The following is a 53912-nucleotide window of genomic DNA, read 5'->3' as shown; positions in this document are numbered from 1 at the left end:
GGATTTCGGTCGACCGCGTTTTGGGCAAGGTCCAGAACCCCCGCCGTGTCGCCCAGAGCCGTGCCACGTACCTTGGAGACGATGGCATGAACCAGCACGTTGTCGGGCGCGAGCTCCATCGCCCGATAGTGCAATTCGACGGCCTCATCCAATAGCGGTTTTTGATCTGCTTCGGCCATTTCAATCATCTGGGTCAGGCGGATCATGCTGGCCCAGGCAAGGTAGATGCCGTTCTGATCACGCTTGAACGCCTGATCCATCAGGCCATAAGCCTCTCGCAGGGCGTCCTTTTCGAATGAAAACATGCGGTATAGACCCAGCCGCGACAAGGCGGTGGAGCGTGTCTCAGGACGGTCCTTGTCCAGCACATGCGGCAGCTTGCCGATGATCTGGTCGGCGGCCTCAAAGACGGTGCGTGACACCGCGATTTCGGCCGACAGAATATCCTCTAGCCGGTCAAGCTGTTGTAGCTTGGAATACAGGATGCGCGCGCTGGGCTGGTGCGTTGCCTTGATGAACAGGGCGTGCCCGCCCTCGCCGTTCGGGATCAACTGGGTGCTGACCTGAACGTCACTGATCGGGGCGCTCTCAGGCAGCGGGCCGTCGCCCTCGGATTGCCGCCAAGCGCGGACCTGCTCGGCGATGTTCTCGCCGATCTGGTTGGACAGCACCTCTCCCAGCATCCGTTCGCGGCCCGGGTCCTCGGTAAGAGCGCGGCAGTTGATGAGGATGCCGCGGCTGTCCGAAGGGCTGGCCTTGGCCAGCTTGGATTGCAGGGCCGCGCGCTCCTGCCGCAGCCAGTCCTCGAATTCGGGGTCGCGCACGTCGATGCCTTGCAATAGCTCGACCCGGTCATCCTCGGGCACCACTTCTTCGAGCAGATCGACGGTCACGGCGCGGGGGTCAAAAGAGACGCTGCTGCGGTCGGCTCTCAGGATGTCCGACGAAGCCCCCAAAACGTTGCGCAGTTTCGACAGGGCCTGACGCAGGTTCGCGCTGGCCTGTTCGGGGCCGAATGTCGACCAGAGTTTGTCCTCCAGCCAGCGACGCGGGCGGGCCATGTCCGGGCTAAGTGCCAGCATGGCCAAGAGCGCTTGGTTCTTGGCCCCCTTGAGTGGCAAGGCCAGACCATCGGCATCCCGGACCTGAAATGGCCCGAGTACGGTGATGGTGATCTTGTTGGCGTGCGTCTGGTTCATTCTTTTTCCCAAAGTCCCAAGAACGCTAGCACTGCCGTGACGCGGCGGCAACGGACGTGAAATTTTCGCAAATGTTTGCAGGTGAAAGCAGATAGGCTTTGACCTGTGACGGGCAGTGCCAAAAAATCGGCCCGAAAAAGAAGAGGATGCCATGCCTGTCTCCGGTCTCTACAATTCACAGAACTCGCAGAATTCGCAAAACAGCCAGAATTCGCAGAACTCCCAGAATTCTCAAAATTCGCAGAACAGTCAGGCGGCGGAGAATTCGCAGGCAGGACCGGACAATACGTTCTCAAGTGCGGCGCTGGGGACGGCGCGGGACGGGACCGTGGGCCATTGGGACGGCACCGCCGACCGCACCCCCAAACAGGACGGGCGCAGTGGTTGGGAGGCGCTCAAGGCGATGGCGACGGGGCCACGGCGGGGGCTGATGGATGCCTGTCTGCACGGGATGTTCGGCGTGACGCTGGAAAGCGCCACCAAGGACAAACCGGCAACCGGCACCGTGGGGCTGAACGGTGCGGCTCTGGTCACGCTGGAGGCACCGACCAGCGCGCATCTTGCGGACAAGCAGTTGCACTACCTGCGCACCTACGCCGATTTGCGCGGCGACAGGCTGAACGAAATCATCATGCAGACTGGCGACATCCAAAGCTTTTTTGGCCTCGTCGGCTACATGGCGCCCGACGCGACCAAGTGGAGCCTCGCGCTCAATCAGGCGATGCTGCGGCTGTGTACGTCGATCGAGATGCCGCTGAAACACGGATTTGACGTGGCGCGGCCGATCTCGATGTCACGCAAAGTGCAACCGCTGATCCAGACGCCGGGGCACGGCGCGTGGCCCTCGGGGCACGCGACAGAGGCCTTTGCCTGCGCAACCCTGTTGTCGCGGTTGTTCCTGAACGCGCCGGTCGATCCGGTCGAACAGATCAAGGTGGGCAGCGAACTGTATCGTCACGCGGAACGGATCGCGATGAACCGGACCGTCGCGGGTGTGCATTTCCCGACGGACAGCATGGCAGGGGCCGTGCTGGGCGTGACCGTGGCAGAGGCGCTGATCAACCTGCTGGACGGGGCCACGCAAACCCGCACGCGGGTGTTCCACGGTGTCGGTTATGACGGCGATTTCACCCTTGGTCGCATGGTGCAGGCGTTGGACACGCCCACAGAGATCACGACCGGCACGCTGTCGCTGTCCCCCGGTTTGGTGCCCGGCTGGCTGGCCAAGATGTGGGATGAGGCCAAGGACGAATGGTAAGCGCGCGGGGCTGAGCAGCGCGCTGCTCAGCAGGCGGGCAGGAGGTCAGGCAGATCGACCACGGCCTCGCCCAGACGCGCGTCGGGCGTTTCGATCAGGACCAATAGCGCCGGGTTGATATCGTCCAGTTTGGTCGACGCGGGGTCTGACGCGTTGGCGGTGATCCGATCCGCCGACAGGGCAAGCGCACGTGTCATTCGTCCGGCTGCGGCGCTGGTCCCGGCCAGACGCCGGGTGCTGCCGCTTAGCGTGCCAGCCGCGCGGACACCTGCGGCAAACGCGCCAAGGCCAATGACTGTGGCGACGGTTGGCCCCGGCACGGACCATGACGCGCCGTGGCCGGAATAGGCGGCGGGCCGGAAATGTCCGATGCTTTGACCGCCTGCATGCCCCGCACGCTGCGCCGCGCCAACGCAGAAAAGCTGTCGACATGCGGTCGTGACCAACGCGTTATGGCAACCTTCATCCGTGATCGGCCCCGCGCCCGGCGCGACATAGGCGGCGCGCAGCGGGTCCCAATCATAGGCGGCAGGGTGGTCCAGATAGGACTGCCGCCCCCGCGCCTCCGATCCGCGGATCGCATCGTCGCGCTGAACCTGCAATGAGATGTCCGCCGCTCCCTTGACCGATACGCTCCACGCGCCACAGGGGGCCAGCGGTTCACCCGCCTTCTGTCCCCGGGTCGGGGCAAGGGCCAGAACGTAATGCGCCGCGCATTCTGTATCCGCGTCGAAACGGTGCGCGGGCACGTGATAAAGCCGCGCCAGCGCCGCACCGTCGGGTCGTTCCAGCGAGCGGATCTCACCCGGTTGCAGGGCGGTAAGGCCGGAGGACAAGCCCTTTGGCGTGGTCAACCCGATCTCGATGCCGGTCGAGTCCCCGTCGCGGCAATGGATTTCCACAAAGCTTGCGGTTTCGTCGTCCGGCTGGACGCGCCATGCAATCTCTTGTGTGGCCGATCCCGGTTGGCAGCGCGCGATCTGACTGCTGCGATAGCTGTTGCCAAAGGCCCAGACCAGTCGCACGGGCTGGCCCGTCACCTCTTCCCAATGCCGCGCCTCGCGGGCCATCTGATATTCGACGAACCGGGTGCCGTCCTTTGGCCCGGCCAGCACCCCGAGCGAGATATTGACGATAACTGGGGCGGTCGCATCGACCTGCCGCGCCTGCCGCAAAATCCAGCGCAGCCCCATGACCAGATAGCTTTCGAACCACGTGCCAGAGGTGTCGTCGATGCTTTCCGGTGGCAATTGCACCCCAAGCAGCGGCCAGTTGCGGGCAGGGTCATTGGCATCCGCCGGATCGGCCCCGGCGGCAAGGTCCAGAACATGGGTTCCGTGCGTGGTGCCAAATCCGGTCTCGTCGCGGGTCTGGCCAGGATACAGCGCGGTATTGAGCGCGGCATAGCTGGCGCGCTCATCCGCGTCATCAAGCAGGCCGTTGATGTCCTCTGTCCCCAGAATGCGCCCGGCCAGCGTGCCTTTGGGAGGGGTGTCATGCTGTTCCAGCGCCTGCAACCAAAGGCCGTGAAACCGGGTGCGGCGCAGACCGTCGGCACCAACCCGGCAAAAATGCGCGTTCAAAAAACCGATACCGTCGTCAAGGATCGCCACGATAGGCTGACCGGGATGCGGTGAGGGCAGCACTGGCGCGGACGGGTCCGGCAGCGGGCCCGCGGTGTCGATCTGGACCGGCATGCCGCTGTCGAGCACCTCGAACAGGGTCGCCTGCGCGCCGTCGGGCGTCCCGACGCGGCGAAAGACCATGTAATCATCGGGCAGGTCCGCCAAGTCCTGCGGTTGGTCGATCCGGGCCTTCAGCGCCGTCAGTTCGACCGCATCCATGAGAAAGGGCGATTCTCCGTCCTCGACCAGTTCACGCAGGCTGCTGCGGGCGGCAACGACATCCTCTGACGGCACCAGACGCACAAAGACCGGCGCGTACTCCGTTCCGCGATCTGGGCGCGCCGGGGGCAGCATGTCGCGGCGCATCCCGATCAGGCGCGACCAGTCGAGATAGGCATCGCGAAAGGCGTGTCCGCGCGGCTCTGTCCAGACATGTGCCATGATGATCCCCCTGATCCGGCGCGGAAAAACTCCGCAGGTCCAGAAAAGGGAAATTGCGGAGACGGGTCAAGGAAACCTGCGCTGGGTGGTCGGCGGTTTGCGAAGAATTTACGCCTCGCGTTTGCTGAAATCGTGACCGGGCCGCGTCATTTCATGGCTGGGTCACGGCGGATTTGCGTTGGATTTGCGATGCGTTCACGGAGGCTGTGCAATGTCCGGGTAACGTACCGTCAACTTTGGGCGGAAGACTTTGGGTTTGGGGGAACGACCATGACACGCAACAGCGGTGTGACGAGGTTCGCCGTGATCGACGGGGGCGGCACAGGGCGATCCGTGCGCGACCGCATCGCCGTACCAGAGGGACCCTGCCTTTCGGCGCCGGAACTGGCCGCCGATATGGCGGAACTCTTTGCGCTGGGTCTTGTACAGGACTTGCGCGCCGAGGCGCTGCTGGACCCGCATTGCGCTGTGCGCATCGACGGAGCCACTCGCTTTACCATGCATGAACTGCTGTGTGAATTGCGCAACCTCAGCTGGTTCGATGCGGGCAAAACGCTGGTCACGACGGCCGCTGGCGCATTGTCCGCAGATGCGCAGCATGACGAGGTGTGTCAGCGTCGGGCGCTGCGCTGCAACGGCGAAGGTCAGCTGACCCTGCACAGCTTTCTGCGTGGCGGCGTGGCCCTGCGCGGCGGCGGACCGGTCCTGTCGGCGCTTTGGGACAGCGACCATGTGGTCGCGCGCAACCCGAACGGCGCCGATAACTGGCCAACCGAAGGGGCCCCTATGTCGGAATGGATCGGTTGGTGTGCGGAACACAGCCGCGCCGGGCTGCGTCTGCCATGGGGGCCGGTGCGCGCGACGCAGGATCCCAGCCTGTGTGACCGGGCCGAGGCGCTGCACCAGACCCAGCCGGCGCGCCCCTTCCACAACGCGGCGTTGGTGGCGTTGGCGCGGGGCGTCGACGTGGCAGCGGGCTTGCCGGGGCCGTCGCTCTGGACCGGGTCCCGCCTGTTTTCGCTGATGGCCGAGGCAGAGGCGATGGCCCGCAAGTTTGCCCGGACACAGGCATCCCGTCCCGGTCGGATGCCGCGCCCGGCGGTGACTGCGGCCCAGATGACCGTTTGGCTGGCTCAGGAAGAAGGACGGCACGGTCGGCAAGGCGATGTCTATCGGGTGGCGGCCGAGGAACTGGCCAGCGCCGCGCCCAACCTGCTGCATTGGGTCAGCCGCGCGAACCGCGCGCGTCGCGGACCGCAACGCTTTGACCTCAGCCTGTTCCTGCCGCTGGCCGGGCCTGAGCGGCAGCACCTGAACCCGTCGGACCTTGCCCCGCACGCCATTGTCGCTGGTGCCTTGGCGACATTGCTCAAGGCGGTCTTTGATACCTCGCCCCGCACACAGTTGCAGGCGGTGGGCGAAAGAGGCCCGTCGCTGGCGCTGGACGATCAAGTGGATCGGCTTGCCTCCAACGTGGCGCTGATGCGTTGCGTGACAGGGGGCTTTTTCCCGGCCGAGAACATTCAGGACCTGCGTCTGGGACAGGCTATCGCGCTGCACCTGCTGCGCGACCGGATGGAGCGTGACAACCGCAGCGCCGGACTGGCCTTTCGCGATCTGGACGGGCGCAGCCTGCAGGTGCAGGCCCATCCGCGCCGCTTTGGCCGGGGGTTTGCGGAATTGCGCTGTGACGGCACGCCTATTGCCTGGCCGCAAGAAGCCTGCCACCCGGCGGCCCACCTGACGGCGGTCAGTTGAGAAACGGCTAGCGGCGGGCGAGGGTCCGGGCGTCGGGTATTGTCCCCGAAATTTCGAGGATCAGCTTACGTTTCACCGCCTCGGCGAAGGAATCTCGCGTCTCTGCCGTGACGACAAAGGCACCGGGGCCACCAATGATCATCTCCTGATACCGCGCCTCCAGCCCGCAATGCGCACGCCCCGGATCGCCGGGGCGCAGGATCGGCAGTGCGTTGATGGTTACCCCCGCGGCCAGTACCTTTTCGCGGGCCTCTGCGATCGGGGGGCCAGAGTAGGAATTGACGCTGTCGCCAGAGAAATCGATCACCCGTCGCCAGCCGTCGAACTCATTTGTGTCCATCAGGCGCAAAGCCTCGACAAGGGCCGCGCCAATGGCGTTGCGCCCGTAGGCCTGCCGCGGTTTTGAGGTCAGCGCAGCAGCAAATGCGGCAGCGGCTTCGGGTCCGTCGATCCGTGTCCAGTCCGCGACGACGGCCTGATTGGCCGCCCATTCCACATAGGTGACGGCGATGCTGCCATAGGCGGTGTTGGCGATGGCGGCCAAGACCTCTGGGTCGGTTATCGCCTGCGCATAGCCCTGTCGCTGAAAAGCGATCTCACGCTGGTCGATACTGCCGGAGGCATCGGCCAGCAGCACCAGTTCAAGGTCCGTGTCCTGAGCCATTGCCGCCCCGGCCCAGACCAGCCCCACAAGGATTATCCAGCGCATCACCATCCTCCGTTTGGGCAAAAGATAGCACGCCCCGGTGTTTCGCCCATATTGATGCGCGTCATGGTCCGGTTTGAATCGCCGTGGCAAACTCGCAGCGTTTGGGAACAGGAGGAACCGCCCATGATCGCCCGCCTTGCCATGCTCTGTCTCTTGGCCGCCCCTGCCTTTGCGCAGGACGCGGACATCGGTCGTTCGCACTACTTTACCCATTGCGCCACCTGTCACGGGCTGGAAGGCAGCGGTGACGGGCCGATGGCGGGGATACTGACGATCCCGCCAACCAAACTGACCGAACTGTCGATCCAGAATGGCGGCGTCTTTCCCGTGGCGCGCGTCGTCAAGCGCATCGACGGACGCGATCCGCTGGTGGCGCATGGCTCACCCATGCCGGTCTATGGCGGCTATTTCGAAGGGTCCTTCGATGTCCCTATGAAGACCCCCGCAGGCCAGCCGATCCTGGCCTCACAGCCGGTTGTCGATCTGGTGGCCTACCTGCAAGAGATCCAGCGGATCGAATGAGTCAGGCGCGGCAGATGCCGTCGGTCTGCACGCCCTTCCACGGCAACAGCACCCTTGGCCGGTCGATCGCAGTGTCCAGCCGGTCGACCGGCATGTACTTTCCGATCATGCCGCGCAGCCGCGAGGTGCGCGGCGCGGTCGGGTCCAGCAGGCGGCAGCAGACGTATTCCTCGACGATGCTGCCCTGCTGTTCATATCCGAACTCCAGAAAATCGCGCTTCTGCTCTGTGTCGAACAGGTAGGGGTCTTTGCTGTTGGCGTGCTCACGCGCAGCCTTGATCGGGTGATAGCCGGTCAGCTTGCGGTTTTGCCACTGCCAGACATGTGTCGCCTCATGGGCAAAGAGCATGGCGTCGAAGAGGTCGATCTGGTCGGGATAGCCCTTGAGGAAATCGGCCCGGTAGATGTCGTCCCGCAAGAGGATCTTGTTGAACAGCACCGTCGCGGCGGGCGAGACGGTGACGGTTTTGGCCGTGTCGAGCGGCGGCCAGATCCGTTCCTGACAGGTGGTGCGGGGGCGGACGGGAATTTTATAGGTGACCGACCCGGCGGGGTTGCCGTCGAGCACGCGCACCTTTTTGGGGTCGATGGCGTCGCCGTGAAAAGCCCGCAGAAATTCGGCCTCATTCGGCGTCAGGGGACGGCCGCAGGCGGTGAGGATCAGCAGGAGAAACAGGGCGAGACGGCGCATGGCAGGAGAGTGGCCGGGGGCAGGCCGCTTGGCAAGAGGGCGCAGGGCTGTCCACGCGTGGACAGAGATGCCATGACGCAAAATCAATGGGTTACAGAGACGGTTTTACTTATCGTTAAGAAATGACGGCTTTGCGGGAGGAGTTTGTGGACTCGTCATACTCCCATTTTGACGGCAGCGATGGGGGTGTGCGCATCCTGCTGGCGCGGGTGCGGCCCCTTGTCAGGGCCGCAGGGGACCGCGCCAGTCAAGCCTTGGGGGATCAGGCGGCGTGGGGGGCCTTGCCGCCCGGTTTGCCCGAAGGCTTGCCGGCAGGTTTGCCGGACAGCTTGTTGCCGATTGCCTTGCCCGCGATCACCGGCTCTTTGCCGATGTTGTTGTTCGCGGTGGCCAGCACCTTCACCTTTTCCTTCTTGGGCTTTTTGGTTTCGCGGTTACCGCGGCTCTTTTCCTTGGACATGGGACTTCCTCTTTCGGCACGAACCGGCGCGGGGGCCGGGGGTTTGGACGCTCAGAGGGGGCAGGGTTGCCTGACGTGGGGCAGGGCGATGACACCGGTGAGGCATCTTGCGGGATGCAAGATGAGATGTGTGGTGTCTTTGGGGACGCGCAAGATGGCGGAAGGGGGAGGGTGAAAATATTGTTTGGGGGGGTTGCCGGGCTGAAGCCCGGCCTACGGGGGGCTGCGCCAGAGCGTGCAATCGTCCTGGCCGTTCTGGTTGCCATTGGTTTGTTGCAACCGAAGCTCAATTCATTTCGAGAATGCCCACCGGGCCACTGAAATTAAAGCACCAACGACCGCTCCGGCGAGGGCGGCACTCGGTAGCAAATTGAGAATAGAGTTAACAACGTACCTCGTATAGTCATGGTCGGGAAAAACAGCTTGGTATTCGGCTTTGGTTGGCATCATGCCGTCAAGCCCTGCGGTAAGAACCAATAGACCAGAGATCACGACGGATCCGACAAGCGCGCCGATAACAGAGGAACGGACCAGTCGTTTGCCGACATGAGGCGACTTGCAATTTGCATCGGTCATTGAATAATCCACTCAAACATCCAACTCCTCCACAAACCGCGCGTTCTCCTGAATATACTGAAAGCGCAGTTCCGGCTTTTTGCCCATCAAACGCTCGACCAGATCGCTGGTCTCACCCGGTTCGTCTTCGTCGATGGTCACGCGGATCAGGGTCCGCGAGGACGGGTCCATCGTGGTCTCTTTGAGGTCCTTGGCGTCCATTTCCCCCAGGCCCTTGAACCGCTGTACGTCGATTTTACCCTTGCCGCCCAGACCCTTGGCCATCGCGGCCTCTTTGGCGGCGTCGTCGGCCACGTAGAGGCGTTTGGCCCCCTGCGTCAGCCGGTACAGCGGCGGGCAGGCCAGATAGAGGTGCCCGTTGTCGATCAGCGGGCGCATCTGGGTGTAGAAAAACGTCATCAACAGCGCCGCGATATGCGCGCCGTCGACGTCCGCGTCGGTCATGATGATAACCTTTTCGTAACGCAGGTCGTCGATGTTGAACTTGGTGCCAAGGCTGACGCCAAGCGCCTCACACAGATCGCGGATCTCTGCGTTTGAGGTCAGTTTGTTCGACGCGGCCCCCAGCACGTTCAGGATCTTGCCTTTGAGCGGCAACAGCGCCTGTGTCTCGCGGAACCGCGCGCCTTTGGCTGAACCACCGGCCGAGTCGCCCTCGACGATAAAGATTTCGGTGCCTTCGCGATTCTTGTTGGTGCAATCGGTCAGCTTGCCCGGTAGGCGCAGTTTCTTGGTGGCCGACTTGCGGGCGGTTTCCTTTTCCTGCCGTCGGCGCAGGCGTTCCTCGGCGCGCAGCACAAGGAAATCGAGGATCGCGCCGGCGGATTTTGTGTCTGATGCCAACCAGTTATCGAAATGGTCGCGGACGGCGTTTTCGACAAGGCGCTGCGCCTCTGTGGTCGCAAGGCGGTCCTTGGTCTGGCCGACAAATTCCGGTTCGCGGATAAAGCAGGACACGAGGGCACAGCCGCCGGTCAGCAGGTCGTCACGCGTGATTTGTGAGGCTTTTCGGTTGCTTACAAGCTCGCCATAGGCACGGATGCCCTTGAGAATCGCGGCCCAAAAGCCCGCCTCATGCGTGCCGCCCTCTGGCGTGGGGACGGTGTTACAGTAGGATTGGATGAACCCGTCGCGCGCAGGCGTCCAGTTGATGGCCCATTCGACCTTGCCCGGCGTGTTGAATTTTTCCTTGAAATCGACGGTTCCGGCAAAGGGTTTGTCGGCGTAGGTGCTTGATTTTCCAAGCGTTTCGGTCAGATAGTCCGAGAGGCCGCCGGGGAAGTGAAAGGTCGCCTCTTTGGGGGTTTCGCCGTCGTCGATTTCGGACTTCCAGCGGATTTCGACCCCGGAGAACAGATAGCCCTTGGAGCGGACCATCTTGAACAGGCGGGCGGGCCTAAACCTATGATGTCCAAAGATTTCTTCGTCGGCGTGAAAGGTGACGGTGGTGCCGCGCCGGTTGGGGGCGCTGCCGATTTGCGCGACGGGGCCAAGGGGGATGCCGCGGGAAAACCGCTGCTCATACAGTTCCTTGTTCTTGGCAACCTGCACGACCATCGAGTCGGACAGCGCGTTGACGACGGACGCGCCGACGCCGTGCAAACCGCCAGAGGTTTCATAGGCGTCGCCCGAGAATTTGCCGCCCGCGTGCAGGGTGCACAGGATCACCTCTAGCGCGGATTTGCCGGGGAACTTGGGGTGCGGATCGATCGGGATGCCGCGCCCGTTGTCCTTGATTTCAATGGAGTAATCGGCAAGCAGGGCAACCTCGATCCGGTTGGCGTGCCCGGCGACGGCCTCATCCATGGAGTTGTCGAGCACCTCGGCGACAAGGTGGTGCAGGGCGCGCTCATCCGTGCCGCCGATGTACATGCCGGGGCGTTTGCGGACGGGCTCTAACCCCTCAAGCACCTCGATGGAGGAGGCGTCATAGGTGGAGACTTCGGTCGCTTTGAGGAGGTCGTCGGCCATGTGCGTGCTCGGTTTGTTCTGATTGATTTGCGGCGAGTATGGCAGAGCGGGCGGGGGGCGAAAAGGGGCAGGCACAAGTCATGCACAGAGGATGCACAAAGCATGCGCATGGGATGTGGGGGAGGGGTGGTCAGAGGTCCCGGATCAAGTCCGGGACGGGGGGTGAGTGTGGCGCGGCAATGCGGATTTATGGAGAAGGTGGGTATGCGGGGCGTTGGTTTGGCGCGTGATCGGGGTGGTGTTTTGGAAGCCCCGCAGAAACCATTTTCTAGATTAGCGGAGGTTTAATGCGCGGAGCAAATCTGCTTCGTCAACGAAACGAGGTAAACTATTTTCTTCACGTAACTTAAACGCTTTTATAATTTTGGTTCCTTTATGTGTGTGTACCCAGTCGCGGGACGCTTCAGTTGCAACAACGACAAAATCAGTTTTCCGGCTAACGCTCTTGGTTATCTGGCAGCCGCGTTCTCTCAGGCCATCTTCCAAGATGCGTCGTGGCCTTATGGAGAAGTTGCCTGTGAGTACCGCGGTTGCACCAACCAATGAATCGATTGCAGAGCAAATGGAGAAATAGTCAAAGACAGGGGTGTTCCCCAATTCAGAAATGCCTGTGTCAGAGTAAGCGTCTCCAATTAGACGGGAAATTGCTTCGCAAATTTCGAGAGATTCCTCAGAGTCTATGATACCATCATCAAGCGCTTCAGTGCAGATATTTCGTAGATTGCGAGAAATCGTATCTTCGGACAGCGAAGGGCTTTCTTCAAATTTTTGGGCGAGGACTTCGGCTTCCTCATTTGTAATGATGCCGTCACATGAAATTCCAGCGCAGAATCCAAGGAAGCGATTGGATGCGCTTTTTGAACATTGCGAGTCAATTTCTCTCAGCCGATAAATCGCCGCATCAACTAGGGCTGCATGCTCTAGAAGATCAGCTTTGAAATCCTCTAATATATCGCTCGCATCATTGTCGCTAACGTTCAAGATGAAATCTTCACATTGAGCGATAAGTGGTTCGACCTCGCCTTGTTCGATTGTTCCGCTGGCGACAATCCCTTCCAAAAATCCTGTGAAGTAGCAAAAATACTTTTTGTCGTTTGCAGCTCTGTGGATTTTTCCAAGTGCCCGGCCGCCAGGCTCATACACATCCATGGTTCACCTCTGTCGCGAAAAATTACGGCTTAGGAAATACTCTCTTTTAGTACACACCGAGGCTCCAGTGCTTGCAACATTTCATATCCGATCTCCCGCCACCCCTCCCCAATCTCCGGGAACCACGCATCCGCGCCCTCGACCTCTATATCCACCTCGGTAATCAACAACCGATGCGCCAGCGGCAGCATGGCCTCGTAAATCCCTTGCCCGCCGATGCCATAGACTCGGAAATAGCCAAGCGATTGTGCCAGCGCGATGGCCTCTTCGACCGATCCCACCACATGCTCATGCAAAGACGTATCGCGGGACACCACGATGTTCAGGCGTTTGGGGAGGGGTTTGAACGGCAGGCTCTCCCACGTGCGGCGGCCCATGATCAGCGCGCCGCCGAGGGTTTCGCGTTTGAACATCGCGAGGTCTTCGGGGATGTGCCACGGGATGTCGCCGTCCTTGCCAATGGCGCGGTTGCGGTCGTGGGCGGCGATGAGGGTGATCATGTGGGAACTCCTCAGACGGCCACGGGGGCCTTGATGGCGGGCAGGGGGTCATAGCCGGGAAAGGCGAAATCCTCATACCGGAAGTCAAACAGGTCGGTGACCTTACGGGTGAACTCCAGCGCGGGCAGGGGGCGGGGCGTGCGGGAGAGTTGTTCGGCCACCTGATCCATGTGGTTGGAATAGATATGCGCGTCGCCGATGGAATGGATGAAATCGCCCGGCTCATACCCCGTGACATGGGCCAGCATCGCTTGCAGCAGCGCGTAAGAGGCGATGTTGAACGGCACGCCAAGGAACATGTCGGCGCTGCGTTGGTACAGTTGCAGGTGCAGTTTGCCGCCAAGGATGCGCACCTGCCAGAGCGTGTGACAGGGCGGCAGCGCCATGTCGGGCACATCCGCCGGGTTCCACGCCGAGACGATCAGGCGGCGTGAATCGGGCGTGGTCTTGATCTGGTCCAGCAGCGTGGTGATCTGGTCAATGGTCCCCTTGTGGCCGGGCCAGTGGCGCCACTGGTGGCCGTAGACCGGGCCAAGGTCGCCGTTCTCATCCGCCCATTCGTCCCAGATGCGGACCTTGTTTTCTTGAAGATAGCGGATGTTGGTCGAGCCGGAGAGAAACCACAGCAGTTCATGCACGATGCTGCGCAGGTGCAGTTTCTTGGTTGTGACAAGGGGAAAGCCCTCGGCCAGCGGATAGCGGCATTGCAGGCCGAAATAGCTGCGGGTGCCGGTGCCGGTGCGGTCAGAGCTGTCCTGACCGTGGTCCAGAACGGTGCGCAGGGCGTCTAGATATTGCTGCATGGTGGGCCTCTCCGGGTGTCGGTGCCCTTGGGATACGGCATTTGGCAAGGGGGCGGAAGCGGGGGGTGTGGGATGATTATGCCGCACATCCGGGCGGGTGGGGCTGCCCGCGATTGACTTTTGGACAGGCGCTGCGCACCCTGTGGACAAAATAAAAGACTAAACCAGAGGCAGTTTCATGTATCGCACTATCGTAGCGCTCGCATTGGCGAGCGCCCTTGCCGCTTGTGATCCGGCCAGCCTGACCAGCGGTGGCAGTTCCGGTATCGGCACCGGCGCGCAACCCCTGATCGCGGAACCGGATGCCGTGGATGGCGGCACGGTGGACCCGGATGCCGATCCCGATCCCGACAACCTGTACACCAGTGAGCTGAAGAACGCGTCCGACGACCTGAAGGTCAACGAGATGGCGTTTGACCCGGACACCGGGGAACTGGTTTTCAACAACCTACCCTTTGACAGTGACAAGGTTGTGGCGGGCGAAAACGTCTATACCCGCAACGCCGCGCCCAGTGCGGCGCTGGCGACAACCGGCTTTGACGCCTACCGCAATGCGGCGGGGCCAAGGGCAACACAGCAGTATTTTGCGGTGTTCCGGCGGTCGGTCACGGGGTTTAGCGAGGTCGGCGCGGTCGGATCAGGCCGCTATATGTCGTTCGGCTTTGGCGGCGCGGCGGCCAAGCGGCTGAGCGGCGATGGCGCCTTGCCGGATACCAATGATTCCTATGTCTTCACCGGCGAATATGCAGCTGTGCGGACGGTGGTGGACGACGACCTCAACGACACACGGATCGAGTATGTCTCTGGCGTGTCGCTGATCGACGTGGACATTCAGGATTTCGACGTGTCCGGCGCGGTCGAAGGATTGATCGTCAGCCGCGAGTTCTTTGACGCCAACGGGGTGAATATCGCGGACCTGAGCCGCGCGGATTTCCTGTCGCTGGCCACGGCAGAGATCAACTTTGACACCTGGACGATCAGTTCGTCGGATGCGAGCGCGGTGCGGTCGGACGGCGAAGTGACCCAATCCGGCAGCTGGTCGGGCCTGTTCGCGGGACCGAATGGCGAAGAGGTTGTGGGCATCGTGGTGGTCGAAGGGCAGGGGCCGGTGGGCATCGACCCGGGCACGGGTGAATTCATCACGCAAGAGGTCCGTGAGGTCGGCGGCTTCATTGCGACGCGTCCCTGAGGCAGCGATGCGCCTTGGCGCGTGCCTTCGGACCGCACGGTGGCTGGCGCTGGTGCTTGCGGTTTGCGCGGCGGGGCTGATGCCGCAGGCCGCGCAGGCCGACGAGGTCCGGATGAGCATCGACGAGGCGCGCGGCGCTGCGGCGCGGGCGCTGATGGCGGGGCAGGCGGAACTGGCGCTGGTGCTGGCCGATGGCGTGCTGCTGGGCGCGCCGGGGGACACGCAGGCGCTGATGATGAAATCCCGCGCGCTGCGTGCGCTTGGCCGCCCGCAGGAGGCGGCCACAGTGGCGCGGCAGGCCTTTGCCCAGAGCGATGATGAGCGGTCGCGGTTCTTTGCCGCGCTGCTGATGGCGCAGGCGCGGTCCACTGGCGGCCAGCCGGGGGTGGCGCAGCTATGGCTGCGGCGCGCGGCGCAGATCGCCCCGGATGACCAATTGCGCGCGGTGGCGGTGCGCGACTTTCGCCATGTGAGACGGCAGACGCCTTGGCGGTTGTCGCTGGATATGTCGGTGGAGCCGTCAGACAACCTGAACGGTGCGCCCAAGAGCAACAGCTTTACCTTTGGCGGGTTGCCGTTTGTGAACCCCTCGGCGGTGCCGCTGTCGGGCGAACGCTTTGTCTTTGGGGCGGATTATCTGCGGCGGGTGCCGCTGAGCGAGACCCGGCGGCTGAACCTTGGGGCCTCGGTCGAGATGCAGCGTGTGCGCTTTTCCAGTGAGGCGCGGGACAAGGTGCCGGATGTTCGGAACGGCGATTACCGGCAGGACGCGCTGGCGCTGAGCCTTGGCTATGAGGCGCGCGGGGCGGACGGGTCGTGGTTGGGAAAATCGGAACTGTCGCTGTCGCGGCACTGGCTGGGGGGGGTGCCCTATGCGGATGCCGCGCGGCTGGACCTCAGCTATGGCCGGATGCTGGTGCCGGGGCTGACCGGGGTGGCGCGCTTTGCCTATGAGACCGAGGTGCGTCATGACGTGGGCCTGCGCGACAATCAGACCCGCGAGATTGGCGTGACGCTGACCAAACGGTTCGGCAAGGCGGCGCTGGGTCTGGATCTACAGATGACGGACACGGCGTCCGAATCGCGTCTGGTGGCGCGCGAAAGCGCGCGCGCGGCGATCAGTTACGGGCTGGGCAAGCCGGTCAAAGGCATGTTGCCGCGCCTGACGTTGGCATGGGAAGTCACCGATTATGACCGCGGACCGTCCAGCTTTTGGGTGACCCCGCGACGGGACACCGAACTGTCGGTTTCGGTGAACGTTCTGTTGCCGGAATTCGATTACTATGGCTTTGCCCCCGAGATCGGGGTTTCCTTCCGCGACCGAAGTTCCAATTATACCATCTACGAGACCCGCGGCACCGACCTGCGGCTGGGTCTGAAATCGGTCTTTTGAATGACGGCGTTTGCCGGAAGGAAGAACATGGCAGTCAAGTACCTGCACACGATGGTCCGGGTGAAGGACCTCGAAGCCTCAATGGCGTTCTATGAATTGCTGGGTCTGAAAGAGACCCGCCGGATCGAAAGCGAAGAGGGCCGCTTTTCCCTCGTGTTCATGGCGCCCCCCGGGCAAGAGGACTGCCCGGTCGAGCTGACCTACAACTGGGACGGGGATGACGGATTGCCGTCCGATTCGCGGCATTTCGGCCATCTTGCCTATTCGGTGCCCGACATCTACGCGGCCTGCCAGCACCTGATGGACAATGGCGTGACGATCAACCGCCCGCCGCGTGACGGGCGGATGGCCTTTGTCCGGTCGCCCGACAATGTGTCGGTCGAACTGTTGCAGGAAGGCGCGGCGCTGGCCCCTGCGGAGCCTTGGACCAGCATGGGCAACACGGGACACTGGTGACCGGTTTGGTCCGTTTCGGGGTCGCCCTTGGGGCGGCCCTGTTTCCGGCTGGGGCCGAGGCGGCCTGTCGGCTGGCGCTGTTGCTGGCGCTGGATGTCTCTTCCTCCGTCGATGAGGCCGAATATATCTTGCAGCGTGACGGGCTGGCGGCGGCGCTGATGTCGCCCGATGTGCAGGGCGCGATTCTGCAGGGGGGCGGGGGCGTGGCACTGGCGGCCTATGAGTGGAGCGGGCGGCGACAGTCGAAGGTGATTCAGGACTGGGTCCTGATGTCGAGCGCTGCGGACATTGCCGAGGTGGCCGCGCGGCTGCGCTCGGCAGAGCGGTCTTATCGGCGCTATCCAACCGCGCTGGGCTATGCGCTGGGCTTTGGGGCGACATTGATGGAGGCCGCGCCGGACTGTGACCGGCGGGTGATCGACGTGTCGGGCGACGGGATCACCAATGACGGCTTTTGGCCGCAACTGGCGTATCGGCATTTTCCCTTTGGCGGCGTCACGGTGAACGCGCTGGCGGTGCTGGGCGCGGACCCTTCGGTGGTGGATCACTTTGAATTCGAGGTGCTGCACGGACCGGGGGCCTTTATCGAGACCGCGCAGGGCTATGAGGGCTATGAACGGGCAATGATCCGCAAGCTGTACCGCGAAATCCATGACCGGATCGTGGGTGCGGTGCCGGAAGCGACGGCGGGGCCGGGATGAGGGGCATGATGGCCTTGGCGCTGTTTGCGCTCTGGGGAGCGGGTGCCGAGGCAGGCTGTCGTCAGGCGCTGGCGCTGGGGCTGGACGTATCCGGATCGGTCGATGCGCGGGAATACCGTCTGCAACTGGACGGGCTGGCAGGCGCGCTGGAAGACCCCGAGGTTGTCGCAGCCTTTCTGGCGATGCCCGAGGTTCCGGTGGCACTGGCGGTATTCGAATGGAGCGGACCGGGCGCGCAGCGGCTGGTTGTGCCGTGGCAGAGTGTCGTGGGTCCGGCGGATGTGGCCGAAATCGCGGCGCGGTTGCGCGGCACGGCGCGAATGCCGATGGAACGGTCAACCGCAATTGGCGCGGCCAAGGGATTTGGCGCGGCGCTGCTGGGCCAGCAGGCGGGCTGCTGGCGGCGGGTGCTGGACCTGTCGGGGGACGGATTGTCAAACACCGGGCCGCGCCCGCAGGACGTGCGCCCCGGAGGAATCACGATCAACGGCCTGGTGATCGGCGCATCGGAGGATGCGGACGGGATCGGCGCGCTGGCGTCGTATTACCGGGCCTATGTGATCGCGGGGCCAGAGGCCTTTGTCGAGACGGCCCTTGGCTTTGAGGCCTTCGAGGCTGCCATGGTGCGCAAGCTGAAACGCGAATTGCAGGTTCTGGCCGTCTCAGCGCGGTGAGGGGGCTATGAAGTCCCGCCAAGAGGGCGGCGGGGGGGCTGCCCAAACGCCTGCGGTACATATCGCCCCGGCCGCCGTCCCATTGCGGGCACCCGGCCCCGTGGGGCCGGCGCAGGTCAGTAGATGTAGCGGATCTGGTCGGTCCAGTAGCGTTCGACCCGGCGCAGCGCCGTCGTGATCTCATCAATGGCATCGACCGAGAGAACCGCCTTGCTTTGCAGACCGTCCGCATGGCGCGAGAACAGCTCTCCGACGATGTCCTTGATCTCCCGCCCGCGCTGGGTCAGCCGCACCCGGACAGAGCGGCGGTCGATCTCACAGCGCTGGTGGTGCATATACCCCATTTCGACCAGCTTCTTGAGGTTGTAGCTGACGTTGGAGCCCTGATAGTAGCCGCGGCTTTTCAGTTCGCCCGCTGTTACCTCATTCTCGCCGATGTTGAACAGCAAGAGGGCCTGTACTGCGTTGACATCGATGATGCCGACCCGTTCGAACTCATCCTTGATGACGTCGAGCAGCAAACGGTGGAGACGTTCCACCAGACTCAACGCATCCAGATAACTCGACATGAAGCCTTGTCCTGGCCCCTGGTTCAGGGACGAATGAATGCTCATTTCGTTCTCCGCCTGTTTTTCTTTGCAACGGAGCATTCAAGGATAAACGCAAATATCGGGTTAAACCGACGAGAAGACCCGGAAAATTCTAGTAATTTCCGTAGGTTGATTAACCATTCTTACCGGGCGGGTGGTGTCCGCCCGAGACCGTTTTAAAGCTATCGGGCGGTCCCGGACAGCAGGCCAAGGCCAAATTCATTCCGCATGATCAACCGTTTGCGGCGACTCGGGCGATTTCGGCCACAAGCGGTGCATGGACCTCTGGTGCCGGGGCCTGACCGGAAATCCACTGGTACAGGTCCTGATCATTTTCTTCCAGCAGCGCCTCGTAGGCGTCCAGCGCAGAGGCGTCCATCTCTTGCAGCCGCGCCCCGGCAAAGCGGATCAGCAGAATGTCCATCTCTTTGGTGCCCCGGCGCATCGAGCGCATGTGCAGCCTCCGCAGACGGGTTTCACGGGATTCGGCAGGCGCGGCTGTCATGTTCAGACGTTCTCCTTGAGCACGCTGCGCAGGCGCTTTTCCAACCGTCCCAGCTTGTCCGCCTGCGCGCGGAACTGGCCGCGCAGGGCGCGGATCTCTGTCAGGATGGCGTTGACGTCGGGGGTCAGGGCGTCCTCATCGGAAGGATCGGGCAGGCCGTCGCCTTCACCGGTGATCAGCCAGACGATGGAGATGTTCAGCACACCGGCCAGCATGTTCAGGCGGTTGGCGCGCGGTTCGCTAAAGTCATCCTCCCAAGCCTGAACGGTCTTGAATTTGACCCCAAGCCGCTTGGCCAATGTCTCTTGCGTCATGCCCGCCGCCTCACGGGCCGCGGCGAGGCGGTCACCGAAAGTCGCTGTCTCGGGCCCGTACCAGTCAGTTGTGTCGTTCATGGTCTTTCCTTTCAGGCGAAGCCGCTTGAACGCCGTTCGGGCGCAAACTATGACAGGGCTGGCAGAGTTTCAAACAACGAGGCCCCCCATGTCTTTTCTGTCGCAAACGCTGGCCCGTGTGAAACCTTCCCCGACGGTGGCCGTGACGCAACTGGCGCGCGAACTGGCGGCGGCGGGGCGCGATGTCATCGGACTGGGCGCTGGCGAGCCGGACTTTGACACACCCGACAACATCAAGGCTGCGGCAATTGCGGCAATCGAGGCGGGGAAAACGAAATACACCGCGCCGGACGGCATTCCAGAACTGAAACAGGCGGTCTGTGACAAGTTCGCGCGCGAGAACGGGCTGACCTATGCGCCGTCGCAGATCAGCGTCAGCACCGGTGGCAAGCAGGTGCTGTACAACGCGCTGATGGCGACGCTGAATCCGGGCGATGAGGTGATCATTCCCGCGCCCTATTGGGTCAGCTACCCCGACATGGTGCGTCTGGGCGGTGGTGAGCCAGTGATTGTCGAGGGCGCCGAGGCCGAAGGATTCCGCATCACGCCCGCCCAGCTAGAGGCTGCGATCACGCCGAAAACCAAGTGGTTCATCTTTAACTCACCGTCGAACCCGACCGGCGCGGGTTATGACCGCGCCGCGCTGAAGGCGCTGACCGATGTGCTGATGCGTCATCCCCATGTCTGGGTGATGTCAGACGACATGTACGAACACCTTGCCTACGACGGCTTCGAATTTGTTTCTCCCGCGCAGGTAGAGCCGGGGCTGTATGACCGCACGTTGACCGTCAACGGCGTGAGCAAGGCCTATGCGATGACCGGCTGGCGGATCGGCTATGCAGGCGGGCCTGAGCATCTGATCGCGGCCATGCGCAAGGTGCAGGGCCAGTCCACCACCAACCCCTGTTCGATCAGCCAGTGGGCAGCGGTCGAGGCACTGAACGGGCCGCAGGACTTTCTGGCAGAGCGGGCGGCGGCCTTTGCCCGTCGTCGCGACCTTGTGGTGGCGCGGCTGAACGGCTGCGCGGGGATCACCTGTGCGGTGCCGGAAGGGGCGTTTTATGTTTATCCGTCCGTGGCGGGCTGCCTTGGCAAGACCTCGGTCGGGGGTCGTCTGATTGACAGCGATGAGGCGTTTTGCACCGCGCTGCTGGAGGAAGAGGGCGTTGCGGTGGTCTTTGGCGCAGCCTTTGGGCTGAGCCCGCATTTCCGGGTCAGCTATGCGGCGTCGGATGCGGCACTGTCGGATGCCTGCGACCGGATAGAGCGGTTCTGTGCGGGTCTGTCATGACCCACGAACTGCCGGAGTTCTATTTCCGTGTGCGTGAGAACGGCGCGATGGTCTACCGGGTCGACACCGAGAACCGCCAGCGGCGGATCGAGATGGAACAGATCGCCGTCGTGAACGTCAACAAGGGCGAGATCAAGGCCCACGGCGACCGCGCGCTTTCGCCGGGGGAGGCGGAAGAAATCCGCGCTTGGATGGAGGCGCGTCAGGCGCTGCTGGCCATGCGGGAACTGGATGACATTCACCGGGCGGTGGATCACCTGAACCTGACGGCGCAATGGGCGCAGGCGCGGGCCACGCCCGAGCAACTGGATCAGGTGACTGACGCGCTGCTATTGGCCATGCATGATCTGCGCGCCGTGCTGGTGCGTAAAAAGGCAGATCGGCTGACAAAAGGGTAATCGTGCGGCGCGGTGTTTGCCCTGTGATGCCGTCTTGGGCGCTTTGCGGTGCTTATGCTTGCGCATTGGGCGCGCCTTTGCCCGTCGCGCGCCGGTTGCGCGTTTCCCCTTCTGACCGCGCGGGGCGGTGCCTATGTCTTTTCCATGGCAAACACAGACCTCCTTCCGTACCGACGCGTCGGGCGGCAGCTATTCGACGCGGGCCGCCCCCTGTTTCCCCTGTCGCCAGAGGATGTGCGGGCGCTGCTTATGTCCGCGCCCTGAGGCCAACCTGCTGCGCCTGTGAGATCAGCCAAGAATACCCGGCCAATTTGCCCGGCCTTTGGCGATATTGCCCTCGATGTCCTGTAGCCACAGCGTGCGGGCGCGCAGATTGGCGTTGAGGAAAAGCTGTCCCTTGTGGATGGTCCAGGCCTCCGGGATTGTCGGCGCGAGATAGCCGCGCGAGGCGGCAAAGGCGCAATAGCCGCCGAATTGCGGCGCATAGGCCATTGGGTCTGCCCTGAATGCTGCGGCGTTGTCCGGCGTGGCAAAGCGCCATGTCGCCCCTTTCCAATCATGATCCGCCGACCCACCCGGCACCGGGCCGTTTTTAGCGAAATAGGCAACGGGGTCTGATCCGTCGATGGCAATGCCTGCTTCGGCGTAGATTTCCGGCTCGGCGGCCAGTGCGGCGCGTCCGGTCAACAAAAGTGCGGGTGCGGCGAGGCCGAGGCCTAGGGTGGCGCGGCGGGTGAGGCGGTTCATGGCGGTCTCCGGGGCTAGATGTCTGGTGAGTCCAAGATGACCTGCGCGCCTGTCGTACAATAGCCCCCGACACGCGGACGTGACCGGGCGTGCGTGGCGATTATCTGTCGCCCAGTTGTCATGAGCCTGTTACATTGGGCTATGGCAAGATGGATCATCTCCTTGTGTCTTTGTTTCGGTTTGGCGGGCGGTCCTGCGCTGGCCAATCCTATCGCAGAGGTGATCTGTGCGCCGACCGATCAGATGACCCGGAAATTGACTCAGCAGTTTGGCACCACCCGTCGCGCCAGCGGGTTGCGCAGCCCCGAGGAGGTCGTCGAAATCTGGACCGACCCGGACGGCGACTGGACCATGGTGATTGCCTATGCCTCTGGGCAATCCTGTATCGTGGCTATGGGCGCTTACTGGCAGGACGGTGGGCCAGAAAATCCGGCCTGAGAAATGGGCCTGAGAATTTGGCCTGACACACTGATCTGATGCTCCGATAGCGGGAGAATCTTCCGAAAACGCACGAAGAAATTGACTTGGGCGCGCGGATTGGTAGCCTAAGGGGTATTACTTCGTCTTTAGGGGGACAAAATGCGACTGATATTGACCGCCGCTGCCACGGCGATTGCCCTGAGCGCGACCTCGGCTTTTGCCTGGGGCGACATGTACATGGGTGACGGCACCAACGATCCGAATTCCAACTTCCTCATGCATGAGTACAAGGCGGCGAATTATTGCCCCGCTGGCCTGCAGCCCGTTCTGGCCGGGGGCGTGGTCTGCTGTGGCACGCCGAATGCGGGGGCGTACTACAACCACCCGGGCACCAAGCGCCGTTCTTACACGCCGCAGATGGTGGTCGGTGAAAAGGGCGTTGTTTATCGCTAAGACGGCCTGCCCCTTGGCAAGCATGGTCGGGCCGCGTATACGCGCGGCCTGATTGCTTTTTGTGACCTGAGAAAAGGGCCGAGCCATGCAGGGCAGCGCGAATCTGAACATCATGATGAAGGCGGCGCGCAAGGCGGGGCGGTCGCTGGTCAAGGACTTCCGCGAGGTCGAGAACCTACAGGTCTCGATGAAGGGTGCGGGCGATTTTGTCAGCCGCGCCGATATCGAGGCTGAGCGTATCATCAAGGAAGAGTTGATGGGCGCGCGTCCGACCTATGGCTGGTTGGGCGAAGAGGGCGGTGAGACCCCCGGTGAGGACCCGACCCGCCGCTGGATCGTCGATCCGCTGGATGGCACCACCAACTTTCTGCACGGGCTGCCGCACTGGGCGATTTCGATCGCGCTGGAGCATAAAGGGCAAATCGTGGCGGGGGTGGTCTTTGACGCCGCCAAGGACGAGATGTTCTATGCTGAACGCGGCACGGGTGCCTGGCTGAACGATTCCAAGCGTCTGCGCGTATCCGGTCGTCGCAAGATGATCGAGGCGGTTTTTGCCACGGGTATCCCCTTTGCCGCCAAGCGCACCCTGCCTGCCACGCTCAAGGATCTGGCGCGGGTGATGCCGGAATGCGCCGGTGTGCGGCGCTTTGGCTCTGCGGCGCTGGACCTCGCCTATGTGGCGGCAGGTCGCTACGAGGGCTATTGGGAGCGTGAGTTGCAGATCTGGGATGCCGCTGCGGGCTACCTGATCGCCAAGGAAGCGGGCGCGCTGATCGAGGGCGTGCGCGAAGGGCAAGACCCGCTGGAAAGCGGCAGCATCCTGTGCGCCAACAACGATATCTTCAAAGGCTTCGCCAAACTTCTGCGCGACGACTGAGCGTTTTGTGACCCCGTCCCGGGCTTTATCCGGGACGGTGGTCACTGTCGCCTCAGGTGTCGGACGGGTGATTGACGCCGTCGTGCCATGCCAGCGGCTCAAATTCAGTCGGCTCCATCCCCGCGATACAATAGAGGTTCACACCGTATTCGTTCGGGTTCGACCGGCGGCGGTGGTACATGTAGATCCCGCAGGTCTTACAGAAATGATGTTGGGCGGTGTGGGTGCCAAAGCTGTAAAGCGTCAGGTTTTCCGCGCCTTTTACCACCTCGATCCCGTCCAGCGGGGCCGAAACGACCGCCGCGCTGCGTCGCCGGCAGTATGAACAATCGCAGCGACGCGCGGTATTGGTGCCGTCCGACAGGCGGACGCGCAATTCGACAGCGCCGCAATGGCAGGTGGCGGTATGGGGGTCGGTCATTTCCGGCGAATCCTCGGGACTTGGGAATGGCTTTTGCGGCTTTGGATGCGGGGCACGCGGCTGCGGCTGGTGTCATAGCGGGTTTCGGGATGCGGCGGCAGGCCGTGGGTGCGCGTCCAGAAGCGGGGCCCGCCCAGCCGCAACCAGACCGGCACCGTTAGCGCCAGACCCACCACAAAGCCGCCCACATGCGCCCAGTAGGCCACGCCACCCTGATCGGCGGGCTCGCTCCACCCGCCCAAAAGCTGCATGGCGAACCAAAGCGCCAGCATCAGCCAAGCGGGCACCGGGAGGACCCGGAAGATGATGATGAGGATGATCAGGATATCCACGCGCGCCTTGGGGAACAGCAGCAGATAGCCCCCCATGACCCCGGCGATGGCCCCGGAGGCTCCAACGGTGGGAATGGCCGAAAAGGGATCGGCCAGCCAGTGGATCAGCCCCGCGCCCAGACCGGCGGCAAGATAGAACAGGGTAAAGCCCGCGTGCCCCATCTTGTCCTCAAGGTTGTCGCCGAAGATGTAGAGGAACAGCATGTTCCCGGCGATATGCATCCAGCCGCCGTGCAGGAACATCGAGGTGACCAGCCCGGAATAGCCATAGCCTTCGGACAGGAAGGCCGGGACCAGCGCGTAATTGGCGTAGAACGACATCAGCGCGCGGGGCGATTGGTTCAGGTCAAGCGTGCTGAGAAAGACCGCGATGTTGATCGCGATCAGCGCATAGGTGACAAAGGGCGTGCGCCCCGAAGGGTTGTGATCACGGATCGGGAACATAGGGCGGAGAGTGGCACCCTATGGCGCGAGGTCAAGCGAGAAAACCGGGGTGGCGCAAGACCCAGAGCGGGCCTTGCGCCGTAGTGTTCGCCGTGTTGTTCAGCCGTCTTGCCCGGCCAGAAGGGCGGCGTTGCCGCCTGCGGCGGTGGTATCGACGCAGACATGGCGTTCCGCGCGGACATGCCCCTCATCCGGCATGCCCGTGATCAACGGCAGGATGGCCCCGTCGCGCGCGGCAAGCGCCTGACGATAAGCGCGGGCCGAGGCATCATCGCCCCACCAGATCGCGCCGGAGAACCCTGTCGCCTCTTTCAGGGCATCGACGGTGGCGCATTCGGCGATGACCGCAACACCGCCGAGTTTTGTCACCGTCTCGACCTGCGCCAAGGCGCGTTCCAGACCGGGGCCAAGGCAGAGCACCGGGGGACGGGCATGGCTGTGCAACACGTTCGACTCTCCGGTGGGTCCGGGCAGGTCCTTGCGGCTGGGCGCAGGGGCGGATTTGGCCTCTGCAAGGCGCGCCGTGACGGCGGCGGTGTTGTGTTTGCCCTTGGAGGCCGCATCGCTGCGCTGTGCGGGATGGGCGCGGAAGCGGTCCAGATATAGCGGTCCGCCTGCCTTGGGACCGGTGCCGGACAGGCCCTCGCCGCCAAAGGGCTGGCTGCCCACGATCGCGCCGATCTGGTTGCGGTTGACGTAGATGTTGCCCGCTGCGACGCGCGTCGTGACGTGCTGCACCCGGTCGTCGATCCGGGTCATCAGACCAAAGGTCAGCCCGTAGCCGGTGGCGTTGATTGCGTCGATGACCTTGTCCAACTCGCGCGCCTTGAAGGTGGCGACATGCAGGACGGGGCCAAAGATCTCACGCTCCATATCCGAGATGCCGTTGACGCGGATCAGGGTCGGCGGCACGAAATGGCCGGTTGTCGGCACCGCGACCTGTTGCAGCACGCGCCCCTCGCGCGAGGCTTGGGTTACATGGTCGAGGATGCCGTTCTGCGCCTCAAGGTCGATGACCGGGCCAACATCGGTGGCCGCGTCCCACGGGTTGCCCACGACCAGCGTCTGCATCGCGCCCTTGAGCATCTCAAGGAACCCCTCGGCCACATCCTCTTGGACATAGAGGCAGCGCAGGGCCGAACAGCGCTGCCCGGCAGACTGAAAGGCGGATTCGATGATCGCCTGCACCGCTTGTTCCGGCAGGGCGGTGCTGTCGACGATCATGGCGTTCAACCCGCCGGTTTCCGCGATCAGCGGCGCGCCGGGGGCAAGGTTTGCCGCCATGCTGCGGTGGATCAGTTGCGCGGTTTCGGTCGATCCGGTGAAGGCGACGCCATCGACCTGCGGCGCAGAGGTCAGCGCCGCGCCCACGTCTCCGGCACCGGGCAGCAGTTGCAGCGCGGTCGGCGGCACGCCCGCCTGTGCCAGCAGGCGGCAGGCCAGGGCAGAGATCAGCGGCGTCTGTTCGGCGGGTTTGGCCAGGACTGCGTTGCCAGCGGCGAGGGCCGCGGAAATCTGTCCGGTGAAGATCGCCAGAGGGAAGTTCCACGGCGAGATGCAGACGATTGTGCCCAGCGGCGCGTCCGTGCCGTCCTGTCCGCGTGCCGCGTAGTAGCGCAGGAAATCCACCGCCTCACGCAGTTCGGCCACGGCGTCGAGCATGTTCTTGCCCGCCTCGCGGTGCAGGAGGGCGAAGATCTCGGCGTGATGCGCCTCATACAGGTCGGCGGCAGCGTTCAGGACGCGCGCACGTTCGGTCGGCGAGACATCCCAAGGCTGGGCGGCCTCTGCGGCGGCGCGCGCCAGATCGGCGGTGGCCCAAGTGACCTCACCAACCTGATCCGACGGGTCGGCGGGGTTGAAGACGCCCTCGGTCGCGCCCGCCGGCAGGTCGGTGCTGACCATTGGCGCGGCGCTCCAGCGGGTGTCGCGGAAGGCCCCGCGCGCCTTATCCAGCGCGGCGACGGTCGGGCGGTGGCGCGGGTCCAGACCTTGCGAATTGGGGCGCTCTGGCTGGAACAGGTCCGGGCCGGTGGTCAGGGACTGAGCGGGGGTTGCGTTGAACGGATCGGCGGCGACGGTCTCGGGGGCCACATCCTCATCGACGATCTGGTTCACAAAGCTGGAGTTGGCGCCGTTTTCCAGCAGGCGGCGCACAAGGTAGGCCAGCAGGTCACGGTGCGCGCCGACGGGCGCATAGATGCGGCAGCGGGTGCCGTTCTGGTCCTTGACCAGCCGGTGCAGGGTTTCACCCATGCCGTGCAGGCGCTGGAATTCAAAAGCCTTCAGGTCGTCGGCCATGTGCAGGATGGCGGCGACGGTGTGGGCGTTGTGGGTGGCAAACTGGGGATAGATGCGGTCCGTCTTGGACAGCAGCTTGCGCGCGTTGGCGATGTAGGACACGTCGGTGTTGGATTTCGACGTGAAGACCGGGAACCCCTGAAGCCCCGCAACCTGCGCGCGCTTGATCTCGGTGTCCCAGTACGCGCCTTTCACGAGGCGGACCATGATCCGGCGGTCATGCTGTTCGGCCAGCGCGTACAGGTAGTCGATGACCGCGCCGGCGCGCTGGCCATAGGCCTGCACAACCACGCCAAAACCTTCCCAACCGGCCAGCGCCGGGTCGGACAGGACGTCCTCGATCACGTCAAGCGACAGCGACAGGCGGTCGGCCTCTTCGGCGTCGACGTTCAGACCGATGCGGGCCTGTTTGGCTTGCAGGCACAGGGCGCGCAGGCGGGGGACCAGTGCTGCACGCGCGGTGTCGGCCTGAAGCTCATCATAGCGCGGGTGCAGGGCCGACAGCTTGACCGAGATGCCGGGGTTATCGCGTGTCGCGTCCGATTTGGCGGCGGTGGCAATGGCGGTGATGGCGCGGGCGTAGGCATCGAAATAGCGTTGGGCGTCGGCCTCTGTCCGGGCGGCCTCGCCCAGCATGTCGTAGGAATAGCTGTAGCCCTTGGCCTCCATCGCCGCGCCGCGTTTCATTGCCGACCCGATGCTTTCGCCAAGGACAAACTGCGCGCCCATCTCGCGCATGGCGCGGCCCACGGCGGTGCGGATCACCGGCTCTCCCAGGCGTTTGATCGCGCTGCGCAGGTGGCCGACGGGCCCCGGCTTGCTGTCTTCCAGAACCTTGCCTGTCAGCATCAGCGCCCATGTCGAGGCGTTGACCAGCGGCGAGGTCGAATGGCCAAGGTGCTTGGACCAGTCGGACGGCGCGATCTTGTCCTCGATCAGCGCGTCGATGGTGGCGGCATCCGGCACCCGCAACAGCGCCTCTGCCAGACACATCAGGGCCACGCCCTCTTCGGTCGACAGACCGTATTCGGCAAGGAACACCTCCATCAGACCGGGCCGGGTGCTGCCGCGAATGTCGCGGACCAGTTGCGCCGCGCGGGTGGTGATCGCGCCGCGTGCGGCGGCATCCAGAGCGGCCTCGCTGCGCAAACGCGTCAGAGTTTCGCCCTCATCAGCATAGGTCAGCGCATCGATGCGGGCGCGCAGGTCGGTCATCTGGTCCATGGGCATTCTTGTGGCTTTCGTGATCTGGGGCATACTGTAAGGGAAAGCGGCATGCGGCTTCGCAAGCCAAACCGTTTCGTGTAATGTATCCGTGAAAAGGCAGGCGATTTGCCCGAAGGTGGGCAAAACACTTGTCGAATTGGCCGAGTTTTTGGGGGTTCGGCGATGCAAACGGATGATTCTGGGCTCGACCGCTTTGACAGGGCGATTCTCGCCGAACTGGCTATCGAGGCGCGTGTTTCGGTGACGGAACTGGCGCGCCGTATCGGGTTGTCGAAATCTCCCACCCAGACGCGACTGCGACGGCTGGAGGAAACCGGGTTCATCCGGGGCTATCGCGCAGTGCTGGACCCGATCCGCCTTGGCCTTGATCACGTTGCCTTTGTCGAGGTGCGCATGATCGACACGCGCGAGGCGACGCTGGCGCGGTTCAACGCCGCCGTGGCCGTGATCCCCGAGATCGAGCAGGCGCATCTGATCGCGGGCAATTTCGACTATTTGCTGAAGGTCCGCACGCAGGATATGCCCAGCTACCGGCAGGTGTTGGCGGAAAAGGTCTCGACCCTGCCGGGGGTGTCTTCGACCTCCACCTTTGTGGCGATGGAGGCCGTCAAGGAAGACGTTATCGCGGATGTGACTTGACCGGACGGCTGGCCGTGCCACCCTTACAGTATGAGACATGCTGCATTCCTGATGATGTTCGCCTCCCCGCTGCTGGCGGATGGCTGTCCCACCGCCCCGGATCATCGCGCCGAGATGGACCCGCTGTATCAGTCGCTGCTGGTCGCCCCGGATGAGATGTCGGCGCGGCTGATCACCAACCAGATGTGGGGTTATTGGGACAACGCGCCGGATGAGCCCAGCCAGTCGATGCTGGACGAGGCGATGCGGGCGCGGGCGCGGTATGATTTTGTCTTTGCGCTGGAGCGTCTGAATGCGCTGGTCGGGTACTGCCCGTTCTACGCCGAAGGCTATAACCAGCGCGCCTTTGTCAACTTCCTGCGTGAGGATTTTGAGGCGGCATTGCCGGATCTGGAACGCGCGCTGGAATTAAGCCCGCGCCATGTCGGCGCGCTGTCGGGGCGGGCTGTGACACTTTTTGCCTTGGGCCGCGAGGATGAGGCGCAGGTGGCCCTGCGCGCGGCGCTGGAGGTGAACCCGTGGCTGCCGGAACGGGCGCTGCTGAAGGCTGCACCCGGCGATGAGCTGTGATTACCGCAAGAACTGACGGCTGATAAAGCCTGTCTGGCCAGTGCTGTCGCGGACAGTGTACCAAAGGCTATGACTGTCTTTGCACCGGGAGATCATCTGGGCATCGCCGTTTTGTGGCGGTCCTGATCGGCAAAGGCGGGCACAGATGTCCCGCATGCCCCCCAGATCGGTAAAAACCGGATCCCCCAGAACGGCCAGGGTTTCGTTCAACGGAACCTGTCTGAGGATTTCGGCGTCGAAATCCGCAGCGGCGCGCATGTTCACAAACTCTGTGACGTTCACCACCCGTGCAGTGTCTCCCATGAGCAGGCAAGAGGGCGCGGCGCGACCTCCGCCCAGGCCTGTCAGAACGCCAACCAGTGTTTGCAGGTCGTCCGGCCGGGGGGCGGGCAGTCCTTTGATCCTGTGCCCGGGAGGGAACAGCAGGCTGCGATAGAGGGCGGTTCCGGCGCCAAGCCCGCCGCCTTCGTCCAGACCAATGAGGCCGAGGGATTTGGTATCCACCCAGTCACGTTGTGCGATTGTCATCTGACAGGGCGCGCTGTCCTCGGCGAGATAGCCGTTTGATGTTTTGATGAACGCCTCTGTGCCGCCGCCGCTGACCTCTTGCAGCCGCGCGGTGGGCTGTACGGCCGGATCGCGGGCCCGGTTGCCGGTGACAAAGGACACAAGATTGTGGCAGGCGTTGCCGACGATCCGGTTGGCTGGCGCATCGGGGATGCCAATGGGAAAAACGTCGATCTTCCACAGGGCGGCGTCTTCGATTGTCTCGACCCGGCGCATCTGGCTGGGCGGGGTGCCCAACATTTCGATCAACAGCGAGTCCGGAAAGGTCAGCCGGGTCGTGTCGCGCAATTCCAGAAACTCGCGCACGCTTTGCACTGCGACCGCATAGGCCTGAGTGACCGTTTCCTCAGAATAGGTGCCGCTGCGGATCGACAGGCCCGGCGCGTGAAACCCCAGCGTACCCGCCGGGTGCAGCCGCCGTTTGGGTTCGGTATAGCCATCCCCCGCACCGATATTCCCCGCCATAAAGATCAGGGCGCAGGCGCTTTCACACCGCTGGCCCGCACCAATCGCCGTGGTGATTTCCGAGCCAAAGACGTCGCGTGCAATGGCGATCCCCTCGGCGTAGCTGCCGCCGGGGCTGTCCAGACAGAGCACCCAGTTGTCGCTGTAATGGTCGCTGGCGGCGTCGGATTGCTTGTAGGCGGCGAACCTGTCCGCATCGCCGGGGCCGATCTGGCCGGACAGCGTGACATCGCAGCCCATGACCTGAGCCCCGCCGGGGACAAGATCCGCGGCGTTTGCCCCGGTGGCGGCCATCATCAGCAGGGAAAGCCCTGCAAGGGCGTGTTTCAGGACTGTCATGGTTCGGCGCTCCGGTTGCGGGACGATGCAAGAGCCTAGGTCTTGAGCGCTGTTTCAATCAACCCTGGGGCTGGCAATCGGTCCCCGGACCGGATAATGCGTGTCGGTGTTTTCCCCGGCAGGCCCGCGTGGTGGAATGGTAGACACAGGGGACTTAAAATCCCCAGGCTTTAATGCCGTGCCGGTTCGAGTCCGGCCGCGGGTACCAGGTGTTCAAGAAAATGGGGGAGCGTTCAGCCGGTCGTCTTGCGGCGCAGGCGGATGACCACCTCGACCGAGGCGATCTCAGACCCTTCCGGCGCTTCGGGCAGGCGGGTGATCTGCAACTGCTCCGCCGGGGCGTCGGTCAGCGCGCCCTGATCCTCCCAGAAGAAATGCGGGTGATCGTGGGTGTTGGTGTCGAAATAGCTGCGTGAGCCATCGACCGTCACCTCTTGCATCAGACCCGCCTCGCAGAAGGCCTTGAGCGTGTTGTAGACGGTCGCCAGCGACACTTGTTCGCCGCTGTCCTTGGCGGAGGCAAACAGGCTTTCGGCGGTGACGTGGCGGTTCTTGCCGTCGCCGACCAGAAGGGCGGCCAAGGCGACGCGTTGACGCGTGGGGCGCAGATCGCTGCGTCCCAACCAGTCTTTTCCGCGCTCCATAGCCTCGGACATCATCTGTGTCCCCTGTTGTCTGCTCACCGTGTATATAAAGCGCCAGCCGGGCAAAATTCAAACGGTTTCGCCATTGCGGGCTGGTTCAGAGCGATGCACGTGGCCTTGTCGCGCTCTTGCATGGCGCATCGGGCGGGTGCTAGACGGGACAAGGTTTTGAATATGAGACAGCGAAAGGGGCCCGCCTGAATGGCCGATTATCCCACCAGCTTTGGCAAGGACGACCTTCTGAAATGCGCGCGCGGCGAACTGTTTGGGCCGGGCAATGCCCAGCTGCCCGAGCCGCCCATGTTGATGATGGACCGGATCACCGAGATTTCGGGCGATGCGGGCCTGCATGGCAAGGGGCACGTGGTAGCAGAGTTCGATATCACGCCGGACCTGTGGTTCTTTGCCTGCCATTTTCCGGGCAATCCGATCATGCCGGGCTGTCTGGGTCTGGACGGGCTGTGGCAGCTGACCGGCTTTAATCTGGGCTGGCGTGGCTGGCAGGGGCGGGGCTATGCGCTGGGCGTCGGTGAGGTCAAGCTGAAGGGCATGGTGCGGCCCGACCGGAAGATGCTGACCTATAAGGTGGATTTCACCAAGGCGATCCAGACGCGGCGGCTGACCATGGGGGTCGCCGATGGCATCGTGGAGGCCGATGGTGAGGTCATCTATGAGGTCAAAGACATGAAGGTCGCCCTCAGCGAGAGCTGATCTGTCCACATGTGGCGGGATGGGTGACGTAACGTCCTCAATGGCTTGCGGAGACGAATTTACTTTTGGGTAACAAACGGGCCTCCGTCGGGGCCCGTTTTTCTTTGGGGGTCGGGGGCAGAGCGTGCGGGTCGCGGTGGGTTTGAGACCCACCCTACGTGATGAGCGTGGTGGGTTGAGGTGGGTTGGAAACCCACCCTACGGGGCGGCAAGCGCGGGGCTTTTCATGCGTCGGTGACGCCGGTTTTGGGCATCTGGCGGAAGGTGAGCGGCGCGGTTCCGGCGGCGTGGGCGTCGGCCTGTGCCTGTAGGCGGGTGTGTTGCGGGGCTTTGACGCAGACCGGATCGGTGGCCGATGCGTCGCCCGCAAGGGCCAGCGCCTGACAGCGGCAGCCGCCGAAGTCCACCAGTTTGCGGTCGCAGGACAGGCAGGGTTCCTGCATCCAGTCGGTGCCGCGATAGGCGTTGAAGGCCGCGCTGTCGTACCAGATGTCGCGCAAGCTTTGCTCTGTCACCGACTCAAAGGTCAGATGCGGAATCGTCTCGGCGGCGTGGCAGGGCAGAACCCGGCCCTCTGGCGTGATGTTCAGCCCGGTGGTGCCCCAACCGCCCATGCAGCGTTTTGGGTAATCCTCATGATAATCCGCAGGCACGTAGTCGATGACCAGCCGCCCCTTGAGACGGGCGCGGGCCTGCGCCACCAGAGTGGTCGCCTCGCGCGCCTGTTCGCGGGTCGGCATCAGCGCGTCGCGATTGCGCATCGCCCAGCCGTGAAACTGAACGGTCGCGACCTCGATCCGGCGGGCGCCCATTTCCTCTGCCATCTCCAGCGCGCGGGGCAACTGGTGCAGGTTCCGCCGATGCAGCACGGCGTTCAACGTCAGTGGAAAGCCAATCTCACCGATCCATTCGGCGACCTGCATCTTGCGCTTGAAGCCGCCGCGATAGCCGCCGATCTCATCCGCCATTTCGGCATCGGTGCCTTGCAGCGACAGTTGGATATGGTCGAGACCCGCCGCATCCAGTTCCCTGAGCCGCTTTTGCGTCAGACCGATGCCCGAGGTGATCAGGTTGGTGTAAAGACCGGCCTCTCTGGCCGCCGTGACCAGGTCCACAAGGTCTCGGCGCGAGGCAGGCTCTCCGCCCGACAGATGAAGCTGAAGCACCCCCAGATCCGCCGCCTGCCGAAAGACATCGATCCAGATGTCGGTCGACAATTCGCGGTCCTGAAGGGTCAGTTCCAGCGGGTTCGAGCAATAGGGGCACGACAGCGGGCAGCGGTGCGTCAGTTCCGCAAGCATGGCGATCGGCGGGCGTGTGTCCGTCATGGGGCGGCCTCCCGCGTGTCGAGAAAGCGGCGATTGCTGAGTCCGCGCAGAAATCCGGCGCTGTCTTCGGCGATCTGGGCCTCTGGGGCGTCGTATTTCGCGGCAAGGGCGGCGGTGATCTGGCCAAAGCTGCGCGTGCCGTCGATTTCCGACAGGACCGCGTGGCCGACCGCATCCAGTACGATGGTCCGTTCGGGGGCCAACAGCACCCAGCATTCGCGCACCCGGTCAAAATGCAGGCGGACGCCCCGTGGCAGAACCGGAACCGCGTCGCTGTCCATCACTGCACCGCCCGCAGCGTCACGCCTTCGGTCGGCACCCATGCGCCGGGGGGAATTCGCGCCGGGGACACATAGGCCGACCACAGCGCATCAAGCTGCGACCACAACACATCTGTCTTGAAGATCAGCGCCTTGGCGGCCATGTCCTGCTTTTCCTGCGTGTCCGCATGATCCAGCACCCACGACAGGCCAAAGGCCACGTCCTTGGGCGCTTCTTTGAGCCGGTTGCGGAAATAGCTGAGCGCGCTGTCATCGGCGAAGGCGTAGTTCTTTAGCAGCCCCTCGATCCGGTTGGCATGGATCTTGGGCGCAAAGAGTTCCGTCAGCGAGGCGGCGACCGCCTCCAGCAATGTCTTTTCGCGCACAAAGCGCACATAGGCGTCGACGGCGAATTTGGTGGCGGGCAGAACGCCCTCGCAACTGGCAACGTAGTCGGGGTCGAGGCCCACCGCCTCTGCCAGCCGCAGCCAGCGCCGGATGCCACCCTCATTTTCGGCGGTGCCGTCGTGATCCTCGATCCGCGAGCGCCACGCGCGGCGCAGGTCCGGGCTTTCGACGCGGGACATGAAGGCCGCGTCCTTCATCGGGATCGAGTGCTGATAGTAATAGCGGTTGATGACCCAGGCGCGGACCTCATCAATGGTGCATGTGCCGCCGTGCAGCCGGTCATGGAAGGGGTGCAGGTCGTGATACCGCTCTGCCCCGATCTGGCGCAGCCGGGCCTCGAACGCCTGTTTGCTGTCGGTCATAGGGTTATCTCCATTCCGTCCTGTCCGATGGTCCAGCCCGCCGCTTCGGCCTGCGCCTTTTCAGTGGACCGGGGGTCCAGCACCGGATTGGTATTGTTCATGTGGACATAGACCTTGCGCCCTGCGTCCAGCCCGGCAAAGCCCGCGATCGACCCGTCCGGGCCGCTCATCGACATGTGGCCCATCCGGGCACCGGTCTTTGATCCCAGCCCGGCGCGGACCATCTCGTCATCGCGCCACAGCGTCCCGTCAAAGAACACGCCCGCCGCGCCCGCAAGCCGCGTCCGCAGATCGTCTGTCAGCTTGGCGCAGCCGGGAATGTAATGCGCGACGGTGTCCCCTGATTCGAGCCGGACACCCACGGTCTGCTCTCCGATCAGGTCGGTCTGGACCGTCTCGCCCTCCAAATACAGCGGCACCTTGCCCGGCACCGGGTAAAGCGTGGCGGTGAGACCGGGGGCGAGTTCGAACGGCACATCAAGCTGGATCGCGGTGCGCGGCACCACGGTCTCGCGCAGGGCGTCAAAGATCGGGTTGGCGGACAGGACGCTGTGGATGTCGCGTGTCGCGAACAGCGCAAAGGGCTGGACCTCGCGCAGGGTCAGCAGGCCGGCCACATGGTCGATATCGCCGTTGGTGACCAGAACCGACGACAGCGGCAGGTCACGCAGGCCGGTGGGGTGCAATTCGGGGGTGCGCGCCATTTGCACGCGGATGTCCGGAGAGGCGTTTAGGATCGACCAGTGCAGGCCATCGCCGCTGACCGCCAGTGAGGACTGTGTCTGCGCGGGAATCTCACCCTTGCGGGCGGCGACGCAGTTGGGGCAGCCGCAGTTCCATTGAGGCAATCCGCCCCCCGCCGCAGCACCCAGGATACGCGCGTGAATAGTCATATCAGCCTAACCACGCGCGCAAAGTTTTTCAGAACAGAACGCCGCCGGCATCTTCTTCGCCGTCGGGACCATACATGTTGATCTCCATACCGCACTCGATCTCGCGCAACTTGGGCTTCGTCCAGGCCATGATTTTTCTCCTCCGTTTCAGGTGAGCCAAAGGTGATCTGCCGGGGTCATTCTGGCAATTCTTATATTCTAAGAAGGGCCGTGGGGACCCGGCGCGCCCTGCGCCCAAAGGGGGTCAGACCACCTTTACGGTCAGCGTCCCCAGACCCTCGATCGTGGCCTCCATCACGTCGCCCCGTGTGACCGCGTTCACGCCGGAAGGGGTGCCAGACAGGATGACGTCGCCGGCCTTTAGCTCAAAGTATTCCGACAGGTACGAGATCATCTCCGGCACTTTCCAGATCATCTGGTTGAGGTCGCCCTGCTGCCGCGTCTCGCCGTTGACGGCGACTGCGATGTGGCCCTGATCGGGGTGGCCGATCTCGGAGACCGGGCGAAGCGGGCCGACCGGGCCGGAGCGTTCGAAAGCCTTAGCGATTTCCCAAGGGCGGCCCGCCTTCTTGGCCTCTGCCTGCAGGTCGCGGCGGGTCATGTCCAGCGAGACGGCGTAGCCCCAGACGTGATCCAGCGCCTGTTCCAGCGGGATGTTGGTGCCGCCGGATTTCAGAGCGACCAGCAGTTCCACCTCATGATGGACGTCGGTGCTGTGCGGCGGATAGGGAAACGTCCCCGACGGGTCCAGATTGTCGGGGTTCTTTTGAAAGAAAAACGGTGCTTCGCGGGTCGGATCATGGCCCATCTCGACGGCATGGGCGGCAAAATTCCGGCCGATGCAATAGACCCGGCGGACAGGGAAGGTGCGGCCATCGGCGGTGGGGATGACATGCACCTGCGGGGTGGGAATGACGCTGTTGGACACTGGCTTTCTCCTAGAAACGGGCCTTCCTTGACCTGTAGGTGCCGGGGGCCTTGAAATCAATCTGGTGCGGGGCCGGGCCGCGACGCGGGGGGAAGGCATTCTTTCGTTCTTTTGTGCGCATTGCGGGCGTGAGCGGGCATCTGGACATCGGGAGAACGGGCCTTGCCCTGAACTGCGCGCGCGGAGACGAAAAAAACCGCCGTGGAGAGGTCCACGGCGGTTTCGTTGGTGTTGCGGCACGGCGGGGTGAACCCCGCCCGAAGCAAGTTCAAAGCTCGGAGTAGATCGGGAAGCGGGCGCAGAGGGCGGCGACCTCATCCTTTACCTTGGCCTCGACCTCGGCATTGCCGTCTTCGCCGTTGGCGGCCAGACCATCGACGACCTCGATGATCCAGTCGGCGATCTGGCGGAATTCTGCCTCGCCAAAGCCGCGGGTGGTGCCAGCGGGCGAGCCCAAGCGGATGCCGCTGGTCACGGTCGGCTTTTCGGGGTCAAACGGCACGCCGTTCTTGTTGCAGGTGATATGCGCGCGGCCCAGCGCCTTTTCGGTGGCGTTGCCTTTGACGTTCTTGGGACGCAGATCGACCAGCACCACATGGGTGTCGGTGCCGTGGGTCACGGTATCCAGCCCGCCCTTGATCAGTTGATCGCTGAGTGCCTGAGCGTTCTTGATGACCTGCTGCTGGTAGGTCTTGAACTCTGGCCGCAGCGCCTCGCCAAAGGCGACGGCCTTGGCGGCGATGACGTGCATCAGCGGGCCGCCCTGAATGCCGGGGAAGATGGCGGAGTTGAACTTTTTCGCCAGCGCCTCATCGTTGGTGAGGATCATGCCGCCGCGCGGACCGCGCAGGGTCTTGTGCGTGGTGGTGGTGGCGACATGGGCGTGCGGGAAGGGCGAGGGGTGCTCACCCGCCGCGACCAGACCGGCAAAGTGCGCCATGTCGACGTGCAGATACGCGCCGACCATATCGGCAATCTCACGCATCTTGGCAAAGTCGATCTGGCGCGGGATGGCAGAGCCGCCCGCGATGATCAGCTTGGGCAGGTGCTCCTTGGCCAGCGCCTCGACCTGATCATAATCCAGCTGGTTGTCCTGCTGGCGCACACCGTACTGGATGGCGTTGAACCACTTGCCGGACTGGTTGGGTTTCGCGCCGTGGGTCAGGTGGCCACCGGCGTCCAGCGACATGCCCAGAATGGTGTCGCCGGGTTGCAGCAGCGCGGTGAACACACCCTGATTGGCCTGGCTGCCGGAGTTCGGTTGCACGTTGGCGAAACCACAGCCGAACAGCTCTTTGGCGCGCTCGATGGCCAGTTCCTCGGCCACGTCGACGAACTGGCAGCCGCCGTAATAGCGCCGCCCCGGATAGCCCTCGGCGTACTTGTTGGTCATGACAGAGCCTTGCGCCTCCATCACCGCCTTGGAGACGATGTTTTCGGAGGCGATCAGTTCTATCTCGTCCCGCTGGCGGCCAAGTTCGCCGGTGATCGAGGCATAGAGTTCTGGGTCGCGGGAGGAGAGCGACTCGGTAAAGAAACCGGTGTCGCGATGGGGGGCGTTCATGGCGCTGCTCCTTGTGGAATCCTATTGGCGCGTTTCGTATCGGAAACACGGCTGGCTTCAAAGAACCTAAAGCGACGCAGTGGAATATTCCAGCGGCACGGGCGGGCGAACACTGGTCCTGCCGGGGAACATGTGCTTCCATCCGACCCGGATGGAGACGACAGGAAACACCCGATGACATTACGGATCGCCTTTTGCGCCTCTCGCGCGCCGATTGCGCAGGCGGCGCTGGCCGGTTTGTCCCGGCGCTATGGCGACCATGCCGAGAAAGGGGCAGAGGTGATCGTGGCGCTGGGCGGCGACGGGTTCATGCTGCACACGCTGCACCGGACGCAGGCACTGGAGGTGCCGGTCTACGGGATGAACCGGGGCACTGTCGGCTTTCTGATGAATGAATACTCGGAACACGGGTTGGTCGAGCGGTTGAAAGCGGCGGAAGAGGCGGTCATCAACCCTCTGGTCATGCGCGCCACCTGCGTCGATGGGCACGACCATCACGCGCTGGCGATCAACGAGGTGTCATTGCATCGGTCCGGGTCACAGGCGGCGCGGTTGCGGATCAGTGTGGACGGGCAGGTGCGCATGGCGGAACTGGTCTGCGACGGCGCGCTGGTGTCCACGCCCGCCGGGTCCACTGCCTATAACTATTCGGCGCACGGACCGATCCTGCCGATTGGCGCGGATGTGCTGGCGCTGACGCCCGTCGCGGCCTTTCGCCCGCGCCGCTGGCGGGGGGCCTTGCTGCCGAAATCCGCCGAAGTGACCTTTGATGTGCTGGAGCCGGACAAGCGCCCGGTCATGGCCGAGGCGGACGGCGAGGCGGTGCGCGATGTGCTGCAGGTGCATATTCGGTCCGAACCGGACGTAGAGCACCGGGTGCTGTTCGACCCCGGTCACGGGCTGGAGGAACGTCTGATCCGGGAACAGTTCGTCTAGCGGGCGGGGGCGGCATGTCTTGCCGATTGCCAGACTCGGAGCACTGCGGCAGTCTGGGCGCAGGCGACATTCGGGAGGTTTTCATGTCCAGATCTATTGCTCTGCCCGCGTTGGCAGGCGTTTTTGCATTGGCCGCCGGGGCGGTATGGGCCGAGTGCGCCGACGACGCGGCCATCGCCGCCTATGTGGTCGATTACATGGCGAAGACACCCACCGCCGCGCTGATCCCGGATGGCACGATGGAGGATGCGCGCTGCACGCAGGACAAGCTGGTTGCCGCGCTGGTCCCGCTTCTTGGTCCGGTGATCGGCTACAAGGCGGGATTGACCAGCAAACCCGCGCAAGAGCGTTTCGGCGCGACAGAGCCGGTGGCGGGTGTTCTGTACCGCGACATGATGCTGGCCGACGGGGCAGAGGTGTCGGCGCGGTTCGGTGCGCGGTCGCTGTTCGAGGCGGACCTGATCCTTGTCGTGGGGGATGCGGCGATCAACGATGCGACAACCGCCGAAGAGGCGATTGCCCATATCTCGGCGGTGCATCCGTTCATCGAATTGCCGGACATCGTCTATGCAGAGGGGCAGCCGATCAACGCGGTGACGCTGACCGCAAACGGGGTCGCGGCGCGCATGGGGGTGATGGGGACGGCAGTGCCGGTCGGGGACGGCATGTTGGCGGCGCTGGGGGAGATAACGGTGACGGTGCGCGATGCCGAGGGCGCGGTGCTGTCGCAAGCGCCCGGCGCGGCGGTGCTGGGCAATCCGGTCAATGCCGCGCTGTGGTTGATGTCCAAGGGCTATGTGCTGAAAGAGGGCGACCTGATCTCTGTCGGGTCCATCGGGCCGCTGCTGGCCCCGCCGCAGGCCAAGGGGGGCGCCAGTGTCAGCTATGACGGATTGCCCGGAAACCCGGTGATTTCGGTGACGTTCACGGACTGACAGCTGCGCCGGGGCCGGTGTTGGCCGGTCCCGGTGTCGTTGGTCACTGCTGCGGTTTCAGTTCAAACCCGTCGAGTTCATAGCGGCGCCCGCAGGGGCCGGCGTCATCGCCGTCGCCGCAGCGCGTGCCCTTGAGGCTGAGCGTCAGAACGCCCGGCTGCCCGGTCAGTGCCGCGTCCTGAATGGCATCCAGAAAGACCCGGCGATAGCGCCCGTCCTCAAGCCCCAGCCAGAAAGAGGTCAGGCAGCCCGCAGGGCCGCAGACCATGTCGGGCGTGCTGTCGCAGACCATCGCGCCGTGGTTCACCCGCAGGTCCATCGGCGGCGTGCCGTCGATGTCGATGGCGACGTCGAAATTCTCACCAACGGTCAATTGGCCGTCCAGCACGGTGCAGGCCTCACGCATGTCGCCAAGGATCTGCGAGGCGGGGTCCTTGAGCGTGCGGCGTTCGACCTCACGCGCGGCGAAATCCGGCTGCGGGCAGTATTGTTCGACCGCCGAAATGGCGTTCTGGCTGCCGATCAGGGTGAACCGATGCACCTCGGGCGCGGCGTCGCCGCTGTACCAGACATGCAGTTGCGCGCGAATCCCGGCCTTCAGGCGCTGGATGCCGCGCAGGTGGGTTTCCTCTAGCGGAGCGTGAAAGCTTTCCAGCCCGCTCTGGCTGAAATCCAGCGATCCGGCCAGCTGCGAGCCGACAAAGAGCAGCGTGTCCAGCCGCGCCGCCGCAACCATTCCGGCCATGTTCTGCGAGGTCAGGCGAAAGGCCAGCGGGTCACCCTGCGCACAGCCCAGTTCAAGGCACAGCACCTTGTCCGTCCCGTTGCAGACGCGGGCGGTATGGACCGCCGCGCCTTCGCCGCCGATGAATTCCCAATCCGCCCGGGCGCCGCTGCTCCAGACGCAGGCCGTCAAAAGGGCCAGGATCAGCGTCTTGAAGGCATTGCGGTGCATGGAGAATCTCCTTTGATTTGATCCAAGGGATGAGTCCACGAGTGAGAGGGCAGGTCAAGTCGTCTGACCGATCACAAAGTTGGCACGTGCTCCTTGCGCCATGCCTGGTCCCCCACGGCCCACCTGAAATCCCGGTCAGGGCGGGCAGCAAGTCGTACGTCGCGCCGACGCTTGCAGGCCGGGGTCGCAGTTGGCCGCGAGTGCCGGTTTGAAACGGTCGGAACAATGTCGAAAAGGCAGGTTTTCGTGACTATGCCCGGTTTATCCAAGGCGCTACGCAGATTTAGGGCCGTGCATTACTGGACTGACCTTTGTCACATTCTTCCTATCGTTCCACATATTTTCCTTTTTGAGGAATAAGGTATAATGAAAAAGTATATTTTGTTGATCCCTCTCGCGGCCTCCCTTTGCGCCTGTACTCAGGTGGTGAGGCAAATTCGGACCATTTATTATCAGGGTGACTCCTATGCCGTGCGCGAGGTCTATTATCCGTTGCTGACCGGCGGAAACAGCGTCTCACACTACGTCGTTGCGGTGAATGGGAAGGATTATCAATGCAATGATCCAAGATCCAACGCGAGTTGCGATCAGACGTTGCTTGATATTCTGTCCGGTGTCTATTTTCGCGGGGCCGATGGCCAAACAGACAAGGATGGTGATTTCGGACGCAATGACGGCGGATTGGCGCGCGGTGGTGACAAGGATGGCGGAGACGGCGGGTACACGCCGCCAACCGACTCAGGCCCAGATCCTGCGCCGACACCCGCTCCCCCTGATCAGAACTAAGAGTGCTGAATCACATTGGCGTTGGATTTGCAGAGCGGCGCAGGCTAAATTTGCAAACCTACCGCTTCTTGGCCCTTTGTTTGCATAGCATCCGCGAGTTTGCAAATATCACCCTGACATTTCGCAAAGCGTCTGCGGTATTCTGTCCTGACCTTCGGTAACAGACTTGCCCGGGCGACGGGCCTGCGCCTAAGCCAATTGTCAGGGAAAAGAGGAGGCTCTCCATGGGTTATCAAGACGTGTATGACAGCTGCCAGGCTGATCCGGAAGGGTTCTGGATGACGGCAGCCGAGGCAATCGATTGGGACCGGAAGCCTTCGAAGGCCCTCTTTGACAAGGGCGACCACATGTATGAGTGGTTTGCCGATGGGATGGTCAACACTTGCTGGAACGCCGTCGACCGTCATGTCGAGGGCGGCCGGGGCGAGCAGACGGCAATCATCTACGACAGCCCGATCACCCATACCAAGCGCGAGATTTCCTACGTCGAGTTGCGCAACCGCGTCGCCAATCTGGCCGGAGCCCTGCGCGCCAAAGGTGTCGAAAAGGGCGACCGCGTCATCATCTACATGCCGATGATCCCCGAGGCGCTGGAGGCGATGCTGGCCTGCGCGCGGTTGGGCGCGATCCATTCGGTTGTCTTTGGCGGTTTTGCCTCGACCGAACTGGCGGTGCGGATTGACGACGCCAAGCCCAAGGCGATCATCGCCGCCTCCTGCGGAATGGAGCCGGGCCGGGTCATCCATTACAAGCCGTTGCTGGACGGGGCTATTGATCTGGCCACGCACAAGCCCGAGTTTTGCGTGATCTTTCAGCGCGAACAGGAGGTGGCGCACCTTACCCCCGGCCGTGACTATAACTGGCACGGGTTTCAATACGGCACCGAACCGGCGGATTGCGTGCCGGTTGAGGGCAACCACCCCGCCTATATCCTCTATACCTCTGGCACCACCGGTCAGCCCAAGGGTGTCGTGCGCCACACCGGCGGCCATCTGGTGGCGCTGAACTGGAGCATGAAGAACCTCTACAACGTCGATCCGGGCGATGTGTTCTGGGCGGCGTCGGATGTGGGTTGGGTCGTGGGACACAGCTATATCACCTACGCCCCGCTGGTGCATGGCAACACCACCATTGTGTTCGAGGGCAAGCCGGTGGGCACACCCGACGCGGGCACGTTCTGGCGGGTGATTCAGGAACACAAGGTGAAGTCGTTCTTCACCGCGCCGACGGCCTTTCGCGCGGTCAAACGCGAGGACCCCAAGGGCGAATTTGTCGGCAAGTACGACCTGAGCGGGCTGCGCGCGGTCTATCTGGCGGGCGAACGGGCAGACCCGGACACCATCGTCTGGGCGCAGGAAATGCTGAAGGTGCCGGTGATCGACCACTGGTGGCAGACAGAGACGGGCTGGTGCATCGCGGGCAACCCGCTGGGGGTAGAGGAATTGCCGACCAAGCTGGGGAGCCCCGCCAAGCCGATGCCGGGCTATGACGTGCAGATCCTCGATGAGGCAGGCCATCCGGTTGGTCCCGACACGCTGGGGGCCATCGCGATCAAGCTGCCGCTGCCGCCGGGGACGCTGCCGACGCTGTGGAACGCCGAGGATCGCTTTCGCAAATCCTACCTCAATACCTTCCCCGGCTACTATGAGACCGGCGATGCGGGGATGAAGGACGAAGAGGGTTATCTGTACATCATGGCGCGCACCGATGATGTGATCAACGTCGCGGGGCATCGCCTGTCGACCGGCGGGATGGAAGAGGTTCTGGCCGGTCATCCGGACGTGGCGGAATGTGCGGTGATCGGCGTGACGGACCAGTTGAAGGGTCAGTTGCCGATGGGCTTTCTCTGTCTGAATTCGGGCACGAACCGGCCCCATGAGGAGATCGTCAAGGAATGCGTCAAGCTGGTGCGGGAGAAAATCGGGCCGGTGGCGGCGTTCAAGCTGGCCTGCGTGGTGGACCGCCTGCCGAAGACGCGGTCGGGGAAAATCCTGCGCGCGACCATGGTGAAAATCGCCGACAGTGAGGAATTCAAGATGCCCGCGACGATTGATGACCCGGCGATTCTGGATGAGATCCGGGTGGCCTTGCAGGAGTTGGGCTACGCCAAGGGGTGAGGGTGTCCACGTGTGGACAGACTTGCGCCTGTTGTAAATCAAGGGCTTACAGAGACGAATTTACACCTTGTTAAGAAACGGCGGGCTTTCGGCCCGCCGTTTTGCAGTTGATGGTGCAGGTCAGCGAGAGTGAGGCTCTATGCGGAACGGCCGCTCCGAGCCCAGAGTCACCGATGCTGCAAGGCGAACGAATGACGATAGTCTGGGCAAAGCCGCCATCGGTCTCGGACAGGTTAGCTAGCAGCAGCCCAAGATCTGTGCCTCTAATTGCTGCGCACGTTCGCTGTTTCAGTCTGCGGTAAAGGAATTAGTGTCCGTGTCATTGCGCAATTATTTTCGTTCGGAATTTGTCTGTGTTGGCAAATCAGTTGTTATTTGGGCTTTGGGGGTGGACGATCTGACGTCGGTCGAAGTCCGCTTAATGCCGGGATAGTTTTGCCCTCCAGCTGCGCGGCGAACATGGTCTTTAAGTGAGGCTTGAAACGCAACTTATCCCGACTTTTGACAAAATCCGGGGTACGAAGTCGGCGGTGACTTTCATGCCGGCCAAGTGCCATGTGGTGCTACTTGCCGTCCAGATGCGCCTCAAGGATCCATAACGACTGGTCGAGAAAGCGCGACGTGGCGGTGAGCAAATCTGCGGTATCGGCATCACCGGCGTTGTCTGCGGCGTTTATGCCGTCGCGTGCGGTGTTGCCCAATCCGGCAAAGCGCTCGGCGAGGGCGGTCAGGTGATCCGTGCCGGTGATGGCCTCAAACGGGTATCGCGCCAATCCGGCCGCCTGCGCTACCGCCTCGACACGACCATCAGGGGTGCCGCCCAGAGTTGCGATACGTTCTGCCACCTCGTCGATTTCCGCGTCCAGCGGTGCGACGAAACTGTCAAACAATTCGTGCAACTGCTGGAAATGCGGGCCGCGCACGGTCCAATGGGCCTGTTTGACGGCCAGCCGCAGCGATAGAGCATCACTTAGGGTGGTTTGTAGGATGGAAATACTGGCTTTGCGGGCATTCTCCGAGAGGCCCAGTCGTGTCTGTCTCATGGCATTATTCCTTGGGTTGGGGGTTATGCGCCCGGGCCGCAATCGATGCAGCGCGGCGGGGGCATTGCGCCCATTTGCAGGTTGGCGTTGAGGATACGCAGGGCGGTGCGCAGGCCTTCCTCGATCACCGGATGATAGAACGGACGCTCCAGCATCTCGGCGACGGTCAGGCGCGATTGCAGGGACCAAGCCAGAAGGTGTGCCAGATGTTCGGCGCGCGGGCCTATCATCTCAGCCCCCAGGAACCGCCCGGTATTGCGTTCGCCGTAAACCCGCAACAGGCCTTTGTTGACACCCATCACGCGGGCACGGCCTTGGTCCGACCAGTCCACGGACCCAAGATCGAAATCCGCACCCCGTTCGGTCAGCGCGCGGTGCGTCTCGCCCACCATCATGATCTGCGGATCACTGAATACGACCGAGATGGGCGCGCTTTTGGTGAACCTCCGGATGTCGGGGTAATGCGCCGCGTTGTAGCCTGCGGCCATGCCTTCGTCAGCGGCCTCGTGCAGCAATGGGATAATGTTATTGGCGTCGCCCGCGATGAAGACAGGTGCCGCGCCACACTGACCAGTGTGCAGATCAAAGACCGGCACGCCGCGCGCGTCCAGCTCAAGCGAGGTGTTCTCAAGCCCCAGTTTGTCCACATTGGGCCGCCGTCCGGTGGCGATCAGGGCATAGTCGTATTCCAGCGTTTCGCCGTCCAGATCGACGGCCACGCCTGTGTCTGTGCGACGATGGTTGCTGACATCCGAATGGGGGTGGAAATCGAATTCATCGGAAAAGTTCTTGCGCGCTTCGGCCAGCACCTCGGGGTCGGTCAACGGTCCGACAAGATTGTCACGGCCAAAGAGTGTTACACGCACGCCGAGCCGGTGCAGCGCCTGACCCAGTTCAAGCCCGATAACGCCCGCGCCAAAAACGGCCACGGACTTGGGCAGTGTGTCCCATGAGAACACATCGTAGTTGACAATGAGCCGGTCGCCGAAACTCTCAAAGAACGGCAGAATGGCGGGGCGCGATCCGGTGGCGATGATGATCGTCTCGGCCAGTACCTTGCGCCCGTCGCTTAGGGACAGTTCGGTGTCAGAGACAAAGGTCGCGCGGGCCCGGATGCGTTGGTGCTCAGGCCAATCCTCGACGGTGTCCTCGACAAAGCCGACAAAACGGTCCCGCTCGCTGCGGACCCGCGCCATGACGGCGGCACCGTCGATCTGTGGCGCAGGGTAGGTGACGCCCATCGACGCAGTATGCGCACTAACATGGGCGGCCTCGGCGGCGGCGATCAACAGTTTGGACGGCATGCATCCGACCCGCGCGCAAGTGGTGCCATAAGGCCCGTCTTCGATCAGCAGAACGTCGTCTGTGGTCTTGGTCACCTCGCGGTAGGCGCGTATGCCCGCGCTACCAGCCCCGATGATTGCGACTTTGGTTTTGAGTGTGGTCATGGTGGTCCCTTTCGTTGGGACCTAACTAATTCAGCATTAATCTCGCCGTAATGCGCCCAATGGCGAATTCATAATTTCGCAGGGTGGAATAATCTAACCATTTAACACCGGTGCTCCGCGCAGTCGGTCGCGCGCGAAATCCAGAAAACAGCGCAGTTTCGCCGTCACCCGCCGTCCTTCCTGATGGACAAGATGGACGGGCAGGCGTTCTGGTTCATGGTCTTCCAACACGGTTTGCAAGTCTCCGGTCAGCAGATCAGGTCCGATTTGATAGGACAACACACGGGTCAGGCCCCACCCCCCACGCGCCAGCGCCAGCCCCGCGCCAACACTCGACACACTTAGCCGGGGTTTGAGACGGACCGACTGGTCTTGATCCTTGCCGAACTTCCACTCGATGTTTGGCAAGACGCCGCCAATCGAAATGATCTTGTGGTTCTGCAAAGCTTGCGGCGCTTTGGGTACGCCATGGGCTTTGAGGTATGCAGGCGAAGCGCAAATGACCCGGCGCACGTGACCGACGCGCACAGCCATCAGGCCAGAGGGCGGCAGATCACCGATCCGCAATGCAACGTCGATGCCTTCCTCGACAAGGTTCACCACCCTGTCGACCGTCAACAGGTCAGCCGAGACATCTGGATAGGCATTAAGGAAATCGGCCAGAACAGGGGCCACGTGGATGCGCCCGAACTCGACCGGGGCGGTGATCCGCAAGAGCCCCGTGGGCCGCGCGGCTGTGCCCGATGCCAGATCGTCGGCAGCCTGCAGATCGGCAAGAATGTTGCGCACCTCTTCGAGATAGCTTTTCCCGACATCGGTCAGTCGCACGACCCGTGTGGTGCGGGTAAACAGCCGCGCGCCGAGGCGTTCCTCAAGCTCATTGATGCCGCGCGTGACCGAGGGCGCGCTCAAGCCCGTCGCCCTGCCGCCTCCTGCAAAGCTGCCCGCATCTGCGACAGCGTTGAAGACTTCCAGCATCTGGATTCTGTCCATGAGCGCCGTCCTTTTGTTCCATTGTACGGAATAGTGACTTTCTAGATGGCGTCATTCTTGCGGTCGGGCAAGTGAATTAGCTTGGGGTCAACACGAAAAAAAGGACCACACCCCATGACCGCCGAAGCCCCCCGCCCGCCGCTCCCGCCCTTTACCGAAGCGACCGCCCGCGAAAAGGTGCGCCTTGCCGAAGATGGCTGGAACGGGCGCAATCCTGAAAAAGTGGCACTGGCCTATACGCCGGACAGCAAGTGGCGCAACCGGGCCGAATTTCCTCAAGGCCGCAAAGAGATCGCCGAATTCCTGACCCGCAAGTGGAACAAGGAACTTGATTATCGGCTGATCAAGGAACTGTGGGCCTATACGGCCAACCGGATCGCTGTGCGCTACGCCTATGAATACCACGACGACAGCGGCAACTGGTTCCGCGCCTATGGCAACGAGAACTGGGAATTTGATGAAAACGGCCTGATGGCAAACCGTCATGCCTCGATCAACGAGGCGCCAATCGCCGAAGCCGACCGCAAGTTTCACTGGCCCCTTGGCCGCCGCCCCGACGATCACCCCGGCCTGAGCGATCTTGGCCTCTGACCCCTTTCAAAAAGGACGAATGATATGACCACCCCGATCAAACTGTACCGGAACCCCAAATCCGGCCATTGCCACCGTGTCGAACTGATGCTCGCTTTCCTTGGTCTGCCCTATGAAACCATCGACCTTGATATGGCCAATGGCGCGCACAAGGCACCGGACTATCTCAAGATCAGCCCGTTTGGTCTGGTTCCCGCAATTGACGATGGCGGCTACACGCTGGCCGACAGCAACGCGATCCTGATTTATCTGGTGCAGACCTACGCCAAGGGATCGCACTGGATGCCCGCGGAGCCCAAAGACGCCGCCGAAGTTCAGCGTTGGCTGACCGTCGCCGCCGACAACGTCTACGCAGGCCCTTGTGCCGCACGTTTGGTCAAGGTCTTTGGCACAGGCCACGACCACGGGGCTGCGGTTGCCAAGGCGCATGACCTCTTCAAGATCATGGACGCGCATCTGGCAGACCGCGACTGGCTGGCCACCGACACGATTACCATCGCTGATATCGCAGGCTACAGCTATATCGCCCACGCCCCCGAAGGCGGTGTCGATCTGGCCCCATACCCGAACGTCCGCGCATGGCTGGACCGCGTTGCGGCACAACCAAACTTTGTTGCGATGGCCTCCTCTCCGATCCCGGAACTGGCCTGAGCATCCGCGCGCCGGGGACCCTCCCACCCCGGCGCGCGCCCATATTTGCTGGAGCGATCCCAATGACCACCACTGACCTGATAAACCCTTTCCACGCGGGCGAACGCGCCGCACAGGACCGTGCGGGCATCGGCAATGTCGCCGAATGGGCAGGTGGCTTCATCCGCGATCACCTTCCCGAACAGCACCGCGCCTTTCATACTTCTCTGCCTTTTATGGTGGTGTCTGGAGGTGATACTGAAGGGCGGACTTGGATCACCGTGGTCGAAGGGCCGGACGGGTATGCCATCTCTCCTGATCCGCGCCGCGTACAATTGAATACGCAACTGGGCGCGGATGACCCGCTTGCCGCAGCCTTCAACACCGGCACTGACATTGGTGTGCTGGGGATCGAACTGGCCACTCGTCGCCGCAACCGCTTTAGCGGTCACGTCAAAGCCGCAGGTGCGGGCTATGCCATCGACATCCGCCAGACCTTTGGAAATTGCCCGCAATACATCCACGAACGCGCTTGGACACGGGTTGAGACGACGCCGGGAACGGCAAAGCACTCTGACGCGCTGACCGAAGACCAAGTCGCGCGGATTGGCGTAGCTGATACCATGTTCATCGGCTCGGGCCATCAGGGCGAAAAAGGCGCGGCGTCGAACGGTTATGACGCCTCGCATCGCGGTGGCGCGCCGGGGTTCGTGCATGTGGCGGACGCCACGCACCTGCAAATCCCCGACTATGCCGGCAACAACTTCTTCAACACCATCGGCAACCTGATCTCGGACCCGCATATCGGGCTGCTGTTCATCGACTTTGAGACTGGCGGCCTGCTGCACATCTCAGGCCGGGCAACCGTCGACTGGGACCCCAAAGGCAGCCACGACCACGACGCATGGCGGATGATCAACGTGGAGATTGACGCGGTGATTGACCGACCCGCCGCCGTTTCGCTTCGCTGGGCAAAGCAGGACCACCTGTCGCGGCGGCTGAAGCTGGCCAAGCGGGTCAAGGAAAGTGCCGACATCACGTCCTTCTACTTCACCCCCGCCGATGGCCGCCCGCTTGATCCGTTTGAGGCGGGCCAGTATCTGCCAATCGAAGTGCAAATTCCCGGCCAGAAAGGCACGTCCAAACGCAGCTATTCGCTGTCAGGTCCGCCGCAGGAGCGCCGCTTCTATCGCATCAGCGTCAAGCGCGAGGACAAGGGCCTTGTGTCCCGTTTTCTGCATGACCAATTGCGCGAAGGCAGTGTGATCGAGGCGCAAAAACCGTCGGGCGATTTTGTCATCCCCTGCTCAAACTGCCCACTGGTGCTGGTCAGCGCGGGTGTGGGGCTCACGCCGATGCTCTCCGCGCTGCATGCCTCGTCCTACCGCGACCGGCCGGTTTGGTATGTGTACGGCACACGCGGCAGCAGTGATCACGCCATGCGCCGCGAAGTAGCAGCGCTGGTGTCCGCCAACCACTATGCCGCTCAGCACATCGCCTACAGCCGTCCGGAAAAGGACGACATCGAGGGTCGCCACTACCATTCCCATGGGCGCATCACGGCGGACATGCTGATCGGCCTAAATGCCGGATCGCAAGCCCAATACATGCTCTGCGGCCCTGCCGCATTCCTTGCGGACATCCGCAACGGGCTGGAGGCACGCGGCGTCGCACCCGAGCAGATCCACTTTGAAACCTTCGGGCCAACAGGATGAGCCGCGCACACCAATTGGCGAAGGCAAAGGCGACCATTGCCCAACTGCAAAAGGCGCTTTCCGAAAAGGACACCCTGATCACGCGCCTGCGCACCGACCTTGCCGAGGCGCAAAAGCATATGCCATGGCTGAGCGAGGCCTGCGGCGATGATCTTTGGCCAGAGTGAACGCAACAGATCAGGCGTCCCAATCGCATGAAACGTAGGACAAGAAGGAAACGACAATGAGCCGACCCGAGATCGAGATCACCCAGCTTTGCAGGTTTCCGATTAAAGGGCTCAGTGCGGAGTCACTGAACACATTGGACCTGATCGCGGGGCAAGGCATCCCGGGTGACAGGCTGTTCGGATTTGCCCGCTACAACTCGGGCTTGGATCCCGCCCATCCACAACCGCTTCCCAAGGACCATTTTGTTGTCCTGCTGAAAGAAGCGGCGCTTGCCGGGCTGCAAACCCGTTTTGAGCCTACGACACAAATTCTCGAAATCACCACGCAGGGTGCCACGACCAAGTTTGCCATGAACGCCCCAGACCAGCGCATTGCAGCGGCACGGTTCCTGCATGACACGCTCAACTTGTCTGACCCGGAACCGCCGGTCTTTGTCTCCTCGGCACCGCATCGGTTTACGGATGTGTCGGTTGTCTCGCCTCAGATGATGAATGCTATTTCAGTCCTGAACCTCGCGTCAGTGCGGGAAATGGAAAAGCGCATCGGCGCAGACATTCATCCTGCCCGTTTCCGCGCCAACCTGGTGATTGATGGCCTGCCGCCTTTCGCGGAACTGGATGCTGTCGGGTCCCTGCTGTCCTTTGGCGAGGTATCTCTTCGCATTCTGTCGCGCACAAAAAGATGCGCAGCAACCGAGGTCAATCCCATCACCGCCGAACGCGACCTCAAAATCCCTTACTTGCTGCGCAAGCATCTGGCGCACACGGATATGGGGATCTATGTCGAAGTTGCTAATGGTGGGACGCTCAGTGTCGGGCAATCGGGCCATTCGTCCGTTTAAAGCAGCCCGTGGCGATTGCATATTGCTGGCTGGAGCGGTGCGTGACGGTCGCAAGCTCCGCCGACGGATATGCCTCACCTTGGCAACAAGAGCAATTTCCATAAGGCTGCCCTGCCCCCTGAAGGTCGCAAGACAGACTGGCTCAACTCAAGTTCACTGCAAACGATCGGTACTCAGCAACACCTCTTTTGGCTGTGGCCGCACAGCGCACAAAGCGGTCGTGGACATGACGACAGCGCAGGCTGACTTTGTCCGCTTAGTCGACCACCGGGTCAACAGCCGCCATAGATTCTTGGGGGGGGGTGCTGGCCGTAGCGTCGAGCCTACACCGCGTTCGGCCACAAACGGCGCCCCCTTACTGCAAACGGCGGGCCGCAAAGCCCGCCGTTATTCGTGCCGGGTCAGCCGTAGTGCGCCACCGGTGTGCCCGCGATGGCGGCCATGTTCAGCAACCCGCGCGCGGTGATCGAGGGGGTGACGATATGGGCGCGGTTGCCCATGCCCATCAGGACCGGACCGACCTCTAGCCCGCCGGATTTCATCTTGAGGATGTTGCGCGTGGCCGAGGCGGCGTCGGCGTGGCCAAAGATCAGCACGTTGGCGCTGCCCTCCATACGGTTGCCGGGGAACTGGCGTTCGCGCAGTTCCGCGTCCAGCGCGCTGTCCACGTTCATCTCACCCTCGTAGCAGAAGTCGCAGTCGCGGGCGTCGAGGATCTGCATGGCGTCGCGCAGGCGCAGCCCGCTGTCGGATTGCTGGTTGCCGAATTGCGATTGTGAGCAGAGCGCGATCTTCGGCTCGATGCCAAAGCGGCGCACGTGCCGCGCCGCGCCGATGGCGGTTTCGGCCAGTTGTTCGGCTGTCGGCTGCTGGTGGACGTGGGTGTCGGCAATGAACAGCGGCCCGTCTTCGAGGATCATCAGCGAGAGCGCCGCCTGCGGGTGGTGTTTGGCGTCACCCAGCACCTGACGGATGTAGTTCAGGTGCCAGAGATATTCGCCGAAGGTGCCGCAGATCAGGCTGTCGGCCTCTTCGCGGTGGACCATGATCGCGCCGATGGCGGTGGTGTTGGTGCGCATGATCGCGCGGGCCAGATCGGGGGTCACACCTCGCCGCGCCATGATCTCATGGTAGCTGCTCCAGTAGTCGCGGTAGCGCGGATCGTTCTCCGGGTTGACGATGTTGAAGTCGCGGTCGGGGCGGATTTCCAGCCCCATACGCTCACACCGGGTGGCGATGACGTCGGGGCGGCCAATCAGGATCGGCTGTTCGGTGGTTTCCTCAAGGATCGCCTGTGCGGCGCGCAGCACGCGCTCATCCTCTCCCTCGGCAAAGACGATCTTGCGCGAGGCGGTGGCGGCGGCCTGAAACACCGGGCGCATCAGCAGCGCGGATTTGTAGACCGAGGCGTCGAGCTTTTGCTTGTAGGCTTGCAGGTCGTCCAGCGGGCGCAGGGCGACGCCAGACTCCATCGCGGCGCGGGCCACGGCGGAGGACACGATGCCCGACAGGCGCGGGTCAAAGGGTTTGGGGATCAGGTAATCAGCCCCAAAGGTCAGGTGCTCGCCGCGATAGGCGGCGGCGGCCTCGGCGCTGGTGGTGGCGCGGGCAAGGGCGGCGATGCCCTCAACGCAGGCGACCTGCATGGCGTCGTTGATCTCTGTCGCGCCCACGTCCAGCGCGCCCCGGAAGATGAAGGGGAAACACAGGACGTTGTTGACCTGATTGGGGAAGTCGCTGCGCCCGGTGGCGATGATCGCGTCCGGCGCGGCCTCGCGGGCAAGGTCCGGCATGATTTCCGGCGTCGGGTTGGCCAGCGCAAAGATGATCGGACGGGTCGCCATGCGGCTGACCTGTTCGGGTTTCAGCACGCCGGGACCGGAGAGGCCAAGGAAGAGGTCCGCGCCCTCGATCACATCGTTTAGCGTGCGCAGGTCGGATTTCTGCGCAAAGGCGGCCTTTTGCGGGTTCATGTCCTCGGCCCGGCCCTCAAAGACCAGTCCGTGAATGTCGCAGAGCCAGATGTTTTCGCGTTTCACGCCCAGCTTCAGCAGCATGTTGAGGCAGGCGATGCCGGCGGCGCCCCCGCCGGTGCTGACCACCTTGATATCGCCCCAGTCCTTGCCCGCCACATGCAGCGCGTTGGTGGCCGCCGCGCCGACGACGATAGCAGTGCCGTGCTGGTCGTCGTGGAAGACCGGAATGTTCATCCGCTCGCGGCAGATTTTTTCCACGATAAAGCAATCGGGGGCCTTGATGTCCTCAAGGTTGATGGCGCCAAAGGTGGGTTCCAGCGCGCAGACGATCTCGGCCAGTTTTTCGGGGTCGGGTTCGTTCACCTCGATGTCGAAACAGTCGATGTTGGCGAATTTCTTGAACAGGACGGCCTTGCCCTCCATCACCGGTTTGGAGGCCAATGCGCCGATGTTGCCAAGGCCCAGAACGGCAGTGCCGTTTGTCACCACGGCCACGAGGTTGCCCTTGGTGGTGTAGCGCGCGGCGTTGGCCGGGTCGGCCTTGATTTCCAGGCAGGCCTCGGCGACGCCGGGGGAATAGGCGCGGCTGAGATCGCGGCCATTGGCCAGCGGCTTGGTCGCGCG

57 protein-coding genes and 1 tRNA gene (2 of these 58 running past the window's edge) are annotated in these 53912 nt (G+C 63.0%); 27 read left to right on the top strand and 31 right to left on the bottom strand.

The features are described from left to right. Positions 1-1199, bottom strand: partial view of a transcriptional regulator gene (locus tag VOI21_RS01120; RefSeq protein WP_323766852.1) — the 5' portion only. 412 nt of this gene lie to the left of the window's left edge; the window shows 1199 of its 1611 coding nt (coding positions 1-1199); its start codon is at positions 1197-1199; its stop codon lies off the left edge, out of view. Between the two features lie 151 nt (positions 1200-1350). On the opposite strand from VOI21_RS01120, the gene VOI21_RS01115 reads away from it, so the two are divergent. Then, entirely contained in the window at positions 1351-2457 is a 1107-nt protein-coding gene (locus VOI21_RS01115) for a phosphatase PAP2 family protein (RefSeq protein ID WP_323766850.1), read from the top strand. A 26-nt stretch (positions 2458-2483) separates the two neighbouring features. Here the strand turns inward: VOI21_RS01115 and VOI21_RS01110 are convergent, their stop codons facing one another. Further along, a complete protein-coding gene (locus VOI21_RS01110) occupies positions 2484-4523 on the bottom strand; it encodes a hypothetical protein (protein WP_323766848.1) in 2040 nt (679 codons plus the stop codon). On the opposite strand from VOI21_RS01110, the gene VOI21_RS01105 reads away from it, so the two are divergent. Next, entirely contained in the window at positions 4522-4659 is a 138-nt protein-coding gene (locus tag VOI21_RS01105) for a hypothetical protein (protein WP_323766845.1), read from the top strand. The two genes, VOI21_RS01110 and VOI21_RS01105, sit on opposite strands and share 2 nt — an antisense overlap. A 134-nt stretch (positions 4660-4793) precedes the next feature. Beyond that, complete coding sequence (locus VOI21_RS01100) at positions 4794-6281, top strand: bromoperoxidase (protein ID WP_323766843.1); 1488 nt, start codon at positions 4794-4796, stop codon at positions 6279-6281. 7 nt (positions 6282-6288) lie between these two features. Here VOI21_RS01100 and VOI21_RS01095 read toward each other — a convergent pair whose 3' ends face one another. After that, complete coding sequence (locus tag VOI21_RS01095; protein WP_323766841.1) at positions 6289-6990, bottom strand: DUF1194 domain-containing protein; 702 nt, start codon at positions 6988-6990, stop codon at positions 6289-6291. A 123-nt stretch (positions 6991-7113) separates the two neighbouring features. Here VOI21_RS01095 and VOI21_RS01090 point away from each other — a divergent pair, with 123 nt between their 5' ends. Beyond that, positions 7114-7512 carry a c-type cytochrome gene (locus VOI21_RS01090; protein ID WP_323766839.1) on the top strand — a complete coding sequence of 133 codons (399 nt, stop codon included), beginning with the start codon at positions 7114-7116 and terminating at the stop codon, positions 7510-7512. Position 7513: 1 nt separating this feature from the next. On the opposite strand, the gene VOI21_RS01085 is transcribed toward VOI21_RS01090, so the two are convergent. The 7 genes from VOI21_RS01085 to VOI21_RS01055 all read right to left on the bottom strand — a co-directional run bounded on the left by VOI21_RS01085 (position 7514) and on the right by VOI21_RS01055 (position 13662). After that, the gene (locus VOI21_RS01085) at positions 7514-8203 is read right to left on the bottom strand and encodes a hypothetical protein (RefSeq protein WP_323766837.1); all 690 of its coding nucleotides are present in this window, start codon (positions 8201-8203) and stop codon (positions 7514-7516) included. Between the two features lie 262 nt (positions 8204-8465). Next, entirely contained in the window at positions 8466-8663 is a 198-nt protein-coding gene (locus VOI21_RS01080) for a hypothetical protein (RefSeq protein WP_323766835.1), read from the bottom strand. A gap of 291 nt (positions 8664-8954) precedes the next feature. Continuing rightward, positions 8955-9239 (bottom strand): hypothetical protein, encoded by a 285-nt coding sequence (locus VOI21_RS01075; protein WP_323766833.1) that lies wholly within the window; start codon positions 9237-9239, stop codon positions 8955-8957. A 12-nt stretch (positions 9240-9251) separates the two neighbouring features. Further along, positions 9252-11210 (bottom strand): DNA topoisomerase IV subunit B, encoded by a 1959-nt coding sequence (gene parE / locus VOI21_RS01070; protein WP_323766831.1) that lies wholly within the window; start codon positions 11208-11210, stop codon positions 9252-9254. A gap of 273 nt (positions 11211-11483) precedes the next feature. After that, positions 11484-12359: a hypothetical protein gene (locus VOI21_RS01065; protein ID WP_323766829.1), complete on the bottom strand. Its 876-nt coding sequence runs from the start codon at positions 12357-12359 to the stop codon at positions 11484-11486. A 29-nt stretch (positions 12360-12388) separates the two neighbouring features. Further along, positions 12389-12859, bottom strand: coding sequence for a dihydrofolate reductase (locus VOI21_RS01060; protein ID WP_323766827.1), 471 nt, complete (start codon positions 12857-12859; stop codon positions 12389-12391). A gap of 11 nt (positions 12860-12870) precedes the next feature. After that, a complete protein-coding gene (locus tag VOI21_RS01055; protein WP_323766825.1) occupies positions 12871-13662 on the bottom strand; it encodes a thymidylate synthase in 792 nt (263 codons plus the stop codon). Positions 13663-13840: 178 nt separating this feature from the next. On the opposite strand from VOI21_RS01055, the gene VOI21_RS01050 reads away from it, so the two are divergent. From VOI21_RS01050 to VOI21_RS01030, 5 genes are read left to right on the top strand one after another with little or no spacing between them, the layout of a single operon-like run. Beyond that, a complete protein-coding gene (locus tag VOI21_RS01050) occupies positions 13841-14851 on the top strand; it encodes a hypothetical protein (RefSeq protein WP_323766824.1) in 1011 nt (336 codons plus the stop codon). Positions 14852-14858: 7 nt separating this feature from the next. Beyond that, positions 14859-16244, top strand: coding sequence for a surface lipoprotein assembly modifier (locus tag VOI21_RS01045; RefSeq protein WP_323766822.1), 1386 nt, complete (start codon positions 14859-14861; stop codon positions 16242-16244). Between the two features lie 27 nt (positions 16245-16271). Then, a complete protein-coding gene (locus tag VOI21_RS01040; RefSeq protein WP_323766820.1) occupies positions 16272-16700 on the top strand; it encodes a VOC family protein in 429 nt (142 codons plus the stop codon). 5 nt (positions 16701-16705) lie between these two features. After that, a complete protein-coding gene (locus tag VOI21_RS01035) occupies positions 16706-17401 on the top strand; it encodes a DUF1194 domain-containing protein (protein ID WP_323768390.1) in 696 nt (231 codons plus the stop codon). A gap of 5 nt (positions 17402-17406) precedes the next feature. Beyond that, complete coding sequence (locus tag VOI21_RS01030) at positions 17407-18075, top strand: DUF1194 domain-containing protein (RefSeq protein ID WP_323766818.1); 669 nt, start codon at positions 17407-17409, stop codon at positions 18073-18075. A 116-nt stretch (positions 18076-18191) separates the two neighbouring features. Here VOI21_RS01030 and VOI21_RS01025 read toward each other — a convergent pair whose 3' ends face one another. The 3 genes from VOI21_RS01025 to VOI21_RS01015 form a co-directional block, all read right to left on the bottom strand. Then, the gene (locus VOI21_RS01025) at positions 18192-18689 is read right to left on the bottom strand and encodes a MarR family winged helix-turn-helix transcriptional regulator (protein WP_323766816.1); all 498 of its coding nucleotides are present in this window, start codon (positions 18687-18689) and stop codon (positions 18192-18194) included. 208 nt (positions 18690-18897) lie between these two features. Beyond that, the gene (locus VOI21_RS01020; protein ID WP_323766814.1) at positions 18898-19170 is read right to left on the bottom strand and encodes a succinate dehydrogenase assembly factor 2; all 273 of its coding nucleotides are present in this window, start codon (positions 19168-19170) and stop codon (positions 18898-18900) included. 2 nt (positions 19171-19172) lie between these two features. Next, complete coding sequence (locus tag VOI21_RS01015; RefSeq protein ID WP_323766812.1) at positions 19173-19565, bottom strand: helix-turn-helix domain-containing protein; 393 nt, start codon at positions 19563-19565, stop codon at positions 19173-19175. Positions 19566-19653: 88 nt separating this feature from the next. On the opposite strand from VOI21_RS01015, the gene VOI21_RS01010 reads away from it, so the two are divergent. Both VOI21_RS01010 and VOI21_RS01005 read left to right on the top strand, forming a co-directional pair. Beyond that, positions 19654-20856 carry a pyridoxal phosphate-dependent aminotransferase gene (locus VOI21_RS01010; RefSeq protein ID WP_323766810.1) on the top strand — a complete coding sequence of 401 codons (1203 nt, stop codon included), beginning with the start codon at positions 19654-19656 and terminating at the stop codon, positions 20854-20856. Beyond that, positions 20853-21254, top strand: coding sequence for a hypothetical protein (locus tag VOI21_RS01005; RefSeq protein ID WP_323766808.1), 402 nt, complete (start codon positions 20853-20855; stop codon positions 21252-21254). The genes VOI21_RS01010 and VOI21_RS01005 overlap by 4 nt, the downstream gene beginning before the upstream one ends. 288 nt (positions 21255-21542) lie before the next feature. Here VOI21_RS01005 and VOI21_RS01000 read toward each other — a convergent pair whose 3' ends face one another. Beyond that, positions 21543-22001 (bottom strand): YHS domain-containing (seleno)protein, encoded by a 459-nt coding sequence (locus tag VOI21_RS01000; protein ID WP_323766805.1) that lies wholly within the window; start codon positions 21999-22001, stop codon positions 21543-21545. A gap of 243 nt (positions 22002-22244) precedes the next feature. Here VOI21_RS01000 and VOI21_RS00995 point away from each other — a divergent pair, with 243 nt between their 5' ends. The 3 genes from VOI21_RS00995 to VOI21_RS00985 all read left to right on the top strand — a co-directional run bounded on the left by VOI21_RS00995 (position 22245) and on the right by VOI21_RS00985 (position 23751). Continuing rightward, positions 22245-22439: a hypothetical protein gene (locus VOI21_RS00995; RefSeq protein WP_323766803.1), complete on the top strand. Its 195-nt coding sequence runs from the start codon at positions 22245-22247 to the stop codon at positions 22437-22439. Positions 22440-22580: 141 nt separating this feature from the next. Continuing rightward, positions 22581-22874, top strand: a complete 294-nt coding sequence (locus VOI21_RS00990) for a hypothetical protein (RefSeq protein ID WP_323766801.1) — start codon at positions 22581-22583, stop codon at positions 22872-22874. An 85-nt stretch (positions 22875-22959) separates the two neighbouring features. Continuing rightward, positions 22960-23751, top strand: a complete 792-nt coding sequence (locus VOI21_RS00985) for an inositol monophosphatase family protein (RefSeq protein WP_323766799.1) — start codon at positions 22960-22962, stop codon at positions 23749-23751. A gap of 52 nt (positions 23752-23803) precedes the next feature. On the opposite strand, the gene VOI21_RS00980 is transcribed toward VOI21_RS00985, so the two are convergent. The 3 genes from VOI21_RS00980 to putA form a co-directional block, all read right to left on the bottom strand. Then, a complete protein-coding gene (locus tag VOI21_RS00980) occupies positions 23804-24172 on the bottom strand; it encodes a GFA family protein (protein WP_323766797.1) in 369 nt (122 codons plus the stop codon). Next, positions 24169-24948, bottom strand: a complete 780-nt coding sequence (locus VOI21_RS00975; RefSeq protein ID WP_323766795.1) for a rhomboid family intramembrane serine protease — start codon at positions 24946-24948, stop codon at positions 24169-24171. The genes VOI21_RS00980 and VOI21_RS00975 overlap by 4 nt, the downstream gene beginning before the upstream one ends. Before the next feature lie 99 nt (positions 24949-25047). Beyond that, positions 25048-28479 carry a bifunctional proline dehydrogenase/L-glutamate gamma-semialdehyde dehydrogenase PutA gene (putA, locus tag VOI21_RS00970; protein WP_323766793.1) on the bottom strand — a complete coding sequence of 1144 codons (3432 nt, stop codon included), beginning with the start codon at positions 28477-28479 and terminating at the stop codon, positions 25048-25050. A 159-nt stretch (positions 28480-28638) separates the two neighbouring features. Here putA and VOI21_RS00965 point away from each other — a divergent pair, with 159 nt between their 5' ends. Both VOI21_RS00965 and VOI21_RS00960 read left to right on the top strand, forming a co-directional pair. Beyond that, positions 28639-29115: an Lrp/AsnC family transcriptional regulator gene (locus VOI21_RS00965; RefSeq protein WP_323766791.1), complete on the top strand. Its 477-nt coding sequence runs from the start codon at positions 28639-28641 to the stop codon at positions 29113-29115. Between the two features lie 51 nt (positions 29116-29166). Beyond that, positions 29167-29685 carry a tetratricopeptide repeat protein gene (locus tag VOI21_RS00960; RefSeq protein ID WP_323766789.1) on the top strand — a complete coding sequence of 173 codons (519 nt, stop codon included), beginning with the start codon at positions 29167-29169 and terminating at the stop codon, positions 29683-29685. On the opposite strand, the gene VOI21_RS00955 is transcribed toward VOI21_RS00960, so the two are convergent. Beyond that, positions 29686-31056 carry a hypothetical protein gene (locus tag VOI21_RS00955; protein WP_323766787.1) on the bottom strand — a complete coding sequence of 457 codons (1371 nt, stop codon included), beginning with the start codon at positions 31054-31056 and terminating at the stop codon, positions 29686-29688. Between the two features lie 122 nt (positions 31057-31178). Between VOI21_RS00955 and VOI21_RS00950 the strand changes: the two genes are divergently transcribed. Further along, positions 31179-31264: transfer RNA gene (locus tag VOI21_RS00950), tRNA-Leu, on the top strand. 25 nt (positions 31265-31289) lie between these two features. Here the strand turns inward: VOI21_RS00950 and irrA are convergent. Continuing rightward, positions 31290-31715, bottom strand: coding sequence for an iron response transcriptional regulator IrrA (gene irrA, locus VOI21_RS00945; protein ID WP_323766785.1), 426 nt, complete (start codon positions 31713-31715; stop codon positions 31290-31292). A gap of 186 nt (positions 31716-31901) precedes the next feature. Between irrA and fabA the strand changes: the two genes are divergently transcribed. Then, a complete protein-coding gene (fabA, locus tag VOI21_RS00940) occupies positions 31902-32411 on the top strand; it encodes a bifunctional 3-hydroxydecanoyl-ACP dehydratase/trans-2-decenoyl-ACP isomerase (RefSeq protein ID WP_323766783.1) in 510 nt (169 codons plus the stop codon). Positions 32412-32635: 224 nt separating this feature from the next. Here the strand turns inward: fabA and pqqE are convergent, their stop codons facing one another. The 7 genes from pqqE to glyA all read right to left on the bottom strand — a co-directional run bounded on the left by pqqE (position 32636) and on the right by glyA (position 38154). After that, a complete protein-coding gene (gene pqqE / locus VOI21_RS00935) occupies positions 32636-33739 on the bottom strand; it encodes a pyrroloquinoline quinone biosynthesis protein PqqE (RefSeq protein ID WP_323766781.1) in 1104 nt (367 codons plus the stop codon). Next, the gene (gene pqqD, locus VOI21_RS00930) at positions 33736-34020 is read right to left on the bottom strand and encodes a pyrroloquinoline quinone biosynthesis peptide chaperone PqqD (protein WP_323766779.1); all 285 of its coding nucleotides are present in this window, start codon (positions 34018-34020) and stop codon (positions 33736-33738) included. The genes pqqE and pqqD overlap by 4 nt, the downstream gene beginning before the upstream one ends. After that, a complete protein-coding gene (gene pqqC / locus VOI21_RS00925) occupies positions 34020-34769 on the bottom strand; it encodes a pyrroloquinoline-quinone synthase PqqC (RefSeq protein ID WP_323766777.1) in 750 nt (249 codons plus the stop codon). The genes pqqD and pqqC overlap by 1 nt, the downstream gene beginning before the upstream one ends. Then, positions 34766-35662: a pyrroloquinoline quinone biosynthesis protein PqqB gene (gene pqqB, locus VOI21_RS00920; RefSeq protein WP_323766775.1), complete on the bottom strand. Its 897-nt coding sequence runs from the start codon at positions 35660-35662 to the stop codon at positions 34766-34768. Before pqqB ends, pqqC begins: the two co-directional genes overlap by 4 nt. 28 nt (positions 35663-35690) lie before the next feature. Then, positions 35691-35792, bottom strand: a complete 102-nt coding sequence (pqqA, locus tag VOI21_RS00915; RefSeq protein ID WP_323766773.1) for a pyrroloquinoline quinone precursor peptide PqqA — start codon at positions 35790-35792, stop codon at positions 35691-35693. A 114-nt stretch (positions 35793-35906) separates the two neighbouring features. Next, positions 35907-36590: a fumarylacetoacetate hydrolase family protein gene (locus VOI21_RS00910; RefSeq protein ID WP_323766771.1), complete on the bottom strand. Its 684-nt coding sequence runs from the start codon at positions 36588-36590 to the stop codon at positions 35907-35909. A 268-nt stretch (positions 36591-36858) separates the two neighbouring features. After that, positions 36859-38154, bottom strand: a complete 1296-nt coding sequence (gene glyA, locus VOI21_RS00905; RefSeq protein WP_323766770.1) for a serine hydroxymethyltransferase — start codon at positions 38152-38154, stop codon at positions 36859-36861. A 174-nt stretch (positions 38155-38328) separates the two neighbouring features. Between glyA and VOI21_RS00900 the strand changes: the two genes are divergently transcribed. Both VOI21_RS00900 and VOI21_RS00895 read left to right on the top strand, forming a co-directional pair. Beyond that, positions 38329-39090 (top strand): NAD kinase, encoded by a 762-nt coding sequence (locus VOI21_RS00900; RefSeq protein WP_323766768.1) that lies wholly within the window; start codon positions 38329-38331, stop codon positions 39088-39090. Positions 39091-39173: 83 nt separating this feature from the next. Further along, positions 39174-40025, top strand: a complete 852-nt coding sequence (locus tag VOI21_RS00895; RefSeq protein ID WP_323766766.1) for a 2-keto-4-pentenoate hydratase — start codon at positions 39174-39176, stop codon at positions 40023-40025. Positions 40026-40068: 43 nt separating this feature from the next. On the opposite strand, the gene VOI21_RS00890 is transcribed toward VOI21_RS00895, so the two are convergent. Continuing rightward, complete coding sequence (locus VOI21_RS00890; protein ID WP_323766764.1) at positions 40069-40980, bottom strand: hypothetical protein; 912 nt, start codon at positions 40978-40980, stop codon at positions 40069-40071. 366 nt (positions 40981-41346) lie between these two features. Between VOI21_RS00890 and VOI21_RS00885 the strand changes: the two genes are divergently transcribed. Both VOI21_RS00885 and prpE read left to right on the top strand, forming a co-directional pair. Further along, positions 41347-41766 carry a hypothetical protein gene (locus VOI21_RS00885; RefSeq protein ID WP_323766762.1) on the top strand — a complete coding sequence of 140 codons (420 nt, stop codon included), beginning with the start codon at positions 41347-41349 and terminating at the stop codon, positions 41764-41766. Between the two features lie 224 nt (positions 41767-41990). Beyond that, entirely contained in the window at positions 41991-43883 is a 1893-nt protein-coding gene (prpE, locus tag VOI21_RS00880) for a propionate-CoA ligase PrpE (RefSeq protein WP_323766760.1), read from the top strand. Positions 43884-44446: 563 nt separating this feature from the next. Here the strand turns inward: prpE and dps are convergent. The 3 genes from dps to VOI21_RS00865 all read right to left on the bottom strand — a co-directional run bounded on the left by dps (position 44447) and on the right by VOI21_RS00865 (position 47367). Beyond that, a complete protein-coding gene (gene dps, locus VOI21_RS00875; protein ID WP_323766758.1) occupies positions 44447-44926 on the bottom strand; it encodes a DNA starvation/stationary phase protection protein Dps in 480 nt (159 codons plus the stop codon). A gap of 23 nt (positions 44927-44949) precedes the next feature. After that, a complete protein-coding gene (locus VOI21_RS00870) occupies positions 44950-46374 on the bottom strand; it encodes a dihydrolipoyl dehydrogenase (protein WP_323766756.1) in 1425 nt (474 codons plus the stop codon). 93 nt (positions 46375-46467) lie between these two features. Further along, the gene (locus tag VOI21_RS00865; RefSeq protein ID WP_323766754.1) at positions 46468-47367 is read right to left on the bottom strand and encodes a LysR family transcriptional regulator; all 900 of its coding nucleotides are present in this window, start codon (positions 47365-47367) and stop codon (positions 46468-46470) included. A 114-nt stretch (positions 47368-47481) separates the two neighbouring features. Between VOI21_RS00865 and VOI21_RS00860 the strand changes: the two genes are divergently transcribed. The 5 genes from VOI21_RS00860 to VOI21_RS00840 all read left to right on the top strand — a co-directional run bounded on the left by VOI21_RS00860 (position 47482) and on the right by VOI21_RS00840 (position 51312). After that, positions 47482-47958: a nuclear transport factor 2 family protein gene (locus tag VOI21_RS00860; protein ID WP_323766752.1), complete on the top strand. Its 477-nt coding sequence runs from the start codon at positions 47482-47484 to the stop codon at positions 47956-47958. Positions 47959-47982: 24 nt separating this feature from the next. After that, the gene (locus VOI21_RS00855) at positions 47983-48609 is read left to right on the top strand and encodes a glutathione S-transferase (protein ID WP_323766750.1); all 627 of its coding nucleotides are present in this window, start codon (positions 47983-47985) and stop codon (positions 48607-48609) included. Positions 48610-48671: 62 nt separating this feature from the next. Next, complete coding sequence (locus VOI21_RS00850) at positions 48672-50303, top strand: pyridoxamine 5'-phosphate oxidase family protein (protein WP_323766748.1); 1632 nt, start codon at positions 48672-48674, stop codon at positions 50301-50303. Beyond that, positions 50300-50470 (top strand): hypothetical protein, encoded by a 171-nt coding sequence (locus VOI21_RS00845; RefSeq protein WP_323766746.1) that lies wholly within the window; start codon positions 50300-50302, stop codon positions 50468-50470. The genes VOI21_RS00850 and VOI21_RS00845 overlap by 4 nt, the downstream gene beginning before the upstream one ends. A 56-nt stretch (positions 50471-50526) precedes the next feature. Beyond that, positions 50527-51312, top strand: a complete 786-nt coding sequence (locus VOI21_RS00840; RefSeq protein ID WP_323766744.1) for an MOSC domain-containing protein — start codon at positions 50527-50529, stop codon at positions 51310-51312. Positions 51313-51713: 401 nt separating this feature from the next. Here VOI21_RS00840 and VOI21_RS00835 read toward each other — a convergent pair whose 3' ends face one another. Continuing rightward, positions 51714-53912, bottom strand: the 3' portion of a protein-coding gene (locus VOI21_RS00835) for an NADP-dependent malic enzyme (protein WP_323766742.1). Its footprint extends 81 nt past the window's final position; 2199 of the gene's 2280 nt are visible here — the last part of the coding sequence; the start codon falls outside the window, past its right edge; its stop codon occupies positions 51714-51716.

This window comes from Antarctobacter sp. (assembly GCF_034670325.1).
In the GTDB taxonomy this organism is placed as follows: domain Bacteria; phylum Pseudomonadota; class Alphaproteobacteria; order Rhodobacterales; family Rhodobacteraceae; genus Antarctobacter.
Note: the sequence above shows the minus strand (reverse complement) of the source record. Positions and strands in the feature narration are given on the sequence as shown.

What these genes read in the sequence shown, in the direction of transcription:
- VOI21_RS00885 (WP_323766762.1), top strand. Translation starts at nt 41,347, where the DNA reads ATGAAAAAGTATATTTTGTTGATCCCTCTCGCGGCCTCCCTTTGCGCC.
- glyA (WP_323766770.1), bottom strand. Translation starts at nt 38,154, where the DNA reads ATGAACGCCCCCCATCGCGACACCGGTTTCTTTACCGAGTCGCTCTCC.
- VOI21_RS01080 (WP_323766835.1), bottom strand. Translation starts at nt 8,663, where the DNA reads ATGTCCAAGGAAAAGAGCCGCGGTAACCGCGAAACCAAAAAGCCCAAG.
- VOI21_RS01040 (WP_323766820.1), top strand. Translation starts at nt 16,272, where the DNA reads ATGGCAGTCAAGTACCTGCACACGATGGTCCGGGTGAAGGACCTCGAA.
- VOI21_RS00975 (WP_323766795.1), bottom strand. Translation starts at nt 24,948, where the DNA reads ATGTTCCCGATCCGTGATCACAACCCTTCGGGGCGCACGCCCTTTGTC.
- VOI21_RS01065 (WP_323766829.1), bottom strand. Translation starts at nt 12,359, where the DNA reads ATGGATGTGTATGAGCCTGGCGGCCGGGCACTTGGAAAAATCCACAGA.
- VOI21_RS01010 (WP_323766810.1), top strand. Translation starts at nt 19,654, where the DNA reads ATGTCTTTTCTGTCGCAAACGCTGGCCCGTGTGAAACCTTCCCCGACG.
- VOI21_RS01110 (WP_323766848.1), bottom strand. Translation starts at nt 4,523, where the DNA reads ATGGCACATGTCTGGACAGAGCCGCGCGGACACGCCTTTCGCGATGCC.
- VOI21_RS01100 (WP_323766843.1), top strand. Translation starts at nt 4,794, where the DNA reads ATGACACGCAACAGCGGTGTGACGAGGTTCGCCGTGATCGACGGGGGC.
- VOI21_RS00840 (WP_323766744.1), top strand. Translation starts at nt 50,527, where the DNA reads ATGAGCCGACCCGAGATCGAGATCACCCAGCTTTGCAGGTTTCCGATT.
- pqqC (WP_323766777.1), bottom strand. Translation starts at nt 34,769, where the DNA reads ATGACCGACAGCAAACAGGCGTTCGAGGCCCGGCTGCGCCAGATCGGG.
- putA (WP_323766793.1), bottom strand. Translation starts at nt 28,479, where the DNA reads ATGCCCATGGACCAGATGACCGACCTGCGCGCCCGCATCGATGCGCTG.
- VOI21_RS00995 (WP_323766803.1), top strand. Translation starts at nt 22,245, where the DNA reads ATGACCCGGAAATTGACTCAGCAGTTTGGCACCACCCGTCGCGCCAGC.
- VOI21_RS00955 (WP_323766787.1), bottom strand. Translation starts at nt 31,056, where the DNA reads ATGACAGTCCTGAAACACGCCCTTGCAGGGCTTTCCCTGCTGATGATG.
- VOI21_RS00860 (WP_323766752.1), top strand. Translation starts at nt 47,482, where the DNA reads ATGACCGCCGAAGCCCCCCGCCCGCCGCTCCCGCCCTTTACCGAAGCG.
- VOI21_RS01025 (WP_323766816.1), bottom strand. Translation starts at nt 18,689, where the DNA reads ATGAGCATTCATTCGTCCCTGAACCAGGGGCCAGGACAAGGCTTCATG.
- VOI21_RS00960 (WP_323766789.1), top strand. Translation starts at nt 29,167, where the DNA reads ATGATGTTCGCCTCCCCGCTGCTGGCGGATGGCTGTCCCACCGCCCCG.
- VOI21_RS01075 (WP_323766833.1), bottom strand. Translation starts at nt 9,239, where the DNA reads ATGACCGATGCAAATTGCAAGTCGCCTCATGTCGGCAAACGACTGGTC.
- VOI21_RS01005 (WP_323766808.1), top strand. Translation starts at nt 20,853, where the DNA reads ATGACCCACGAACTGCCGGAGTTCTATTTCCGTGTGCGTGAGAACGGC.
- prpE (WP_323766760.1), top strand. Translation starts at nt 41,991, where the DNA reads ATGGGTTATCAAGACGTGTATGACAGCTGCCAGGCTGATCCGGAAGGG.
- VOI21_RS00855 (WP_323766750.1), top strand. Translation starts at nt 47,983, where the DNA reads ATGACCACCCCGATCAAACTGTACCGGAACCCCAAATCCGGCCATTGC.
- VOI21_RS01050 (WP_323766824.1), top strand. Translation starts at nt 13,841, where the DNA reads ATGTATCGCACTATCGTAGCGCTCGCATTGGCGAGCGCCCTTGCCGCT.
- VOI21_RS01105 (WP_323766845.1), top strand. Translation starts at nt 4,522, where the DNA reads ATGATGATCCCCCTGATCCGGCGCGGAAAAACTCCGCAGGTCCAGAAA.
- fabA (WP_323766783.1), top strand. Translation starts at nt 31,902, where the DNA reads ATGGCCGATTATCCCACCAGCTTTGGCAAGGACGACCTTCTGAAATGC.
- irrA (WP_323766785.1), bottom strand. Translation starts at nt 31,715, where the DNA reads ATGATGTCCGAGGCTATGGAGCGCGGAAAAGACTGGTTGGGACGCAGC.
- VOI21_RS01000 (WP_323766805.1), bottom strand. Translation starts at nt 22,001, where the DNA reads ATGAACCGCCTCACCCGCCGCGCCACCCTAGGCCTCGGCCTCGCCGCA.
- pqqD (WP_323766779.1), bottom strand. Translation starts at nt 34,020, where the DNA reads ATGGACAGCGACGCGGTTCCGGTTCTGCCACGGGGCGTCCGCCTGCAT.
- VOI21_RS00990 (WP_323766801.1), top strand. Translation starts at nt 22,581, where the DNA reads ATGCGACTGATATTGACCGCCGCTGCCACGGCGATTGCCCTGAGCGCG.
- VOI21_RS01085 (WP_323766837.1), bottom strand. Translation starts at nt 8,203, where the DNA reads ATGCGCCGTCTCGCCCTGTTTCTCCTGCTGATCCTCACCGCCTGCGGC.
- VOI21_RS00895 (WP_323766766.1), top strand. Translation starts at nt 39,174, where the DNA reads ATGTCCAGATCTATTGCTCTGCCCGCGTTGGCAGGCGTTTTTGCATTG.
- dps (WP_323766758.1), bottom strand. Translation starts at nt 44,926, where the DNA reads ATGAGACAGACACGACTGGGCCTCTCGGAGAATGCCCGCAAAGCCAGT.
- VOI21_RS00865 (WP_323766754.1), bottom strand. Translation starts at nt 47,367, where the DNA reads ATGGACAGAATCCAGATGCTGGAAGTCTTCAACGCTGTCGCAGATGCG.
- VOI21_RS00870 (WP_323766756.1), bottom strand. Translation starts at nt 46,374, where the DNA reads ATGACCACACTCAAAACCAAAGTCGCAATCATCGGGGCTGGTAGCGCG.
- VOI21_RS00965 (WP_323766791.1), top strand. Translation starts at nt 28,639, where the DNA reads ATGCAAACGGATGATTCTGGGCTCGACCGCTTTGACAGGGCGATTCTC.
- VOI21_RS00980 (WP_323766797.1), bottom strand. Translation starts at nt 24,172, where the DNA reads ATGACCGACCCCCATACCGCCACCTGCCATTGCGGCGCTGTCGAATTG.
- VOI21_RS01030 (WP_323766818.1), top strand. Translation starts at nt 17,407, where the DNA reads ATGATGGCCTTGGCGCTGTTTGCGCTCTGGGGAGCGGGTGCCGAGGCA.
- pqqA (WP_323766773.1), bottom strand. Translation starts at nt 35,792, where the DNA reads ATGGCCTGGACGAAGCCCAAGTTGCGCGAGATCGAGTGCGGTATGGAG.
- parE (WP_323766831.1), bottom strand. Translation starts at nt 11,210, where the DNA reads ATGGCCGACGACCTCCTCAAAGCGACCGAAGTCTCCACCTATGACGCC.
- VOI21_RS01045 (WP_323766822.1), top strand. Translation starts at nt 14,859, where the DNA reads ATGCGCCTTGGCGCGTGCCTTCGGACCGCACGGTGGCTGGCGCTGGTG.
- VOI21_RS00850 (WP_323766748.1), top strand. Translation starts at nt 48,672, where the DNA reads ATGACCACCACTGACCTGATAAACCCTTTCCACGCGGGCGAACGCGCC.
- pqqE (WP_323766781.1), bottom strand. Translation starts at nt 33,739, where the DNA reads ATGACGGACACACGCCCGCCGATCGCCATGCTTGCGGAACTGACGCAC.
- VOI21_RS01015 (WP_323766812.1), bottom strand. Translation starts at nt 19,565, where the DNA reads ATGAACGACACAACTGACTGGTACGGGCCCGAGACAGCGACTTTCGGT.
- VOI21_RS00845 (WP_323766746.1), top strand. Translation starts at nt 50,300, where the DNA reads ATGAGCCGCGCACACCAATTGGCGAAGGCAAAGGCGACCATTGCCCAA.
- VOI21_RS01095 (WP_323766841.1), bottom strand. Translation starts at nt 6,990, where the DNA reads ATGCGCTGGATAATCCTTGTGGGGCTGGTCTGGGCCGGGGCGGCAATG.
- VOI21_RS00900 (WP_323766768.1), top strand. Translation starts at nt 38,329, where the DNA reads ATGACATTACGGATCGCCTTTTGCGCCTCTCGCGCGCCGATTGCGCAG.
- VOI21_RS00985 (WP_323766799.1), top strand. Translation starts at nt 22,960, where the DNA reads ATGCAGGGCAGCGCGAATCTGAACATCATGATGAAGGCGGCGCGCAAG.
- VOI21_RS01020 (WP_323766814.1), bottom strand. Translation starts at nt 19,170, where the DNA reads ATGACAGCCGCGCCTGCCGAATCCCGTGAAACCCGTCTGCGGAGGCTG.
- VOI21_RS01090 (WP_323766839.1), top strand. Translation starts at nt 7,114, where the DNA reads ATGATCGCCCGCCTTGCCATGCTCTGTCTCTTGGCCGCCCCTGCCTTT.
- VOI21_RS01115 (WP_323766850.1), top strand. Translation starts at nt 1,351, where the DNA reads ATGCCTGTCTCCGGTCTCTACAATTCACAGAACTCGCAGAATTCGCAA.
- VOI21_RS01060 (WP_323766827.1), bottom strand. Translation starts at nt 12,859, where the DNA reads ATGATCACCCTCATCGCCGCCCACGACCGCAACCGCGCCATTGGCAAG.
- pqqB (WP_323766775.1), bottom strand. Translation starts at nt 35,662, where the DNA reads ATGACTATTCACGCGCGTATCCTGGGTGCTGCGGCGGGGGGCGGATTG.
- VOI21_RS00890 (WP_323766764.1), bottom strand. Translation starts at nt 40,980, where the DNA reads ATGCACCGCAATGCCTTCAAGACGCTGATCCTGGCCCTTTTGACGGCC.
- VOI21_RS01055 (WP_323766825.1), bottom strand. Translation starts at nt 13,662, where the DNA reads ATGCAGCAATATCTAGACGCCCTGCGCACCGTTCTGGACCACGGTCAG.